The organism is Micromonospora sp. WMMD558, from assembly GCF_049315255.1.
Taxonomy (GTDB): domain Bacteria; phylum Actinomycetota; class Actinomycetes; order Mycobacteriales; family Micromonosporaceae; genus Micromonospora.
The window spans coordinates 2,823,303-2,880,298 of sequence record NZ_CP186061.1 but is presented as its reverse complement, the minus strand read 5'-3'; the positions used below and the strand labels follow the sequence as shown (position 1 = coordinate 2,880,298).

The 56,996-nt window shown below is 70.9% G+C and carries 49 protein-coding genes, 2 tRNA genes and 3 rRNA genes (2 of these 54 cut by a window edge); 18 read left to right on the top strand and 36 right to left on the bottom strand.

The annotated features are described in order from the left end of the window. The 3 genes in view from ACN26Y_RS14010 to ACN26Y_RS14000 are tightly spaced (at most 31 nt apart) and all read right to left on the bottom strand, a layout consistent with a single transcriptional unit that may run on beyond the window. On the bottom strand, positions 1-603 hold the 5' portion of the coding sequence (locus ACN26Y_RS14010) for a DUF3618 domain-containing protein (RefSeq protein ID WP_155330699.1). 48 nt of this gene lie to the left of the window's left edge; only the first 603 of its 651 coding nucleotides appear in the window; the start codon lies at positions 601-603; its stop codon lies beyond the left edge, outside the window. Next, positions 600-1,028 (bottom strand): phage holin family protein, encoded by a 429-nt coding sequence (locus ACN26Y_RS14005; RefSeq protein ID WP_155330698.1) that lies wholly within the window; start codon positions 1,026-1,028, stop codon positions 600-602. The genes ACN26Y_RS14010 and ACN26Y_RS14005 overlap by 4 nt, the downstream gene beginning before the upstream one ends. Before the next feature lie 31 nt (positions 1,029-1,059). Next, positions 1,060-1,815, bottom strand: coding sequence for a hypothetical protein (locus tag ACN26Y_RS14000; protein ID WP_155330697.1), 756 nt, complete (start codon positions 1,813-1,815; stop codon positions 1,060-1,062). A 250-nt stretch (positions 1,816-2,065) separates the two neighbouring features. Between ACN26Y_RS14000 and ACN26Y_RS13995 the strand changes: the two genes are divergently transcribed. Continuing rightward, entirely contained in the window at positions 2,066-2,536 is a 471-nt protein-coding gene (locus tag ACN26Y_RS13995) for a DUF4383 domain-containing protein (protein ID WP_155330696.1), read from the top strand. Between the two features lie 94 nt (positions 2,537-2,630). On the opposite strand, the gene ACN26Y_RS13990 is transcribed toward ACN26Y_RS13995, so the two are convergent. The 7 genes from ACN26Y_RS13990 to ACN26Y_RS13960 all read right to left on the bottom strand — a co-directional run bounded on the left by ACN26Y_RS13990 (position 2,631) and on the right by ACN26Y_RS13960 (position 11,581). After that, on the bottom strand, positions 2,631-3,059 hold the full coding sequence (locus ACN26Y_RS13990) for a GNAT family N-acetyltransferase (protein ID WP_155330695.1): 429 nt from the start codon (positions 3,057-3,059) through the stop codon (positions 2,631-2,633). 103 nt (positions 3,060-3,162) lie between these two features. Next, positions 3,163-4,611 (bottom strand): GTPase ObgE, encoded by a 1,449-nt coding sequence (gene obgE / locus ACN26Y_RS13985; RefSeq protein WP_155330694.1) that lies wholly within the window; start codon positions 4,609-4,611, stop codon positions 3,163-3,165. 90 nt (positions 4,612-4,701) lie between these two features. Next, positions 4,702-4,956 (bottom strand): 50S ribosomal protein L27, encoded by a 255-nt coding sequence (rpmA, locus tag ACN26Y_RS13980; RefSeq protein WP_088975624.1) that lies wholly within the window; start codon positions 4,954-4,956, stop codon positions 4,702-4,704. Between the two features lie 11 nt (positions 4,957-4,967). Next, positions 4,968-5,282 carry a 50S ribosomal protein L21 gene (rplU, locus tag ACN26Y_RS13975; protein ID WP_109898987.1) on the bottom strand — a complete coding sequence of 105 codons (315 nt, stop codon included), beginning with the start codon at positions 5,280-5,282 and terminating at the stop codon, positions 4,968-4,970. 240 nt (positions 5,283-5,522) lie between these two features. Further along, positions 5,523-8,633: an Rne/Rng family ribonuclease gene (locus ACN26Y_RS13970; RefSeq protein ID WP_422734795.1), complete on the bottom strand. Its 3,111-nt coding sequence runs from the start codon at positions 8,631-8,633 to the stop codon at positions 5,523-5,525. Positions 8,634-8,765: 132 nt separating this feature from the next. After that, positions 8,766-9,485 (bottom strand): TIGR03936 family radical SAM-associated protein, encoded by a 720-nt coding sequence (locus tag ACN26Y_RS13965; RefSeq protein ID WP_155334082.1) that lies wholly within the window; start codon positions 9,483-9,485, stop codon positions 8,766-8,768. Between the two features lie 107 nt (positions 9,486-9,592). Further along, positions 9,593-11,581 carry a TIGR03960 family B12-binding radical SAM protein gene (locus tag ACN26Y_RS13960; RefSeq protein WP_155330692.1) on the bottom strand — a complete coding sequence of 663 codons (1,989 nt, stop codon included), beginning with the start codon at positions 11,579-11,581 and terminating at the stop codon, positions 9,593-9,595. 435 nt (positions 11,582-12,016) lie between these two features. Between ACN26Y_RS13960 and ACN26Y_RS13955 the strand changes: the two genes are divergently transcribed. Both ACN26Y_RS13955 and ACN26Y_RS13950 read left to right on the top strand, forming a co-directional pair. Continuing rightward, complete coding sequence (locus ACN26Y_RS13955) at positions 12,017-13,432, top strand: RNA-guided endonuclease TnpB family protein (RefSeq protein ID WP_422734794.1); 1,416 nt, start codon at positions 12,017-12,019, stop codon at positions 13,430-13,432. Between the two features lie 439 nt (positions 13,433-13,871). Beyond that, positions 13,872-15,035: a hypothetical protein gene (locus ACN26Y_RS13950; RefSeq protein ID WP_230689058.1), complete on the top strand. Its 1,164-nt coding sequence runs from the start codon at positions 13,872-13,874 to the stop codon at positions 15,033-15,035. A gap of 60 nt (positions 15,036-15,095) precedes the next feature. On the opposite strand, the gene ACN26Y_RS13945 is transcribed toward ACN26Y_RS13950, so the two are convergent. Next, the gene (locus ACN26Y_RS13945; protein ID WP_155330690.1) at positions 15,096-15,794 is read right to left on the bottom strand and encodes a lysophospholipid acyltransferase family protein; all 699 of its coding nucleotides are present in this window, start codon (positions 15,792-15,794) and stop codon (positions 15,096-15,098) included. Positions 15,795-15,883: 89 nt separating this feature from the next. Then, a complete protein-coding gene (gene ileS / locus ACN26Y_RS13940; protein ID WP_155330689.1) occupies positions 15,884-19,030 on the bottom strand; it encodes an isoleucine--tRNA ligase in 3,147 nt (1,048 codons plus the stop codon). Positions 19,031-19,330: 300 nt separating this feature from the next. On the opposite strand from ileS, the gene ACN26Y_RS13935 reads away from it, so the two are divergent. The 6 genes from ACN26Y_RS13935 to ACN26Y_RS13910 all read left to right on the top strand — a co-directional run bounded on the left by ACN26Y_RS13935 (position 19,331) and on the right by ACN26Y_RS13910 (position 23,586). After that, positions 19,331-20,353 (top strand): helix-turn-helix domain-containing protein, encoded by a 1,023-nt coding sequence (locus tag ACN26Y_RS13935; RefSeq protein ID WP_155330688.1) that lies wholly within the window; start codon positions 19,331-19,333, stop codon positions 20,351-20,353. 112 nt (positions 20,354-20,465) lie between these two features. Next, the gene (locus ACN26Y_RS13930) at positions 20,466-21,473 is read left to right on the top strand and encodes an ABC transporter ATP-binding protein (RefSeq protein ID WP_155330687.1); all 1,008 of its coding nucleotides are present in this window, start codon (positions 20,466-20,468) and stop codon (positions 21,471-21,473) included. After that, positions 21,470-22,243: an ABC transporter permease gene (locus ACN26Y_RS13925; RefSeq protein ID WP_230688988.1), complete on the top strand. Its 774-nt coding sequence runs from the start codon at positions 21,470-21,472 to the stop codon at positions 22,241-22,243. The genes ACN26Y_RS13930 and ACN26Y_RS13925 overlap by 4 nt, the downstream gene beginning before the upstream one ends. 10 nt (positions 22,244-22,253) lie before the next feature. Next, complete coding sequence (locus ACN26Y_RS13920; protein WP_422734793.1) at positions 22,254-22,607, top strand: hypothetical protein; 354 nt, start codon at positions 22,254-22,256, stop codon at positions 22,605-22,607. Continuing rightward, positions 22,571-23,041, top strand: coding sequence for an ABC transporter permease (locus ACN26Y_RS13915; protein ID WP_422734932.1), 471 nt, complete (start codon positions 22,571-22,573; stop codon positions 23,039-23,041). The genes ACN26Y_RS13920 and ACN26Y_RS13915 overlap by 37 nt, the downstream gene beginning before the upstream one ends. Before the next feature lie 104 nt (positions 23,042-23,145). Further along, the gene (locus ACN26Y_RS13910; protein ID WP_155330685.1) at positions 23,146-23,586 is read left to right on the top strand and encodes a carboxymuconolactone decarboxylase family protein; all 441 of its coding nucleotides are present in this window, start codon (positions 23,146-23,148) and stop codon (positions 23,584-23,586) included. A gap of 150 nt (positions 23,587-23,736) precedes the next feature. Here ACN26Y_RS13910 and ndk read toward each other — a convergent pair whose 3' ends face one another. Then, entirely contained in the window at positions 23,737-24,162 is a 426-nt protein-coding gene (gene ndk / locus ACN26Y_RS13905) for a nucleoside-diphosphate kinase (protein WP_155330684.1), read from the bottom strand. Between the two features lie 142 nt (positions 24,163-24,304). On the opposite strand from ndk, the gene ACN26Y_RS13900 reads away from it, so the two are divergent. Beyond that, complete coding sequence (locus tag ACN26Y_RS13900; RefSeq protein WP_422734792.1) at positions 24,305-25,687, top strand: VOC family protein; 1,383 nt, start codon at positions 24,305-24,307, stop codon at positions 25,685-25,687. A gap of 138 nt (positions 25,688-25,825) precedes the next feature. On the opposite strand, the gene ACN26Y_RS13895 is transcribed toward ACN26Y_RS13900, so the two are convergent. From ACN26Y_RS13895 to ACN26Y_RS13885, 3 genes are read right to left on the bottom strand one after another with little or no spacing between them, the layout of a single operon-like run. Beyond that, positions 25,826-26,296, bottom strand: a complete 471-nt coding sequence (locus ACN26Y_RS13895; RefSeq protein WP_230688987.1) for a DUF4233 domain-containing protein — start codon at positions 26,294-26,296, stop codon at positions 25,826-25,828. Beyond that, positions 26,293-27,627, bottom strand: coding sequence for a bifunctional folylpolyglutamate synthase/dihydrofolate synthase (locus ACN26Y_RS13890; protein ID WP_422734791.1), 1,335 nt, complete (start codon positions 27,625-27,627; stop codon positions 26,293-26,295). Before ACN26Y_RS13890 ends, ACN26Y_RS13895 begins: the two co-directional genes overlap by 4 nt. After that, the gene (locus ACN26Y_RS13885; protein WP_155330681.1) at positions 27,624-30,242 is read right to left on the bottom strand and encodes a valine--tRNA ligase; all 2,619 of its coding nucleotides are present in this window, start codon (positions 30,240-30,242) and stop codon (positions 27,624-27,626) included. Before ACN26Y_RS13885 ends, ACN26Y_RS13890 begins: the two co-directional genes overlap by 4 nt. Positions 30,243-30,311: 69 nt before the next feature. On the opposite strand from ACN26Y_RS13885, the gene ACN26Y_RS13880 reads away from it, so the two are divergent. After that, on the top strand, positions 30,312-30,995 hold the full coding sequence (locus ACN26Y_RS13880; RefSeq protein WP_155330680.1) for a hypothetical protein: 684 nt from the start codon (positions 30,312-30,314) through the stop codon (positions 30,993-30,995). Between the two features lie 313 nt (positions 30,996-31,308). Here the strand turns inward: ACN26Y_RS13880 and rrf are convergent. The 3 genes from rrf to ACN26Y_RS13865 form a co-directional block, all read right to left on the bottom strand. Further along, a 5S ribosomal RNA gene (gene rrf, locus ACN26Y_RS13875) occupies positions 31,309-31,425 on the bottom strand. Positions 31,426-31,508: 83 nt separating this feature from the next. Next, positions 31,509-34,624 (bottom strand): 23S ribosomal RNA (locus tag ACN26Y_RS13870). A gap of 387 nt (positions 34,625-35,011) precedes the next feature. Next, a 16S ribosomal RNA gene (locus ACN26Y_RS13865) occupies positions 35,012-36,527 on the bottom strand. Together the 16S, 23S and 5S rRNA genes form the textbook arrangement of a ribosomal RNA operon. Before the next feature lie 704 nt (positions 36,528-37,231). On the opposite strand from ACN26Y_RS13865, the gene ACN26Y_RS13860 reads away from it, so the two are divergent. Then, positions 37,232-37,453 carry a hypothetical protein gene (locus tag ACN26Y_RS13860; RefSeq protein ID WP_155330679.1) on the top strand — a complete coding sequence of 74 codons (222 nt, stop codon included), beginning with the start codon at positions 37,232-37,234 and terminating at the stop codon, positions 37,451-37,453. On the opposite strand, the gene ACN26Y_RS13855 is transcribed toward ACN26Y_RS13860, so the two are convergent. From ACN26Y_RS13855 to ACN26Y_RS13830, 6 genes are all read right to left on the bottom strand, one after another. Further along, positions 37,450-38,247, bottom strand: coding sequence for a carbon-nitrogen hydrolase family protein (locus ACN26Y_RS13855; RefSeq protein WP_155330678.1), 798 nt, complete (start codon positions 38,245-38,247; stop codon positions 37,450-37,452). The genes ACN26Y_RS13860 and ACN26Y_RS13855 overlap by 4 nt on opposite strands. Positions 38,248-38,328: 81 nt before the next feature. Beyond that, complete coding sequence (gene clpX, locus ACN26Y_RS13850) at positions 38,329-39,618, bottom strand: ATP-dependent Clp protease ATP-binding subunit ClpX (RefSeq protein ID WP_155330677.1); 1,290 nt, start codon at positions 39,616-39,618, stop codon at positions 38,329-38,331. Between the two features lie 208 nt (positions 39,619-39,826). After that, entirely contained in the window at positions 39,827-40,489 is a 663-nt protein-coding gene (locus ACN26Y_RS13845) for an ATP-dependent Clp protease proteolytic subunit (protein ID WP_155330676.1), read from the bottom strand. A gap of 14 nt (positions 40,490-40,503) precedes the next feature. Next, complete coding sequence (locus ACN26Y_RS13840) at positions 40,504-41,145, bottom strand: ClpP family protease (protein ID WP_155330675.1); 642 nt, start codon at positions 41,143-41,145, stop codon at positions 40,504-40,506. Positions 41,146-41,318: 173 nt separating this feature from the next. After that, positions 41,319-42,665, bottom strand: a complete 1,347-nt coding sequence (tig, locus tag ACN26Y_RS13835) for a trigger factor (RefSeq protein ID WP_155330674.1) — start codon at positions 42,663-42,665, stop codon at positions 41,319-41,321. Between the two features lie 144 nt (positions 42,666-42,809). Next, positions 42,810-42,883, bottom strand: a tRNA-Pro gene (locus ACN26Y_RS13830). A 435-nt stretch (positions 42,884-43,318) separates the two neighbouring features. Between ACN26Y_RS13830 and ACN26Y_RS13825 the strand changes: the two genes are divergently transcribed. Beyond that, a tRNA-Gly gene (locus tag ACN26Y_RS13825) sits at positions 43,319-43,392 on the top strand. Between the two features lie 268 nt (positions 43,393-43,660). Then, complete coding sequence (locus tag ACN26Y_RS13820; protein WP_155330673.1) at positions 43,661-43,924, top strand: hypothetical protein; 264 nt, start codon at positions 43,661-43,663, stop codon at positions 43,922-43,924. Between the two features lie 279 nt (positions 43,925-44,203). Here ACN26Y_RS13820 and ACN26Y_RS13815 read toward each other — a convergent pair whose 3' ends face one another. Then, a complete protein-coding gene (locus ACN26Y_RS13815) occupies positions 44,204-44,602 on the bottom strand; it encodes a hypothetical protein (protein ID WP_155330671.1) in 399 nt (132 codons plus the stop codon). 270 nt (positions 44,603-44,872) lie between these two features. After that, a complete protein-coding gene (locus tag ACN26Y_RS13810) occupies positions 44,873-45,385 on the bottom strand; it encodes a GNAT family N-acetyltransferase (protein WP_155330670.1) in 513 nt (170 codons plus the stop codon). A 115-nt stretch (positions 45,386-45,500) separates the two neighbouring features. Here ACN26Y_RS13810 and ACN26Y_RS13805 point away from each other — a divergent pair, with 115 nt between their 5' ends. After that, a complete protein-coding gene (locus ACN26Y_RS13805; protein ID WP_196255849.1) occupies positions 45,501-45,974 on the top strand; it encodes an SRPBCC family protein in 474 nt (157 codons plus the stop codon). 53 nt (positions 45,975-46,027) lie between these two features. On the opposite strand, the gene ACN26Y_RS13800 is transcribed toward ACN26Y_RS13805, so the two are convergent. The 5 genes from ACN26Y_RS13800 to ACN26Y_RS13780 form a co-directional block, all read right to left on the bottom strand. Next, complete coding sequence (locus ACN26Y_RS13800; RefSeq protein ID WP_422734931.1) at positions 46,028-46,990, bottom strand: carbohydrate kinase family protein; 963 nt, start codon at positions 46,988-46,990, stop codon at positions 46,028-46,030. A gap of 62 nt (positions 46,991-47,052) precedes the next feature. Then, entirely contained in the window at positions 47,053-48,510 is a 1,458-nt protein-coding gene (gene ahcY / locus ACN26Y_RS13795; protein ID WP_422734790.1) for an adenosylhomocysteinase, read from the bottom strand. Positions 48,511-48,536: 26 nt separating this feature from the next. Continuing rightward, complete coding sequence (locus ACN26Y_RS13790; protein WP_155330667.1) at positions 48,537-48,818, bottom strand: DUF6059 family protein; 282 nt, start codon at positions 48,816-48,818, stop codon at positions 48,537-48,539. Next, the gene (gene metK, locus ACN26Y_RS13785; RefSeq protein WP_155330666.1) at positions 48,818-50,044 is read right to left on the bottom strand and encodes a methionine adenosyltransferase; all 1,227 of its coding nucleotides are present in this window, start codon (positions 50,042-50,044) and stop codon (positions 48,818-48,820) included. Before metK ends, ACN26Y_RS13790 begins: the two co-directional genes overlap by 1 nt. Before the next feature lie 319 nt (positions 50,045-50,363). Further along, positions 50,364-50,906, bottom strand: a complete 543-nt coding sequence (locus ACN26Y_RS13780) for a hypothetical protein (RefSeq protein WP_155330665.1) — start codon at positions 50,904-50,906, stop codon at positions 50,364-50,366. 111 nt (positions 50,907-51,017) lie between these two features. On the opposite strand from ACN26Y_RS13780, the gene ACN26Y_RS13775 reads away from it, so the two are divergent. After that, a complete protein-coding gene (locus ACN26Y_RS13775) occupies positions 51,018-52,250 on the top strand; it encodes a GNAT family N-acetyltransferase (RefSeq protein WP_155330664.1) in 1,233 nt (410 codons plus the stop codon). Between the two features lie 24 nt (positions 52,251-52,274). After that, positions 52,275-52,586 carry a hypothetical protein gene (locus tag ACN26Y_RS13770; RefSeq protein ID WP_155330663.1) on the top strand — a complete coding sequence of 104 codons (312 nt, stop codon included), beginning with the start codon at positions 52,275-52,277 and terminating at the stop codon, positions 52,584-52,586. 17 nt (positions 52,587-52,603) lie between these two features. Here the strand turns inward: ACN26Y_RS13770 and ACN26Y_RS13765 are convergent, their stop codons facing one another. From ACN26Y_RS13765 to ACN26Y_RS13750, 4 genes are all read right to left on the bottom strand, one after another. Next, positions 52,604-53,071 (bottom strand): ribose-5-phosphate isomerase, encoded by a 468-nt coding sequence (locus ACN26Y_RS13765; protein ID WP_155330662.1) that lies wholly within the window; start codon positions 53,069-53,071, stop codon positions 52,604-52,606. Between the two features lie 71 nt (positions 53,072-53,142). Continuing rightward, the gene (locus ACN26Y_RS13760; protein WP_155330661.1) at positions 53,143-54,342 is read right to left on the bottom strand and encodes a DUF1015 family protein; all 1,200 of its coding nucleotides are present in this window, start codon (positions 54,340-54,342) and stop codon (positions 53,143-53,145) included. 123 nt (positions 54,343-54,465) lie between these two features. Continuing rightward, complete coding sequence (locus ACN26Y_RS13755; RefSeq protein WP_155330660.1) at positions 54,466-54,765, bottom strand: hypothetical protein; 300 nt, start codon at positions 54,763-54,765, stop codon at positions 54,466-54,468. A 172-nt stretch (positions 54,766-54,937) separates the two neighbouring features. Next, positions 54,938-55,561, bottom strand: a complete 624-nt coding sequence (locus ACN26Y_RS13750; protein ID WP_155330659.1) for a disulfide bond formation protein DsbA — start codon at positions 55,559-55,561, stop codon at positions 54,938-54,940. 219 nt (positions 55,562-55,780) lie between these two features. On the opposite strand from ACN26Y_RS13750, the gene pepN reads away from it, so the two are divergent. Further along, positions 55,781-56,996, top strand: the beginning of a protein-coding gene (gene pepN / locus ACN26Y_RS13745; RefSeq protein WP_155330658.1) for an aminopeptidase N. It continues 1,331 nt past the right edge of the window; 1,216 of the gene's 2,547 nt are visible here — the first part of the coding sequence; its start codon is at positions 55,781-55,783; its stop codon lies off the right edge, out of view.

The following is a 56,996-nucleotide window of genomic DNA, read 5'->3' as shown; positions in this document are numbered from 1 at the left end:
CTGGGCCGCGGACCTGCTGTCGTCCCTGACAGTCTGCACGGCGTCCTGGGCGGTGGACTTCACCGACTCGGCGGCCTGCTGCGCCGGCTCGCGCAGTTCCTCCTTGACCTCCTGGGCGACCTCGGTCAGCTTCTCCTTGACCACCCCGGCGTGCTCACCGGCACGCTCCTTGACCTGCGTGGCCACCCGCTGCTCGCGCTGCGTGGCCGGGATCAGCGAGGAGGCGAGCCAACCGACGCCGAACGCGATCAGGCCGGCGGCGAGCGGGTTGCCCTCCGACTTCTGCCGGATCACCTGCGGCGCCCGGTGCGCGGCGTCGCTCACCGTCGAGGCGGCCGAGTGCGCCTTGTCGCCGACGGTGGAGGCCGCCGAGGATGCGTGGTCGCCGACGGCGTGGGCGCCGTGCTTCGTGTTGTGGCCGAGGTCCGACGCGGTTCCCATCACCTTGTCCCTCACATTCTGCAGCGCGCCGCGGACCCGCTGCTTACGGTCGTCGACGATGCGCGACGGGCTGACCTTGTACGCCAGCGCGTCCACATCGGAGCTCAGGTTGCTGCGGGTGGCTTCGATCTCCCGGCGGATCTGCTCCGGGTCCGTGCTCATCGGGTGACCTCCTGCGGGTGGGGCTTGAGCGCGTCGGGGATCCGCTGCACGCTCTCGTTGGTCTGCTTGAGGCCGCGGATACGCTCCGCGTTCTTCTTCGCCATGGAGTAGAGGACGGCGGCGATCGCGCCCCAGAGGACGGCGACGATCAGGGCCGCCCAGCCGGCGTCCATCACGTTGGACAGCCCGGCCCAGAGGGCGATCGACAGGAACAGGGCCACCATGTAGCCACCGAAGCCGGCGCCGCCGAAGAACCCGGCCGCCTTGCCCGCCTTCTTCCCCTCCTCGCGGATCTCGGCCTTGGCCAGTTCCACCTCCTGCCGCATCAGCGTCGACAGGTCGCTGGTGACCTGGCGCATCAGCTCACCGATGGAGCTGTTGCGGACCTCGTCCGCGTCGTGCGGGTGATATCCGGGCGTGGTCATGCCGCCGCCTCCCTTCGGATGACTCGGCCGGTCACGGACGGGTGGTCCCGCTCGTCGGCACACCGGGCAGCGGGTCGGTCGCGGCCGGCGGGGGCAGCGGCTGCCCGGTGCCACCGGCGGGGTCGGCGTAGCTGGTCGTGGTCTGCGGGTCCACGTACGCGCCCGGGGTGGGGTCCAGGTAGCCGCCGGGCGGGATCTGGTCCGGGACCGCCCGCGCGGTCGGGATGACGGCGGTGCGCTCCGGGTCGTAGTCGGGGCCGTGGGCGCCCTGACCGTCGGAGTCGCTCGCGGCCGAGATGTTGCGGGTCAGCCGGCCGGCGAGCACGCCGAGCACGGCGGCGCCGACCAGGAAGGTGCCCGGGTTGCGGCGGGCGTAGTCGCGCACCTCGGCGATGATGTCGCCGGGCTCGCGCTGCTCCAGCCAGCCGGCCACGCCGTGCACGCGGTCGGCGGCCTGGCGGGCGAGTTCGCTCACCGGGCCGGCCTGGCCGCCCTGCTCGGCCATCGTGCGCATCTCGTCGGCCAGCGAGCGGAGCCCGCCTGCGGCGCGGCGCTGCTGCTCACCGGTCTGGCTGGCGAGTTGGCTGCGCGCCTCGCCGTACAGGTTCCGGGCCTGCCGCCGGGCCTCGCCGGCGACCTCCCGGCCCTGTTCCCTGGCGGTCTCGGCGACCGCCCCACCGGCCTGCTTGGCCTCCGAGCCCACCTGGCGGGCCTGCTCGCGCACCCCGCCCCCGTTCGTGGACTCCGACCCGTACGTGGACGACGTAGGTGACAGATCGTAGGTCATGATGTCCCTTCCGCTCGGATGACCGGCGCGGTCGATTCTGGGGGGTACGGCGACGGTCGTACCGCCGCCGACGAATCCCTACCCTGCGTTTCCGCTTCCATGCCTGATCGGCGATTTCTCTGCGGAGCGACCCGGACGGACTTCAAAATGGAGGATCGTCGGGTCCGGACGCCGCCGTCACGGAGAGTGCGGGCGATCCGCGCCCCCGGCGCCACGGACAGCGGTCCGTGGATCCACGAAAGGTGCAGCGATGGCGCGGAACGCACGCGGCGGGTCGAGGACCCGGGTCCAGCTCGCGGCCCTCGCTGTGGCCGGGCTCTTCGTCCTGCTCGGGGTGCTCGGGTTCGTTCCCGGGGTCACCACCGACTACGACGGCATGCGGTTCGCCGGGCACCACTCGGAGGCGAAGTTGCTCGGTCTCTTCCAGGTGTCGGTCCTGCACAACATCCTGCACCTGGGGTTCGGCCTGGTCGGTCTGGTCCTGGCCCGGCGGATCGCCGGGGCGCGGCTCTTCCTGGCCGGCGGCGGCGCCCTCTACCTCGGCCTCTGGCTCTACGGCCTCGCTGTCAACCAGGAGAGCGCGGCGAACCTCATCCCGGTCAACGACGCCGCCAACTGGCTGCACCTCTTCCTCGGCTTCGGCATGCTCGCCCTCGGCCTCCTGCTCTCCAACCGGGTGGGCACCGGCGGCCGGCTCGACACGCCGTTCGACCGGCCCTGACGTCCCACGTCGGCCGGACCGGCGGCGGGCGTCCGGCACCGCCGGCATGACGGCCGCCGGTGGCCACGCCCCGGTCCCGGCCCGCCCGCCGGTGTCAGGCCGCGACCGGCAGCCGCTTCGCGAAGCAGACGGTGTACGGGTCCGGCTCGCCGTACCCGGGGATGCGCCGGTAGCCGCACGTCGCGTAGAAGCCGGCCAGGTGCCCGGCGGTCCGCAGCCGGACCAGCGCGCGACCGGACCGGAAGGCCATCTCCTCCAGCGCCGCCAGCAGTTGCCGGGCGATGCCCCTTCCCCGGTACGCCGGCCGGACGTACAGCCGGTGCAGCTCGCCGCTCCCGTCGTCGAGGGCCCGCAGCCCGCCGCACGCGACCGCCCGGCCACCGAGGACCGCCACCAGGAAACGGAGTTCCTCCGGCGGAGCGCCGGGCGGGCCGGCGAAGCCGCTGTCGCACAGTTCGCGGTGCTGGGCCGCCACCAGGGCGGCGAGTTCCGGATCGCTGGCGGTACGTGCCGTGATCAGCATCACCCGACGTTAAGCCGGGCGTCTGTCGCGCAGGTTGCGGGCAGTCGACCCGACCACGGAGCGCACCGAGCTATTCGGCGTCCTACTCCGGCTCGCCCGCCTCCTATTCGGCGTCCTGCTCCGGTTCGCCCGCCTCGACCTCGTCGGCCGGCCGCTGCCGCCGGGCCTTGCGGGCGGCCAGCCGCTCGGCGGCGCTGGGCCGGTGCGCCTTGTCCTCCAGCCGGATGTCGGCACCGCGGACGCCGGGGACGAAGTCGGCGCCGGCGTACAGGGTGGGCTGCCAGTCGAACTCGCGCTCCCCGATGCGCACCAGGTCGCCGGCCTGCGCCCCGGCCTTGCCGAGCTTCTCCTCGACGCCCAGGCGGGCCAGCCGGTCGGCCAGGTAGCCGATCGCCTCGTCGTTGTCGAAGTTCGTCTGCCGGACCCAACGCTCGGGTCGGACGCCCCGCACGACCCAGGCGCCGTCCGGGGCGGCCTCGATCGTGAAGCCCGCGTCGTCGACCGCCGTCGGCCGGATGACGATCCGGGTGGGCTCGGCCGGCGGCGCGGCGGCCCGCGCGACCTCGACCAGCTCCGCCATCGCGTACATGAGCTCCTTGAGCCCCTCGCGGGTCGCGGCGGAGACCTCGAACACCCGGAAGCCGCGTGCCTCCAGGTCGGGCCGGACGATCTCGGCCAGGTCCCGCCCGTCCGGCACGTCGACCTTGTTGAGCGCGACCAGGCGGGGCCGGTCGGCGAGTCCTCCGTACGCGGTCAGCTCCGCCTCGATCGTCTCGATGTCGGCGACCGGGTCGCGGTCCGTCTCCAGCGTCGCGGTGTCGACCACGTGAACCAGCACCGAGCAGCGCTCGATGTGCCGGAGGAACTCCAGGCCGAGCCCCTTGCCGGTGGCCGCGCCGGGGATCAGGCCGGGCACGTCCGCGACGGTGAAGGTGTGGTTGTCCACCCGGACCACGCCGAGGTTCGGCACGAGGGTGGTGAACGGGTAGTCGGCGATCTTCGGCTTGGCGGCCGAGATCACCGAGATCAGCGACGACTTGCCGGCGGACGGGTAGCCGACCAGGCCGACGTCGGCGACGCTCTTCAGCTCCAGCACCACGTCGATCACGTCGCCGGGCTCGCCCAGTTCGGCGAAGCCGGGCGCCTTGCGGCGGGCGTTGGCCAGCGCCGCGTTGCCCCGGCCGCCACGGCCGCCCCGGGCGACCTCGAAGGTGGTGCCGGCGCCGACCATGTCGGCCAGCACCGTGCCGTCGAGGGCCTGCACGACCGTGCCGTTCGGCACCTTCAGCACCAGGTCGGCGCCGTTCGCGCCGTCCCGGTTCGAGCCGGCGCCGCCCTTGCCATTGGCTGCCTTGACGTGCGGGCGGAAATGGAAGTCGAGCAGCGTGTGGACCTGCGGGTCGACCACCAGGGAGACGCTGCCGCCGTGCCCGCCGTTGCCGCCGTCGGGCCCGCCGAAGGGCTTGAACTTCTCCCGGTGGATCGAGGTGCAGCCGTGCCCGCCGTCGCCGGCCTGCAAATGCAGGACGACCCGGTCAACGAACGTCGTCACGCCACCAATCCTTCCAGCGAGGTACGCCCCCGCACGAGAAAAAGCGAAGCGGGCCGGGACCCGAGGTCCGCGGCCCGCAACGCCTTCGAACTACTGCTGCGGCACGATGCTGACGGTCTTGCGGCCGCGCTTGGTGCCGAACTGGACCGCGCCGGCGGCCAGCGCGAAGAGCGTGTCGTCTCCGCCGCGGCCGACCAGGTCACCCGGGTGGAACTTGGTGCCGCGCTGGCGGATGAGGATCTCACCCGCGCTCACGACCTGACCACCGAAGCGCTTCACGCCGAGCCGCTGGGCCGCGGAGTCACGGCCGTTACGCGAGCTGGACGCACCCTTTTTGTGAGCCATTGGAGGACGACCTACTTCCCGCTGGAGATGCCGGTCACCTTGACCTGGGTCAGCGGCTGGCGGTGACCCTGGCGCTTGTGGTAGCCGGTCTTGTTCTTGAACTTGTGGATCCGGATCTTCGGGCCCTTGGTGTGCGCGGCGATCTCGCCGGACACCTCGACCTTGGCAAGCTTCGCCGCGTCGGTCACCAGGTCGTCACCGTCGACGAGGAGCACCGCGGCGAGCTTCACCGCGTCGCCGGGGGCACCGACGAGCTTCTCGACCTCGATCACGTCGCCTTCGGCGACCTTGTACTGCTTGCCGCCGGTCTTGACGATCGCGTACATCGGAGGCGGACTCCCTGTCGTTGAGGCTGCTGGCGGTCGTTCCCACGGCGGCTCGCCGGGCAGCAGAGGCACGGCGGCGTGGGCACGCGGGAACTCGGCACACCAAAGTGCGCCGCAGGCAAGCGTACGCCATGGTCGGGCCGACTCCCAAACCGGGCCCGCCCGAAGAGCCCACCCTACCCGGCCGCACACGACGACAGGGCCCCCGCCGGAGCGGGAGCCCTGTCGTGAGCCGATCGGTCAGGGGCGGGTACGCCGGCGGGCGCCACCCCTCCGGGACCGTCGCCGGCCGGAGCCGCCCTCGGACTCCTCGCCGTCGCCCAGCGCGTCCGGGTCGTCGGGCGCCGCCAGCCGGGCCGAGTCGCCGGTCTGGCTGTCGGCGATGTCCGGCGCGGCCGGCGTCTCCGTCTCGTACCGGGACAGGTCGTAGCCCATCGTGTCGTAGTAGTCGGCGTCCGACCCGGTCGTCGTGGCGCCGGTGGCGTCGGTGGTGCCGATGATGTCGGCCGGGCTCTCGTCCTCGGTGACCTCGACCACCGTCCGCTCCGCCGGGACGCTCTTGCGGCCGCGGCGGCGGGACGAGGTGCCCGCCTCGGCGACGGGCGCGGCCGAGGCGACGGCCTTGACCTTCTCCCCCGCGCCGCCCGGGCGGGCCTTCTCCGGCACCGGCTCGGTGTGGATGATCAGGCCCCGGCCCTTGCAGCACTCGCAGGTCTCGCTGAACGCCTCCAGCAGGCCCGCGCCGATCCGCTTGCGGGTCATCTGCACCAGGCCGAGCGAGGTGATCTCGGTGACCTGGTGCTTGGTGCGGTCCCGCCCGAGGCACTCGGTCAGCCGGCGCAGCACCAGCTCCCGGTTCGACTCCAGCACCATGTCGATGAAGTCGATCACCACGATGCCGCCGATGTCGCGCAGCCGCAGCTGGCGGACGATCTCCTCGGCGGCCTCCAGGTTGTTCCGGGTGACCGTCTCCTCCAGGTTGCCGCCGGCACCGGTGTACTTGCCGGTGTTGACGTCCACCACGGTCATCGCCTCGGTCCGGTCGATGACCAGGTGGCCGCCGGAGGGGAGGAAGACCTTCCGGTCCAGGCCCTTGAGGATCTGCTCGTCGATCCGGTACTCGGCGAACACGTCGCTCGCGCCCAGGTGGCGGCGCAGGCGGGCGACCAGGTCCGGCGAGACGTGCGACAGGTACGACTCGACCATGCCGTACGCGCCTTCGCCCTCGATCACCAGCTCCCGGAAGTCCTCGTTGAAGAGGTCCCGGACGACGCGGATGACCAGGTCGGGCTCCTCGTAGAGCAGCACCGGGGCGCCGCCCTCGGCGGCCTTGGCCTGGATGTCCTCCCACTGCGCCTGGAGCCGCTTGACGTCGCGGGCCAGCTCGTCCTCGCTGGCGCCCTCGGCCGCGGTGCGGACGATCACGCCGGCACCGTCCGGGACCAGCTTCTTCAGCACGTCCCGCAGGCGCTTGCGCTCGTTGTCCGGCAGCTTGCGGCTGATCCCGGACGCGTTGCCGCCCGGGACGTAGACGAGGTGCCGGCCGGAGAGCGCCACGTGGCTGGTCAACCGGGCGCCCTTGTGCCCGATCGGGTCCTTGGTGACCTGCACCAGCACCGAGTCACCGGACCTGAGGGCCTGCTCGATCGACCGGGCCCGGCCCTCCAGGCCGGTGGTGTCCCAGTTGACCTCGCCCGCGTACAGCACGGCGTTGCGGCCCCGGCCGATGTCGACGAACGCCGCCTCCATGCTGGGCAGCACGTTCTGCACCTTGCCCAGGTACACGTTGCCGGCCATCGTGGCGGCCGAGTTGCGGGTCACGTAGTGCTCGACCAGCACGCCGTCCTCCAGGACGGCGATCTGCGTACGGTCGCCGCGCTGGCGGACGGCCATCACCCGGTCGACCGCCTCCCGCCGGGCCAGGAACTCGGCCTCGCTGAGGATCGGCGGGCGGGTACGCCGCTGCTCACGGCCGTCCCGGCGCCGCTGGCGCTTGGCCTCCAGGCGGGTGGAGCCGGAGACGCCCTGCACCTCGTCGACCGTACGGCGCGGCTCCCGGATCTTCACGACCGTCGGCACGCCGTCGTCCGTGGCCGCCTCGACGTCGCCCGCTCCCCGCCGCCGCCGGCGCCGGCGGCGGCGGGTCAGCCCGTCGCCGTCCTCGGCCTCGGGCTCCTCGTCCTCCTCGGCCTCGGGCTCCTCCGCCTCGGCCTGAGCGGCCTCCTCGGCCTCCTCGTCCTCGTCGGCACCGCCCTTGCCCCGGCCTCGGCCACGCCGGCCACGCCGGCGCCGCCGACGGCCGGCGGCCGTCTCGTCCTCGTCCTCGTCCTCGGCGACCTCGACGGCCTCCTCGGTCGGCTCCTCCTCGACCTCGACGACCTCGACGGCCTCGACCGGCTCGACCGGCTCGACCGGCTCGACGTCGCGGCGACCGCGCCGGCGGCGGCGCGGCGGCTCGGCCGCCTCCTCGGCGGCGGGCTCCTCGACGGTCCGCGCGGCGGGGATCTCCTCCGGCTGCGGGGCCATGAACAGCACCGTCGGCGCGGAGAGGGCCGCCCGCCGGCGCCGCGTCGGGCGCTCCGGCTCGGCCTCCTCGGCGGGAGCGGACACCCCGGAGGGCACCTCTGCGGCGCCGCCGGCAGCGGTCTGCGCCGCGCCGAACTCGGTGCCGGCCTCCGGCTCGACCTCGGTCCCGGTCGCGCCGGCCTCGGCCGCCACCGGCTCCGCCGGCGCGGCCTCGGTGCCGATCCCGGCGGCGTCGGCCGGGGTCTCCGCGGCCGGCTCGGCGGCCGCGGGGGCCGCCTTCTTGCGTCGGGTACGGGTCACCTTCACCGGCGGTACGACGTCCGCCCCGGCCTCCTCCGCCGCGGCCGCGGTGAGGGGCTCCTCGGCGGCCCTGGTCGTGGTGGCCTTGCGGCGGCGGCGCGTCGCCTTCGCGGGCGGCTCCCCGTCCCCGGACACGGGGGCGAGCACCTCCGCCTGGGGGGCCTCGCCGCTGCCCGGCACGGCGTCGCTGCTGGCCTCGACCGGGGCCTCGGTCTGCTCGGGCTGGGTCACCGGGGCGACCCGCCGCCGGCTGGCGCGCTTGCGGGGGGTCGACGGCGGGCCCAGTTCGGCGACGCCGCTGTCGGCGAGCTCGCCCGGGGCGGGGCCGGTCGACGCACCGGGGGCGTCGCCCGCCGGCTCGTCCGGGCTGGCCGCGGCGGGCTCGCCGGCGGTCGGGTTCCCGCTCTCCGCCGACGGGTCGGCGGGGTTCGTGGGGGCACCGCCCTGGGCGGTGTGGTGTGCGGCGGTCTCGCCAACCGGCTGGGAGCCGGTGCGTTCGCCGCCCTCGGGCTCGTTCTCGAGCATGGGCGTTCTCCAGTTCTGGCTGCCCCGGGCGCGGGTGAGCGCTGCCACGCAGGGTCGCCGCAAAAGGTGTTTCCGCCGTTCGCGCGAGCCGCGCGACCGCCGAAGTCTGCCTAGCCGGGCACCGACCGTCGGTCAGTGCCCGTCGATGGTTGCCCCGTCGCGGTCCGCTTCCAACGGATCCGCTATCGCACCCTGCGCGGTCAGCATGCCCTGTGCCAGCCGGGTCACCCTCGGTGAGACCGGCGGCTCCAGGTCGGCCACCACGCGGAGGCCGGAAAGGACGTCATCGGGCCGTACGGAGGGGGTGACCTGCCGCACGACCAGTTCGAGTATCGCACACGGTACCGCCGGGACCCCGGAAGGCGTCTCGGCCGGTGTGATCACATCGATGGAGTTGACCGCCGCCCGGGCGTCGAAGGTGCGCCGGCCCTGCTTGGTCATCCGCTCGACCAGCACCTCGTCGGCGGCGCTGAAGGCGGCCACCGCCTTCTGCAGCACGGCGGCGTCGACCTCGGGCAGCTCGATCCGCCAGTGCGACGCCTGGATCCGGTCGGCGAGGCTCCCGCCCGTCGCGACCACGGCGTCGAGCACGTCCAGCCCGGGCGAGAGAGCGGCGTCGAGCGCGCCGCGCAGCGCGGCCGGGTCGACCGCGTCGCGCAGCCCGATCTCCAGGTACTCCGCCTCGCTCGCCACGCCGGTGGGCGCCGCGCTGGCGTACGAGATCTTGGGGTGGGGTGTGAAGCCCTGGGAGTACGCCATCGGCACACCCGCCCGGCGCAGCGCCCGCTCGAACGCGCGCGCGAAGTCCCGGTGCGAGGTGAACCGCAGCGGCCCCCGCTTGGCGTACCGGATGCGGATGCGCTGGACGACCGGCGCCTGCCCGCCCTCCGGCTGTGGTTTCCTACTGATCGTCGTGCTCCTCGGATGTCCGGGCCGGCGGCGGTCGCCGGCCCCGGGGGCTACTGCGGGGTGCCGCTGGGGACCCGCAGGCCGTTGATCGGGGTCAGCGGGAGCAACTTCTTCCCGGTGGGACCGATCTGGATCTCCGTGTCCATCGACGGGCAGACGCCGCAGTCGAAGCACGGGGTCCACCGGCAGTCGTCCTGCTCGTACTCGCTGAGCGAGTCCTGCCAGTCCTGCCAGAGCCAGTCCTTGTCGAGGCCGGAGTCCAGGTGGTCCCAGGGCAGGACCTCCAGCTCCTCGCGCTCCCGGGTGGTGTACCAGTCGAGGTCGACGCCGAAGGCCGGCAGGGCCTCGGCGGCGGCGTCCACCCACCGCTGGTACGAGAAGTGCTCGCTCCAGCCGTCGAAGCGGCCGCCGTTCTCCCAGACCTTCCGGATCACCGCGCCGACCCGGCGGTCACCGCGGGACAGCAGGCCCTCGATCAGCGACGGCTCACCGTCGTGGTAGCGGAAGCCGATCGCCCGGCCCAGCGACCGGTCGGCGTTGATGGCCTGCTTGAGCAGCTTGAGCCGGCCGTCGATGACCTCCGGCCGCTCCATCGCCGCCCACTGGAACGGGGTGTGCGGCTTCGGCACGAACCCGCCGATCGACACCGTGCAGCGGATGTCCTTCGAGCCGGTCGCCGCCCGGCCGGCCCGGATGACCTCGTGCGCCATGTCGGCGATCTCGAGGACGTCCTCGTCGGTCTCGGTGGGCAGGCCGCACATGAAGTAGAGCTTCACCTGCCGCCAGCCGTTGGTGTAGGCGGTGACCACGGTGCGGATGAGGTCTTCCTTCGACACCATCTTGTTGATCACCTTGCGGATCCGCTCCGACCCGCCCTCGGGGGCGAAGGTCAGACCGGTCCGCCGGCCGTTGCGGGACAGTTCCTGCGCCAGCTCGATGTTGAACGCGTCCACCCGGGTCGACGGCAGGGAGAGGGACACGTTGGTGCCCTCGTACTGCTGGGCGAGGCCGGAGCACATGTCGCCGATCTCCGAGTGGTCGGCCGACGACAGTGACAGCAGGCCCACCTCGTGGAAGCCGGAGAACTCCAGCCCCTGCTGCACCATCTGCCCCACCGTGGTGATCGACCGCTCGCGCACCGGGCGGGTGATCATGCCCGCCTGGCAGAACCGGCACCCGCGGGTGCAGCCCCGGAAGATCTCCACCGCGTACCGCTCGTGGACCGTCTCGGCCAGCGGGACGAGGGGCTTCTTCGGGTACGGCCAGGCGTCCAGGTCCATCGTCGTGCGCTTGTGCACCCGGAACGGCACGTCCGGGCGGTTCGGCACGACCCGCTGGATCCGGCCGTCGGGCAGGTAATCCACGTCGTAGAAGCGCGGGACGTAGACGCTCTCGGTGCGGGCCAGCCGCAGCAGCAGCTCGTCGCGTCCGCCCGGGGAACCCTCGGCCTTCCACTCCCGGACGATCGTGGTGATCTCCAGGACCGCCTCCTCGCCGTCGCCGAGCACGGCGGCGTCGACGAAGTCGGCGATCGGCTCCGGGTTGAACGCGGCGTGCCCGCCGGCCACGATCACCGGGTCGGCGTCGGTGCGGTCGGCGGCGAGCAGCGGGATGCCGGCGAGGTCGATCGCGGTGAGCAGGTTGGTGTAGCCCAGCTCGGTGGAGAAGGAGACGCCGAACACGTCGAAGTCGCGGACCGGGCGGTGCGCGTCGACCGTGAACTGCGGCACGCCGTGGGCGCGCATCAGCTTCTCCAGGTCCGGCCAGACCGCGTACGTCCGCTCGGCCAGCACGTCGGGCAGCTCGTTGAGCACCTCGTAGAGGATCTGCACACCCTGGTTGGGCAGGCCGACCTCGTACGCGTCCGGGTACATCAACGCCCAGCGCACCGCCGCCGCGTCCCAGTCCTTGACCACCGCCCCCAGCTCGCCACCGACGTACTGGATGGGCTTGGTCACCTGGGGCAGCAGCGGCTCCAGGCGGGACCAGACCGACGGGTTGGCCGCGGCGGGGCGCGGCGTGGTGGACGGAACGCTCATGATGCCCAAGGGTAGCCGCCCACCGGCCGGCCGACCGCGCCGCGGGCGAGCATCCACCTGCCGCTGGCGAATGGAGCCACCGCTGCCAGACGGCCGGCCAGGACCGACGCCCTGCTCAGAGCGGTTCAGACGGACGGCCGGCCGGTCACGCCGTACCGGCGGCCGGCGGCCGGCTCCCGGTGATGGCACACCGGTACTAACCTCAATTCGGCAAGAGGAGGAATGACTAGAAGTGACGTCCCTCGACCGTCTGGCGCACACGGCTGCCTGCCGTGGCTGCCAGATTGTCGTGGGCAACTTCAAGTCACTGTCACCGCAGCAGGGGTTGGTGGAGGCTCTGCTGGCGATCGTTGCAGCCTTCTTGTGCCGATCGGACGGGCTGCGATGCTACGAGAGGGAACTCAAGGGTGCGGATCTGATCACGGGAGGCAACGGGTGAAGGTCACCCGCATCGCCTACTCGATTGGCCTGAATCCGGGCAAGTACATGGCGCTGGTGGAGCAGGCCCGCCGGCTGGGTCGGGTGCGCAGCGAGGTGTGGCAGCGTTACGGCTCGATCAGCGGGGTGGGGTCCGGGCTGAAGGACCGACAGGTTCGAGACCGGTGGCTGGCCGATGGCACGCACCAGCGGTTCGGTGTGCTGGCAAACGCCTGGAAGGAGACCGCCCGCGACGCGATGGCCGACATCGCGGCGCACCTGGCTTCGGCCAAGGTCGAGGTGCGGCGGGCGATCCTGCGGCGCACCGGCGCTCCGGCCGAGCGCAAGCGCATGCTCACCGCGCTTAAGACCCACCGGTGGGCGGACGATCCGTTCCTGGCCCGGCAGATGCGCAAGCACTGGCGGCGAGGCAAGAACCGCACCCACGATCAGATCGTCGTGCGCGCCGACCAGCACCACACCCTTACTGACGGGCACGGCCGGCTGTGGCTGGCGGTACCCGGTCTCGAACGCCGCAAGATGGTCAGGATCCCGCTGTCCACGACGGTCGCTCCAACCGGCACGCTGCGGCTGATCCTGCGCGGCGGCCGGGTCGAGGTGCACTACCAGATCGACGTATCTCAGATGCGATCGTCGCAGCGACCGCGCGGCAGCCGGACCATCGGCGTCGACAAGGGCTACACCGAAGTCCTGACCGACTCCGACGGCGAGCACCACGGCACCCGCCTAGGCGAGCTGCTGGCTACGGAGTCGGACCGGTTGAAGCAGCGCAACCGGCGCCGGGCGAAGCTGCGCTCGATCGCCAACACCGCCGCCCGCCGCGGCGACCACCGCAAAGCGAACCGGATCAAGGTCAACAATCTGGGGTACGTGAAGCGGGACCGGCAGGCCGCCCGTCATCGGGCGCAGGTCCGCACGGAGATCTTTATCGCCGTGCACCGGGTCGTTGACAAGGCCGCCACGGTGGTCGCCGAAGACCTCACCAAAAGCTTCGCCGGACGCACAAAGCTCGATAGGAACGTCAACCGTCGCCTCGCCGCGTGGACCAAAGGGGTCACCGCTGAGGCGCTAACCAACGTGTCGGAACGCAGAGGTTCTGCGCTCGTCCACGTCAACGCCGCCTACCCCTCACAAGCCTGTCACCGCTGCGGCAGCCTCGGCCGACGTAGCGGTGACCGGCTTCACTGCACCTCCTGCAGGGTGGTGTGGCAGGCCGACGTGAACGCCGCGATCAACATCCTGCAGCGAGCAGGCGACCCCGACATCGCCCTGCACACTTCGCATCACGCCGTGAAGCAGATCTTGCAGGACAGGGCCGATCGCCACCGGACCAGACTGCCGGTCCAGGACTCCAGCCCGGCCACCGCCGAGCGGAGCGCGAATCATCCGAACCGCTCACCAATGAGCAACTAGTAGGAAGCAGATTGCCGCGATGCCGCAGCCGGAGCCGCAGCCGGGAACAGACCGGCCGGTCGACGGGACGACCCCGCACCGGGACCGGGAACCGGCGGTCACCGACGAGCCGACCCCCGTCACGCCGTCCGCGCCGCCCGAGGCGACCGGATCCCGGGCGGAGCCGTCCGGCCCGGCCAGCCCGCCCGCGCCGGCCCAGGGCACGCCCCCGACGGCCGACGCACCGGCCGCGGACGACCAGCCCACCACGCCCGCGCCGGCCTCCGTCGGGGGCGTCCCGCCCGCCACCGCTGCGGCGGGCGGCGGTCAGCCCTCCGGGCCGCGGGGCACCCGCCAGTTCCCGGCCGGTGAGCCGCCGCCCGATGCCGCGTCCGCCGGCCCGGCCGGCACCCGCAAGCTGCCGGCCGAGGAGGCCCACGGCCCGGCCGGCACCCGCAAGCTGCCGGCCGAGGAGGCCCACGGCCCGTCGGGCACCCGCAAGCTGCCGGCCGAGGAGGCTCCCGAGCCGCCCGCGCCCCGGTGGAGCGGGTCGGCGGCGGTGCCACCCCCGTCGCCGCGCAAGCGTGCCTGGGGCGAGTCGGCCGAGCCGACCCCGGTGCCGCCGCGCCCGGTCGAGGCCCCCGAGGACCGGGCCCCGGTCGACCCCTGGGCGGGCGCGGACACCGGCGGCTGGGACCTGCCGTCGGGCGAGATGCCGGAGCTTCCGCCGCTGCCGCCCACAACCCCCTACCCCTCCCCGGCGCCGACGCGCCCGTACTCCGGGCCACCGGCCCCCGCGTCACCGGCGCCCGGGCACCCCCTGTCGCCGCCGGCCGCCTACCCGGCGTCGCCGGCCCCGGCCGCGTACCCCGCGTCGCCGGCCCCGGTCCCCTACCCCGCGTCGCCGGCCCCGGCCGCGTACCCGCCGGCCGCGTACCCGGTCCCGGTCCCGCCGCCGCCCGCACCGCCGCTGCCGGCGCGGTCGAAGCGCCGGCGGCGGAACGCTCCCCCGCCGGTCCCGCCGCCGCCCGGCTGGCAGGCCCCCAGGGGGTACGTCCCGGTGCCGGTCCGCAAGCGCCGGAAGTGGCCCTGGGTGCTGCTGTTCACCCTCGCCTGCTGCTGCGGCTGCCCGGCCTACTGGGCGATGCCGATGATGAACCAGGTCCCGGCCAGCGCCGCGTTGCCGGCCGAGGTCGCGGACCTGCGGCTGCGGCAGGACGACCGCAGCACGGCGGCCGCGACGAAACTGGAGGCGGAGGTCCGCAGCGCGCACTGGCTGGCCAGCGACACGTTCGCCGGCGTCTACGCCACCGGGAGCGGCAAACGGGTGACCGTCTTCGGCGGCACCGGCTTCTGGTTCAGCCCGGAGTCGGAGGCGGACGCCGAGATCGCCCGCCTCACCGAGCAGTACTCGCTCGGCGAGCCGCGGATCATCGACACCGGCATCCGGGGTCGGCACGAACGCTGCGCGGTCGGCCGCGCCGACGGCACGGACGTGGTGGTGTGCACCTCGGTCGACCACGGCAGCATCGCGACCGCGGTGTTCACCCGCCTCTCGGTCGACGACAGCGCCGCTCTCCTCGCCACCCTGCGGGAGCAGATCGTCACCCAGCAACAGAGCTGAGCGCTTCTTCGGTACGCGTTGTCGCCGGGGTGACCGGGCACGTGACGGGGGCGGCCCCGGTCAGACCGCGCCGGGCTCGCCGGCGATGGGCGGGTGCGCGCGCGGCGGGGCGTAGCGGGGGACGTACTCCTGGCCGGTCAGCTTCTGGATCTCGCTCATCACCTCGTCGGTCATCGCCCGCAGCGAGGTCCGGTCGTCCGAGCGACCGGTGAAGTCCAGCGGCTTGCCGAACTTGACGGTGATCTTGCCGGTGAACGGCCGCGGCACCCGGGCGCCGATCGGCTGGACCTTCTCGGTGCCGATCATGCCGACCGGGATGATCGGCACCCCGGCGGACACCGCCAGCCGGACCGCGCCGGTGCGCCCCCGGTAGAGCCGCCCGTCCGGGGACCGGGTGCCCTCCGGGTAGACGACGACCAGCTCACCGGCTCTGAGCGCGGGGATGGCCGCGTCGAACGCGGACAGGGCCGCCCGCCCGCCGGCCCGCTCGACCGGGATCGCGCCCAGGCCGGTGAGCACGAACTTCGAGAACCGGCCCTTCACACCCGTGCCCTTGAAGTACTCCGACTTCGCCCAGAACGCGAGGTGCCGGGGGACGACGGCGCCGAGGAACAGCTCGTCGGCGACCGAGAGATGGTTGCCGGCGAAGATCGCGCCACCGGTCTCCGGCACGTGCTCCAACCCCTCCACGGTCGGCCGGAAGGCCAGCCGCAGCGCGGGCGCCACGGTGAGCTTGCCGATGGTGTAGAGCAGCGGCACTGGTCCTCCGGCAGGTCGGGGGGTGCGGTAGGGGCGCTGTCACGGTAGCGGACGCGCCCCCACCGCGACGACACAGGTGGCGGGGCCTCTCATACCCGGCGGACGGTCACCGTCACCTGCTCGCCGTCGCCGACCTCGCCGGTGAAGCCGTCGATGCCCTCGGCGAAGTCGACCGACTCGGCCAGCACCTCCCGCCGCACGAAGTCGAGGTACGCGGACACCGCCGCCCGCACCTCCTCGGAGGCGGCGAGCGCGACCACGATGCGGTCCGACACGTCGAGGTCGGCGTCGCGGCGGGCCTGCTGCACCACCCGGACCACGTCCCGGGCCAGGCCCTCGGCGGCGAGCTCGGGCGTGACCTCCGTGTCCAGCACGACCACCCCCTCGCCGCCGGGCAGCGGGGCGGAGTGCTCGGCGTCGGCGGCGACGAGGCGCAGCTCGTACTCGCCCTCGGCGAGGGTCACCCCGGCGGCGACCGGAGCACCGTCGACCAGGTCCCACTCCCCGGCCTTGACCGCCTTGATCACCTGCTGGACCGCCTTGCCGACCCGCGGGCCCAGCGCCCGGGGCACCACGGTCAGCACCTGCTGGCAGTAGGCCTGCACCTCGCCGGTGAACACGACCTCCTTGACGTTGACCTCGTCGGCCACCAGGTCCGCGAAGGGGCGCAGCTGGTCGGCGGCCGGCGAGGCCACGGTCAGCGTCGACAGCGGCAGCCGCACCCGCAGGCCCTTGGCCTTGCGCAGCGACAGCGCCGCCGAGGCGACCGCCCGCACGTTGTCCATCGCGGACACCAGCTCGTGGTCGGCGGGGAACCCGTCCGCCGACGGCCAGTCGGTCAGGTGCACCGAGCGCTCGCCGGTCAGGCCACGCCAGATCTCCTCGGCGGTCAGCGGTGCCAGCGGAGCGACCACCCGGCAGAGCGTCTCCAGGACCGTCCACAGGGTGTCGAACGCGTCGGCGTCGCCGGACCAGAACCGGTCCCGGGAGCGGCGCACGTACCAGTTGGTCAGCGCGTCCAGGTAGGACCGGACGGTGGCGCAGGCGCCGGAGATGTCGTACGCCTCCATCTGCGCCTGCACCGTCGACACCAGCTCGTTGGTCTTCGCCAGCACGTACCGGTCGAGCACATGCGTCGAGTCCGTCCGGCGGCGAGCGGTGTGGCCGTCCGCGTTGGCGTAGAGCGAGAAGAAGTACCAGACGTTCCAGAGCGGCAGCAGCACCTGACGCACGGCGTCCCGGATGAGCGTCTCGGTCACCGCCATGTCGCCGCCGCGCAGCACCGGCGAGGACATCAGCATCCAGCGCATCGCGTCCGACCCGTACGAGTCGAACACGTGGTAGACGTCCGGGTAGTTGCGCAGGCTCTTGGACATCTTGCGCCCGTCCGAGCCGAGCAGGATGCCGTGGCTCAGGCAGTTGCGGAACGCCGGCCGGTCGAACAGGGCGGTGGCCAGCACGTGCATGGTGTAGAACCAGCCCCGGGTCTGCCCGATGTACTCGACGATGAAGTCGCCCGGGTAGTGGTGTTCGAACCACTCGGCGTTCTCGAACGGGTAGTGCACCTGGGCGAACGGCATCGAGCCGGACTCGAACCAGCAGTCCAGCACCTCCGGCACCCGGCGCATCGTCGACTTTCCCGTCGGGTCGTCCGGGTTGGGGCGGACCAGCTCGTCCACCGCCGGCCGGTGCAGGTCGGTCAGGCGTACGCCGAAGTCCCGCTCTATCTCGGCGAGCGAGCCGTACACGTCGACGCGGGGGTAGGTGGGGTCGTCGGACTTCCACACCGGGATCGGCGAACCCCAGAACCGGTTCCGGCTGATCGACCAGTCGCGGGCGTTGGCCAGCCACTTGCCGAACGAGCCGTCCTTGATGTGGCCGGGCGTCCAGTTGATCTGCTGGTTCAGCTCGACCATCCGGTCCTTGAACGTGGTCACCGCCACGAACCAGGACGACACCGCCTTGTAGACCAGCGGGGTGTCGCAGCGCCAGCAGTGCGGGTACGCGTGGGTGTAGGTGTCCTGCTTGAGCACCACCCCCCGCTCCTTCAGCTCCCGGATCACCGGCTTGTTGACGTCGAAGACCTGCTCGCCCTGGTACGGCGGGACCAGCGCGGTGAACCGGGTGTGGTCGTCCACGGTGACGATGGTGGGGATGCCGGCGGCGTTGCAGACGTTCTGGTCGTCCTCGCCGAACGCCGGGGCCAGGTGCACGATCCCGGTCCCGTCCTCGGTGGTGACGAACTCCGCGCCGAGCACCTGGTAGGCGTTCTCCCCCGCCTGCTCGACGAGGAAGTCGAACAGCGGCGTGTACCGGCGGCCGACCAGGTCCCGGCCGTACACCGTGCCGACCTGCTCGTACCCCTCCAGCTCCTTCGCGTACGCGCCGAGCCGGGCCGCGCCGACGACGTACCGCTCGCCGTCCCGCTGCAGCACCGCGTACTCGATGTCCGGGCCGACGGCGAGCGCCAGGTTGGACGGCAGGGTCCACGGCGTGGTGGTCCAGACGCCGAGCTTCACCGGCCCGCGCACCGGCTCCGGCGCGCTCTCGTCCGGGGTCAGCGCGAACCACACCGACAGCGTCGGGTCGTGCCGGTCCCGGTAGACGTCGTCCATCCGGGTCTCGGTGTTCGACAGCGGCGTCTCGCAGCGCCAGCAGTACGCGAGCACCCGGAAGCCCTCGTACACCAGACCCTTGTCGTGCAGGGTCTTGAAGGCCCACATGACGCTCTCCATGTAGTCCAGGTCGAGCGTCTTGTAGTCGTTGGCGAAGTCGACCCAGCGGGCCTGGCGCGTGACGTACCGCTCCCAGTCCTGGGTGAACTCGAGCACCGACGTGCGGCAGGCCTCGTTGAACCGGGCCACGCCCAGGTCGAGGATCTCCGCCTTGGAGGTGATGCCGAGCTGCTTCTCGGCGACCACCTCGGCCGGCAGGCCGTGGCAGTCCCAGCCGAAGCGCCGCTCCACCCGCCGGCCGCGCATCGTCTGGTAGCGCGGGACCACGTCCTTGACGTAGCCGGTGAAGAGGTGGCCGTAGTGCGGCAGGCCGTTCGCGAACGGCGGGCCGTCGTAGAAGACGTACTCGTTCTCGCCGTTCCGGCCGGCCTCGCGCGCCTCGACGGAGGCCTCGAAGGTCTTGTCGGCCGTCCAGTGCTCCAGGACCCGGCGCTCGACGGCGGGCAGGTCCGGGCTCGCGGGGACGCCGGCCGCGGTCGGGTCGTGCAACGGATAGGCCATCGGGGGTCGCTCTCCTCAGCAGCTCACTCGACGTGTGGTCTGCGAGGACGAGCCTGTTTCCGGTACGCCGTCCGGCGTGTCCGGGCATGACCCGCGGTACCACCCCGCTTGGCGGCCAGGATCGACCGCCCGCTCGTTGGCCGGCTGTGACGGGCCGGACCCGTCCGGTTCTACTCGGGCGCGGACGCCCTTTCTTCCGGAGGCTCACCGGTGATGGCCGGGTCATCGCCTTTCGGCCGTCAAGCCTACCCGACCGTCGACGGAGATCTCCTCCGAGTAACGGCCCGCTAGGCTCGGCCAGTGATCCGGATCGAGCTCGACGAGCCCACCCTCGCCCGCACCCGGATCGCCACCAGTCCGCTCTGGGAGGTGCTGACGAGCCTCTACCTGCTGCACCGGAATCCGGGCGAACCGCCGTGGCCGTACACCGGTTGGGCCCGGCACGCCCGGCGGGTGCTCGCCGAGGTCCCGGCCGCCGCGCCGGCCCGGCTGCTGGTCACCCCGGGCGGCATGGCACCGGACTTTCTGACCCCGATCCCGCCGTCGCCGGCGCCGACCCTGGCCGAGGAACTGGCCGTCCTCCGCGCCACGCCGCGCGAGCTGATCGCCGAGCAGATTCGCCTGCACCACGGCGACGACGAGACGCCGGGTTGGCTCCGCCCGTTCGTGACCGACCGGCAGGCCGCCCTGGACCGGCTGGCCGACGGTATCCAGGCGTACTGGGACGCGGCGATCGCGCCGTGGTGGCCGGCGATGCGGGCGGCCCTGGACGAGGAGGTGCTGAACCGGGCGCGGGCCCTCGCCGCGGACGGCCCGGACGCGCTCCTGGCCGACCTGCACGAGCGGGTGCGCTGGGAACGGCCGGTGCTCACCCTGGTCAAGCCCCTCGAGCACAGCTTCCGGGCGACGAACCAGCGGCTGCTGCTGATCCCGCTCGTCTTCTCCCGGGGCGCGCTATCCTGCTCCACCGACCACCCGGAGATCGTCGCCGTCTCCTACCAGGCGCGCGGGGCGGCCCTGCTCGCCGAGGGCGGTCCCGCCCCGGCGGTGGCCGGCGTCGCCGACACCGACCGGCTGGCCGTGCTGGTCGGCCGGGGCCGGGCCGCCGTGCTGCGGGCGCTGACCCGGCCGGCCACCACCGCCGGGCTCGCCGCCACCCTCGGGCTCGCCCCGAGCACCGTCTCCGAGCACCTCGCCGCGCTGCTCGCCGCCGGCGTGGTGCACCGCCGCCGGGTGGGCCGGCGCGTCCTGTACGGCCTGGAACCGGCCGGGCGGGCGCTCGTCACGCTGATCGGCGCCGACCCGGCGACCGCCTCCGCGTGACGATTCGGCGAACGCCGAATTCGTTTCCCCGCCACGCCCGCCGTCCCTAGATTCACCGCCATGAGCGAGCGGAGCGAGGTGCCGGCGTGAGCGGGCGGAACGGGGGGCCGGGGTGAGCGGGTACGCGATCGAGGCGGCCGGGCTGCGGCGCACCTACCGCAGCCGTACCGGATGGCTACGACCCCAGCGCCGGGAGGTGGAGGCGGTCCGCGGCGTCGACCTGACGGTCGGCAACGGGGAGCTGTTCGGCCTGCTCGGCCCGAACGGCGCCGGGAAGACGACGACCATCAAGCTGCTGAACACGCTGCTCATCCCGACCGCCGGCACCGCCCGGATCTGCGGCTACGACGTGGTCCGGCAGACCCGGGAGGTACGCCGGCGGATCGGGTACGTCTTCGGTGGCGACCGCGGCCTGTACGACCGGCTCTCCGCGCGGGACAACCTGCGCTACTTCGCGGAGCTGTACGGCGTGCCGGGCCGGGAGCAGAAGCGGCGCATCGCCGAACTGCTGGACCTGGTCCGGCTGACCGGCCGGGAGAACGAGCGGGTCGAGGGCTACTCCCGGGGCATGCGGCAGCGGCTGCACATCGCCCGGGGGTTGCTGCACCGCCCGCGGGTGCTCTTCCTCGACGAGCCCTCGATCGGCGTGGACCCGGTGGCCGCCCGGGAGCTGCGGCAGACCGTCGCCGACCTGGCCGCCACCGGCACCACGGTCCTGCTGACCACGCACTACATGGCCGAGGCGGACGAGCTGTGCGGCCGGATCGCGGTGATCGCCGGCGGCCGTATCCAGGCGCTCGGCACCCCGGCGGAGCTGCGGCACCACGCCGACGGCCGGCAGGTGCTGGAGGTCGAGGCGTACGGGGTGACCGACGACCGGCTGGCCACGATCCACGCCCTGCCCGGGGTACGGGAGGCGAGCCTGGAGGTGGTCGGGGCCGCCCAGGTGCTCGCCGTGCAGTCCGACGCGGGGGTGGACGTGCAGGCCGACGTGCTACGGGCGCTGTCCGGCGTCCGGCTGGGCCGGGTCACCGCGCGGCAGCCGACGCTGGAGGACGCGTACGTCTCGATCGTCAACCGGGCGGACGGGCACCGCGCGGCCGAGGCGGTGCCGGCGTGAGGACCCTGCGGATGATCGCGGTCGGCGCGCTGCTGCACGCCAAGCAGCTCAGCCGGTCGCCGTTCGAGGTCGCCACCGCGCTGATCGTCCCGGTCGTCCAGGCGACCCTGGCGGTCTACCTGTTCCGGGCCGGCGGCGAGCCGGGCCGGCTGCTGGAGGCGGCCGTCGGCGCGGGTCTGATGGGCGTCTGGTCGTCGGTGCTGTTCGGCTCCGGCGGCGCGATCCAGAACCAGCGCTGGCAGGGCACCCTGGAAATGATCATGTTGGCGCCGCGGCCGCCCGCGCTGGTCATCCTGCCGATCACCCTGGCCACGGCGCTCACCGGCACGTACGCGATGGTCGCCACCCTGCTGTGGGGGCGGCTGCTCTACGGCATCCCGTTGGATTTCGCCGACCCGGTCGCGTTCGCCGTCGCGGTGCCCGGCTGCATCGTCGGGCTGGGCATGTTCGGCCTGCTGCTCGCGTCGACGTTCGTGCTGCTGCGCAACGCCAACGCACTGACCAACACGCTGGAGTACCCGATCTGGCTGGTCTCCGGGATGCTCGTGCCGATCACGGTGCTGCCCGGGTGGACCGGCCCGGTCGCCGCGGTGCTGCCCACCACGTGGGGCGCCCGGGCGGTCCGCGAGGCCGCCACCGGCAGCGGTCCGGTCTGGCCGTCGCTCGGCGTCTGCCTGGCGATCAGCCTCGGTTGCCTGGCGGTCGGCGCGCTGATGATGACGTACGTCGAGCGGCGGGCACGGGCCGCCGCCACGCTGGCGCTCGCCTGAGGAGGGGACGATGACCGACCTGTTCCGCCTGGTGGGCACCGGTGGCGTGATCGCCTACCGGGCGCTGTTCAACTGGACCACCCCGCCGATGTTCGTCGGCACCCTGCTCGTCGGGCCGCTGTTCCAGCTGCTCTTCTTCGCGTACCTGGGCCGGCAGCTCGGGGTCGCCGACGACCGCTTCTACATCGTCGGGAACGCGGTGCTCGCCGCCTCGCTGGCGGGTGTGTTCGGCGGCACGATGGCGGTGTCGAACGAGCGGCGCTTCGGCACCCTGGGGCACGTGCTGCTGTCGCCGCGAGCCGCACCGCCGTCTTCCTCGGCCGGGTCCTGCCGTACGCCGGAAACGGCCTGCTCATCGCGGTGACCACGCTGACCGCGGCGGCGCTCCTGCTCGGCCTTCGGATACCCGCGTCGGCGCTGCCGGCCCTGCTGCTCACCCTCGCCGTGGCGGCCCTGTCCTGCGGCTTCTTCGGGCTGACCCTGGGCGCGGTGGGCCTGCGGTTCCGTGACGTGTGGCTGGTCTCCAACGTGTCGGTGGCCCTGCTGCTCCTGCTCACCGGCGTGAACGTGCCGGCCGCCGACCTGCCGGTCGGCATGCGGGTGGCCGGCCAGCTCCTCCCGATCACCCACGCGGCCGAGGCGGCCCGCCGCCTGTCCGCCGGCGACGGCCTGTCCGCCGCGGCGGGCCCGCTCGCGGCCGAGGCAGCGGTGGGCCTCGGGTACGCGCTCCTGGCCGCCGCCCTCCTCAAACTCTTCGAAGCCGAATCCCGCCGCCACGCCTCCCTGGACACCCTGTAACCCCCACCCGCGGTGGGCGGTGGGCGGGGTCACAGCGCCGAGCCGTCACGCCGGCGACCGCCGTCCCGTCGAGCGGGTGAAACGCACCGAGCAGGGAGGTTGTCATGCAGCGGATGAACACGGCCGAGGTGGCGCCGGAGGCGTACCAGGCGGTGCTGGGGCTGGAGAAGTACGTCCGGGCGAACGTCGAGCACACCGTGCTGGAGCTGGTGAAGCTGCGGGCGTCGATGCTGAACGGCTGCGCGTTCTGCGTCGACATGCACAGCCGGGACGCCCTCTCGTCGGGCGAGTCGAGCCGGCGGCTGTTCGCCGTCGCCACCTGGCGCGAGGCGCCGTTCTTCGACGAGCGGGAGCGCACCGCGCTGGCGCTCACCGACGCCGTCACGAAGCTCGGCGAGCACGGGGTCCCCGACGACGTGTGGGACGCGGCGGCCAAGGTGTGGTCCGAGAAGGAGCTCGCGGACCTGGTGATGGCGATCGCGACGATCAACGTGTGGAACCGGATCGCGGTCACCACCCGGGCGCAGCCGCCCGCGGAGGTCTGAGCGGCGGACCCGACGGCGGCCGGTGCGGGGTGCGCACCGGCCGCCGTCGTCCGTGCGGTCAGGGAGTGGGCGGGTACCCCGTCCGCCAGCTCGGGACGGAGCGATCAGGCCGGCTCGGAAAAGCCGACCAGGCCGGCCCGGGACGGGCGATCAGCCCAGCTCGGGGAACCAGAGCGCGATCTCGCGCTTCGCGCTGTCCACGGAGTCGGACGCGTGCACCAGGTTCTCCCGGTTGGACAGCGACAGGTCACCCCGGATGGTGCCGGCGGCGGCCTTGCGGCCGTCGGTGCTGCCGAGCATCCCGCGGACGACCTCGATGACCTGGTCGCCGGAGAGCACCAGCGCGACCAGCGGACCGCCGGTCATGAACGCCTTCAGCGGCGGGTAGAACGGCTTGTCGACGTGCTCGGCGTAGTGCTGGTCGGCGAAGTCGCCGTCCATCGTCCGGGTCTCCATCGCGTCGATCCGCAGCCCCTTGCGCTCGAACCGGGAGATGATCTCACCGACCAGCCCGCGGCGGACCGCGTCGGGCTTGATCAGTACGAGCGTGCGTTCGTCCGGGCTGCTGCTGGACACGCTGGGTTCCTCCTGTGCGCGGAAGACGGTCGGGCTGGGTACGGTCAGCGTAGCGACCCGGTCCCGGCGCCGGGACGGCGGCCGGTCTTTCCCCCGGTGGCCGGTCCGGCCTAGCCTGGCCCTGACCCCCGGGAGGTCCACAGTGGCGAATGGCGGGAACCGGCCCATCGCGCCGGTCCGCAAGCTGGTCGGCGCGGTGCTGGGCACGGTGGCCACCTTCGTGGTCCTGTTCGGCCTGGGCATGACCAGTTGGGCGATCGTGGCGCTCGGTGTCGCGCTGCTGGTGCTGGCGATCGCGCTGGCCACGGTCCGTGCCGGGGGGCGCACCTGGGTCATCGGCGAGGGGCATGTGCACAGCGTCTCCGAGCCGCCCACCCAGTACGCCTTCGGCCGGTGCGAGCTGCAACTCGTCATCGACGCGCCGGGCCTGCCGCCGAGATCCAAGAAGATCATCGACCCGCGGGTGCCGGTCGCGAAGTGGCCCGCGCCGGGCCAGACCCTCCCGATCCGCGTCGCCCTCGACGACCAGCGGCACGTCCGGGTCCTCTGGGACGAGGTGCCGACGCACGCCGAGACGGCCGCCGTCATCGCCGACCTGCCCCCCGAGTACGCGGACACCGAGCCGGTGGAGGAGGTGCTGATCCGTCAGGAGGCGCCGCCGTGGGCCGACCGGACGCCGGAGGACGACTTCCGCGACCCGTACGGCGACCCGTACGCGAGCCCCCCGGTTGACCCCGTCGCGCCACCCGCCGAGCGGGAGACCGTGGTCGTGCACCAGGTCCCGGGCGGACCGAAGGTGGTGGAGGGGACGCTCGTCGAGCCGCCCTCCAGCGACCTGCCCCGGCGGGCGGCCACCCCGACCCCCCGTCCCCCCGCCGACGAGGCGTTCGACCCGCCCGGCGGGACGCGGTTCGACCCGCCGGCCGACCGGTACGAACCGGTGGGCGACGTGCCCCGCACCGGCGAGCCGTACTCGCCGCCGGCCGACGCGCCGGAGCCACCTCCCGCCCGCGGTTTCCGGGTGCCCTCCCCGGCAGACCCGCTGGACCCGCTGGACCTGCCGCTGGACGACCCGCCCGCACCGCGCGCCGACGAGGCGGTGCCGCCGGACGGCCTCGACGAGGCGATCTTCGGCGAGGCGGCCGGCGACCCGCCGATCGCCGGGGTGGGGCTCACGCTGCTGGTCACCGACCTGTCGCGGTCCCTCGCCTTCTACCGGGACCTCGGCTTCACCGAGGTCGACCGGGGTTCGGGCAACGCGGTGCTCGCCTCCGGGTCGACCCGGCTGGTGCTGCGTGAGGTCACCGAGGCCGCTCCGGTCAGCCGCCGGCTGGTGCACGTCAACCTCGAGGTGGACGACATCGAGGCGGCGTACGCGCGGCTGCGCGAGTCGGGGGTCCGCTTCACGTACGCGCCCCGGGTGGTCAACCGGGGCACGAAGCTGGAGGTCTGGGCGGCCGCCTTCCGCGACCCGGACGGCCACGGCATCGCCCTGACCCAGTGGCGGGAACGCGCCGACGCCTGACCGCCGGACGGGCTGCGCCGAACGCCCCACCGGGCCGGGGTGCCGACCCGACGCCGGGCCGCCCACCCGCAGCCGCCGCACGGCCGCGCTCATCCGCCGCCCGGCCGCCGTCGCCAGGGACGGGGCCGGCCGCGCCCGTCAGCTCAGGATCACCCGCCGCACGTGCAGGGCGTACGCCCAGACCAACGCGAAGATGATCCCCAGGACCAGCAGCGACCAGTGCAGCAGCCCGGCGAGCAGGAGCAGCCCCTGCAGCACGGTGCCCGCGTGCCACGCCCACGGGCGGCGCATCAGGCCGGCCAGCAGCAGCGCCGCCACCGCCAGGGCCAGCACGGCGGCGACCGCGGCACCGCTCAGCCCGCCGCCGACCACCCGGATCGGCTGGATGGCGAGCACCAGCACCAGGGCCTCCAGGATCAACGTCCCGGCGCCCAGCCCACGGACCGCCCGCTCCGGGTTGCGCAGACCGGACCGCCGCGGCACCCGACCCGACTGCTCGGCGGACCCACGTGCCGGCGGCCCACCCGACTGCTCGGCGGACCCATCGGACTGTGCCGGCGGCCCGCCCGGCTGCTCGGCGGGCCCGCCCGGCTGCTGCGGCGCGGTCATCGCTTCAGCAGCCGGCGGGCGTCGGCCACGGTCACCACCGACCCGGTGATCAGCACACCGACGCCGGCCAGCTCGCCCGGCACGTCCTCCTCGGCCAGCGCCACCGCCGCCTCGATCGCGTCCGGCATCTCCTCGGCCACCTCGACCCGGTCCGGGCCGAACACCTCGGCGGCCAGCGCCGCCAACTCCCCCGCCGGCATCGCGCGGGGCGAGCTGTTGCGCGTCACCACCACCTGGTCGACGACCGGTTCCAGCAGCTCCAGCAGGCTGGCCGCGTCCTTGTCGCCGAGGACGCCGAGCACCGCCACCAGCTTGCTGAACGCGAACTCCTCCTGGAGGGCCGTGACCGTGGCGGCCATGCCCTGCGGGTTGTGCGCGCCGTCGAGCAGGACGGTCGGCGCGGTGCGGACCCGCTCCAGCCGACCCGGCGAGCTGGCCGTGGCGAAGCCCTCCCGTACCGTCTCGACGTCGAGCTGGCGGCGGGCCCCGGCGCCGAGGAACGCCTCGACCGCCGCGAGCGCCACCGCCGCGTTCTGTGCCTGGTGGGCACCGTGCAGGGGGACGAACACCTCCTCGTACACGCCGCCCAGCCCCTGCAGGGTGAGTACCTGCCCGCCGACGGCGACCGCCCGGCGCAGCACCCCGAACTCCGAGCCCTCCCGCGCGATGGTCGCGCCGACCTCGGCGCAGCGTTCGAGGATCGGCCGGGCCGCCGCCTCCTCCTGCGCGGCGGAGATGACCGTCGCGCCCTTGTGGATGATGCCGGCCTTGTGCAGCGCGATGTCCTCGACCGTGTCGCCGAGCCACTCGGTGTGGTCCAACCCGATCGGCGTCAGCACCGCCACACCGGCGTGGATCACGTTCGTCGAGTCCTCGGCGCCGCCGAGCCCCACCTCGACCACCGCGACGTCGACCGGGGCGTCGGCGAAGGTGGCGAACGCCAGCGCCGTGGTCATGTCGAAGTAGGTCAGGGGCTCCGTCGACCGCTCGTCCACGAGCTGCGCCAGCGGCGCCACCTCCCGGTACGTGGCGGTGAACCGCTCCTCGCTGACGGGCTCGCCGTCCAGGCTGATCCGCTCCCGGACGGTCTCCAGGTGCGGGCTGGTGTAGCGGCCGGTGTGCAGCCCGAAGGCCCGCAGCATAGAGTCGATCATGCGGGCCGTGGACGTCTTGCCGTTGGTGCCCGTCAGGTGGATCGACGGGTACGCGCGCTGCGGGCTGCCGAGCAGGTCCAGCAGGGACCCGATCCGGTCCAGCTCGAACACCATGCGGGTGAACCCGCGGCCGGCGAGTTCGGCCTCGACGGCGGCGAAGTCGTTGCGGTCGGTCACGAGGGCAGCGCCTCCAGAGCGGCGTCGATGCGGGCCAGGTCGGCCTCGGCGGTCGCCAGCCGGTCCCGGATCTTCTGGACCACCGGCTCCGGGGCCTTACCCACGAACGCCGGGTTGCCCAGCTTCGCCCGGGCCTGCGCGGCCTCCTTCTCGGCCGCGGTGCGGTCCTTGGTGAGCCGGGCCCGTTCGGCGGCCACGTCGATCGAGCCGCGCGTGTCCAGCGCGACGCTCACCTCACCGGGCATGGTGAGGGTGGCGCTCGCCTGGAAGCCGTCGCCGGCGTCGTCGAGGCGGACCAGCGACCGGATCAGCGGCTCGTGCCCGGCGATGCCGGCGTCGGCCAGCCCGTCGAGCCGGGCGACGACCCGCTGCGTCGGCCGCAGCCCCTGGTCGGAGCGGAACCGGCGGATCTCGGTGACCACCCGCTGGAGGGTGGCGATCTCCGCCTCGGCGGCGTCGTCGACCAGCGCCCGGTCGGCCACCGGCCAGGACGCGGTCATCACCGTCTCGCCGCCGGTCAGCGCCGTCCACAGCTCCTCGGTGACGAACGGGATCACCGGGTGCAGCAGCCGCAGCAGCTCGTCGAGCACGTGCCCGAGGACGCGCCGGGTGGCGTCGGCGGCGGGACCGCCGGCGGCCAGCACCGGCTTGCTCAGCTCGACGTACCAGTCGCAGACGTCGTCCCAGGCGAAGTGGTAGAGCAGGTCGCAGACCTTCGCGAACTCGTACGCCTCGAACTGCCCGTCCACCTCGGCGGTGACGTGCGCGAGGCGGGACAGGACCCACCGGTCGACGGTCGACAGCTCGGTCGCGGCCGGCAGCGGGCCCTCGGTGTGCGCGCCGTTCAGCAGCGCGAACCGGGTCGCGTTCCACAGCTTGTTGCAGAAGTTCCGGGAGCCCTGGCACCACTCCTCGCTGACCGGCACGTCACCACCGGGGTTCGCGCCCCGGGCGAGGGTGAAGCGGGTGGCGTCGGCGCCGAAGCGGTCGATCCAGTCCAGCGGGTCCACGACGTTGCCGAACGACTTCGACATCTTCTTGCCGTGCTCGTCGCGGACCATGCCGTGCAGCGCGACGACGTCGAAGGGCTGCCGGCCGTCCATCGCGTACAGGCCGAACATCATCATCCGGGCGACCCAGAAGAAGAGGATGTCGTACCCGGTGACGAGGACGCTGGTCGGGTAGAACTTCGCCAGCTCAGGGGTCTGCTCCGGCCAGCCGAGGGTGGAGAACGGCCACAGGCCGCTGGAGAACCAGGTGTCCAGGACGTCCTCGTCCTGGCGCCAGCCCTCGCCGGTCGGCGGCGCCTCGTCCGGCCCGACGCACACGATCTCGCCGTCCGGCCCGTACCAGACCGGGATGCGGTGACCCCACCAGAGTTGGCGGGAGATGCACCAGTCGTGCATGTTGTCGACCCAGGCGAAGTACCGCTTGGCCAGCTCGGCCGGCTCGATCTTCACCCGGCCGTCGCGGACCGCGTCGCCGGCCGCCTTCGCCAGCGGTGAGGTGTTGACGAACCACTGCAACGACAGCCGGGGCTCCACCGTCGTACGGCAGCGCGAGCAGTGACCGACCGCGTGCACGTACGGCCGCTTCTCCGCCACGATCCGGCTCTGCTCGCGCAGCGCGGCCACGATCGCCGGCCGGGCCTCGAACCGGTCCAGGCCCTGGAACGGGCCGTGGGCGGTGATGACTCCCCGCTCGTCCATGACCGTGAGCGAGGGCAGGTTGTGCCGCTGGCCGATCTCGAAGTCGTTGGGGTCGTGCGCCGGCGTCACCTTGACCATGCCGGTGCCGAACGACGGGTCGACGTGCTCGTCGCCGACGATCGGGATCCGGCGCCCGGTCAGCGGCAGCTCGACCTCGGTGCCGATGAGGTGCTTGTACCGGTCGTCGTCCGGGTGCACCGCCACCGCGGTGTCGCCGAGCATCGTCTCCGCCCGGGTGGTCGCCACCACGACCTCGTCGCTGTACCGGATCGAGACCAGCTCACCATCGTCGTCGGTGTGCTCCACCTCGATGTCCGACAGGGCGGTCAGGCAGCGCGGGCACCAGTTGATGATCCGCTCGGCGCGGTAGATCAGGCCGTCGTCGTACAGCTTCTTGAACATGGTCTGGACGGCGCGCGACAGGCCCTCGTCCATGGTGAAGCGCTCGCGGTCCCAGTCGACGGAGTCGCCCAGCCGGCGCATCTGGCCGAGGATCGCGCCGCCGGACTCGGCCTTCCACTGCCACACCCGCTCGACGAACGCCTCCCGGCCCAGGTCGTGCCGGGACAGTCCCTGCGCGGCGAGCTGCCGCTCCACCACGTTCTGGGTGGCGATGCCGGCGTGGTCCATGCCGGGCAGCCACAGCGCCTCGTAGCCCTGCATGCGCTTCCGCCGGACCAGCGCGTCCTGCACGGTGTGGTCCAGGGCGTGCCCCATGTGCAGGGAGCCGGTGACGTTCGGCGGCGGGATGACGATCGTGAACGGCGGCCTGTCGCTGTCCGCCGACGCGCGGAAGTGGCCGGCGGCTACCCAGTGCTCGTACCGTCGCTGCTCTACCTCGCCGGGCTGGTACTGGCCGGCAAGGGTGGGGGCGTCGGGGCGTCGGGCATCCAGTCTCTCGGTCACCCTGAAAGTCTACGGAGAGCTTCGACGGACCCGACGTGCGCCACCGGTGCTTCGCGTACGGTGTCGGCTATGTCCGACGCACATCTCACCGAGCGGCCGGTCGACGACGCGCCCGAGCCTGTCGAACTGACCGACGAGCCGATCCGCCTCGGCGCCGGGGCCCCGGAGGGGACCTCCGAGCGGCGGCCGGGCCGGTCGCGGCGGCGACGGGTGGCGTGGGTCCTCGCGGCGGCCGTCGGGCTCGCCGGCGTCGGAGCCTTCGGCACCGCCGGCTGGCGGATCGCCCAGCAGAAGGACGCCGACATCGCCAGCCCCGACCGGGTGGCCGGGCTGACCCGCGACGACAGTGAGCGGGCCCGCAGCACCGCGGACTACCTGCGCAGCGGTTTCGCCGCCGACGTCGAGCTGGACCGCAGCTTCGGCACCGTCTACCGGGACCCGGCGAACGAGCGCCGCTCGGTCCTCATCTTCGGCGGGACCACCCTGCTGTGGCAGCCCGAGCGCGACCTGGACAGCCTCTTCGACCTGATGACCGACGAGACCGGCCGGGTCACCGGCCTGCGCGAGGTCCCTGCGGGCCGGCTGGGTGGCGTCCTCAAGTGCGGGACGACCAGCGGGGAGGGCGGCGACTTCGCGGTGTGCGGTTGGGCCGACCACGGCAGCGTCGTGATGGCGATGTTCCCCGACCGGTCGGTCGGGGAGGCGGGCAACCTGCTGCGCAGCATGCGCGAGGAGATGCAGACCCGGGACTGACCGCGGGCACCGTCGCGGGCGGGCACCGCGCGGCCGCGCCGGCTCCGCGCCGGTGCGGCCTTCCCCAGGAGTACGCACACCGCGTCCCGCCGTGCGCCACGCGGCCCGCCACCCGCCGTCCCCATCGGCGGCGCCGTGATCATGCCGCCGGGAGCAACTTCGGGGAAGATGTCGCCTCACTGCAGGGTGAGGCGACGTCTTCCCCGAAGTTGCGGCCGCGCGCGGCGGTGGCATGGCGGGGAGTTCGGGGTGGGTTTCCGGGGCGGAAACGCGTTCAGGGCCACCCAGTTGGGTGGCCCTGAACGGGAAAGATGTCCGGCGGTGTCCTACTCTCCCACACCCTCCCGAGTGCAGTACCATCGGCGCTGGAGGGCTTAGCTTCCGGGTTCGGAATGTTACCGGGCGTTTCCCCTCCGCCATGACCGCCGTAACTCTATCGACATGTCAAACAACACCCACACGGGTTTGTTGTTCGTTTGTCGGGAGTTGCACAGTGGACGCGTAGCAGCTTTGTTGGTCAAGTCCTCGGCCTATTAGTACCGGTCAACTGAACCCGTTACCGGGCTTACATTTCCGGCCTATCAACCCAGTCGTCTAGCTGGGGGCCTTACCCACCCCGAAAGGTGGTGGGATACCTCATCTTGAAGCGAGCTTCCCGCTTAGATGCTTTCAGCGGTTATCCCTTCCGAACGTAGCTAACCAGCCGTGCCCCTGGCGGGACAACTGGCACACCAGAGGTTCGTCCGTCCCGGTCCTCTCGTACTAGGGACAGCCCTTCTCAAGTATCCTACGCGCACGGCGGATAGGGACCGAACTGTCTCACGACGTTCTAAACCCAGCTCGCGTACCGCTTTAATGGGCGAACAGCCCAACCCTTGGGACCTGCTACAGCCCCAGGATGCGACGAGCCGACATCGAGGTGCCAAACCATCCCGTCGATATGGACTCTTGGGGAAGATCAGCCTGTTATCCCCGGGGTACCTTTTATCCGTTGAGCGACACCGCTTCCACATGCCAGTGCCGGATCACTAGTCCCGACTTTCGTCCCTGCTCGACCTGTCAGTCTCACAGTCAAGCTCCCTTGTGCACTTGCACTCAACACCTGATTGCCAACCAGGCTGAGGGAACCTTTGGGCGCCTCCGTTACCCTTTAGGAGGCAACCGCCCCAGTTAAACTACCCACCAGACACTGTCCCTGAACCGGATAACGGTCCGAAGTTAGATACCCAAACCAACCAGAGTGGTATTTCAAGATTGCCTCCACCCGCACTGGCGTGCGAGCTTCACCGGCTCCCACCTATCCTACACAAGCTAATTCAGATACCAATGTCAAGCTATAGTAAAGGTCCCGGGGTCTTTCCGTCCTGCCGCGCGTAACGAGCATCTTTACTCGTAGTGCAATTTCGCCGGGCCTGTGGTTGAGACAGTGGGGAAGTCGTTACGCCATTCGTGCAGGTCGGAACTTACCCGACAAGGAATTTCGCTACCTTAGGATGGTTATAGTTACCACCGCCGTTTACTGGCGCTTAAGTTCTCCGCTTCGCCCCCGAAAGAGCTAACAGGTCCCCTTAACGTTCCAGCACCGGGCAGGCGTCAGTCCATATACATCGAATTACTTCTTCGCATGGACCTGTGTTTTTAGTAAACAGTCGCTTCCCCCTGCTCTCTGCGGCCATACAACGCTCCACCCGCGCGGGGCTTCACGTCTCCGGCCCCCCTTCTCCCTAAGTTACGGGGGCAATTTGCCGAGTTCCTTAACCACAGTTCGCCCGATCGCCTCGGTATTCTCTACCTGACCACCTGTGTCGGTTTGGGGTACGGGCCGCTCGGAACTCGCTAGAGGCTTTTCTCGGCAGCATAGGATCACTGACTTCACCTGAATCGGCTCGGCATCACGTCTCAGCCTATGTGTGCTGCGGATTTGCCTACAGCACGGCCTACACGCTTACCCCGGCACAACCACCGGCCGGGCTCAGCTACCTTCCTGCGTCACCCCATCGCTTGACTACTACCCGCCAGGTTCCCACGCTCCCCGTGTTTGGTCCGAAGACCGCCCACAGATCGGGTGGTTAGCACAACGAGGTTCGTCAGGGTCGCTCCTTCGCGGGTACGGGAATATCAACCCGTTGTCCATCGACTACGCCTCTCGGCCTCGCCTTAGGTCCCGACTCACCCAGGGCGGATTAGCCTGGCCCTGGAACCCTTGGTCATCCGGCGGAAGGGTTTCTCACCCTTCTTTCGCTACTCATGCCTGCATTCTCACTCGTGCCGCGTCCACAACTGGGTCACCCCGCTGCTTCACCCCCGGCACGACGCTCCCCTACCCACCCACACACCTGCACCAACACCCCGAAGAGCGCCGGCGAAGTACTTGTGTGAGTGCCACAGCTTCGGCGGTGTGCTTGAGCCCCGCTACATTGTCGGCGCGGAACCACTTGACCAGTGAGCTATTACGCACTCTTTAAAGGGTGGCTGCTTCTAAGCCAACCTCCTGGTTGTCTATGCGACCCCACATCCTTTTCCACTTAGCACACGCTTAGGGGCCTTAGCTGGTGATCTGGGCTGTTTCCCTCTCGACTACGAAGCTTATCCCCCGCAGTCTCACTGCCGCGCTCTCACTTACCGGCATTCGGAGTTTGGCTGATTTCGGTAAGCTTGTGGGCCCCCTAGACCATCCAGTGCTCTACCTCCGGCAAGAAACACGCGACGCTGCACCTAAATGCATTTCGGGGAGAACCAGCTATCACGGAGTTTGATTGGCCTTTCACCCCTAACCACAGGTCATCCCCCAACTTTTCAACGTTGGTGGGTTCGGCCCTCCACGCGGTCTTACCCGCGCTTCAGCCTGCCCATGGCTAGATCACTCCGCTTCGGGTCTAGGACACGCGACTGAATCGCCCTATTCAGACTCGCTTTCGCTACGGCTCCCCCACACGGGTTAACCTCGCCACATGCCACTAACTCGCAGGCTCATTCTTCAAAAGGCACGCCGTCACCCCGCAAGGCTCCGACGGATTGTAGGCGAACGGTTTCAGGTACTATTTCACTCCCCTCCCGGGGTACTTTTCACCATTCCCTCACGGTACTCGTCCGCTATCGGTCACCAGGAAGTATTTAGGCTTACCAGGTGGTCCTGGCAGATTCACGGCAGATTTCAGGAGTCCGCCGCTACTCGGGAACACCCACAGAAGACCAGCTGCTTTCACCTACCGGACTATCACCGTCTACGGTCGGCCTTTCCAGACCATTCGACTAACAACTGGCTTTGTAACTCCTCACACGAGTGTCAGCTCGTGTAGCAGGGTCCCACAACCCCGACCACGCAACCCCTGACAGGTATCACACGCAGCCGGTTTAGCCTCAATCCGCTTTCGCTCGCCACTACTCACGGAATCACTGTTGTTTTCTCTTCCTACGGGTACTGAGATGTTTCACTTCCCCGCGTTCCCTCCACACACCCTATGAGTTCAGGTGCGGGTGACACCACATGACTGATGCCGGGTTCCCCCATTCGGACACCCTGGGATCACAGCTCGGTTGACAGCTCCCCCAGGCCTATCGCGGCCTCCCACGTCCTTCATCGGCTCCTGGTGCCAAGGCATCCACCGTTCGCCCTTGACAACTTGACCACAAAGATGCTCGCGTCCACTGTGCAATTCTCAACAAACGACCAACCCACAACCCGAAACACCCCACACCAGCAACCCCACCCCCACGGGGGCAGCATCCGGTATGCGAGGCCAGGCCGTGCCTGGCAACCAACCCTGGAACTCAACTCCAGGTCATGGTTTCCGAAAGGACAACCACCGGTTGTTCCTTCAGGACCCAACAGGGTGCCCATCATCCTCCCCCAGCCGCACCAGGACCCCGTTCCACACCACCGAAGTGGCCGTACTAGGAAGAACCCGGCCGTTGCCAGGGAAAAACTCGCCAGTGTCTCCGCCAATCGAGCACCCCGACCCGACATCCGCGGGCCGCGGGCTCCATACCACCCTTCGGTGGATGGTGCTCCTTAGAAAGGAGGTGATCCAGCCGCACCTTCCGGTACGGCTACCTTGTTACGACTTCGTCCCAATCGCCAGCCCCACCTTCGACGGCTCCCTCCCTGACGGGTTGGGCCACCGGCTTCGGGTGTTGCCGACTTTCGTGACGTGACGGGCGGTGTGTACAAGGCCCGGGAACGTATTCACCGCAGCGTTGCTGATCTGCGATTACTAGCGACTCCGACTTCACGGGGTCGAGTTGCAGACCCCGATCCGAACTGAGACCGGCTTTTTGGGATTCGCTCCACCTCACGGTATCGCAGCCCATTGTACCGGCCATTGTAGCATGCGTGAAGCCCTGGACATAAGGGGCATGATGACTTGACGTCATCCCCACCTTCCTCCGAGTTGACCCCGGCAGTCTTCGATGAGTCCCCGCCATAACGCGCTGGCAACATCGAACGAGGGTTGCGCTCGTTGCGGGACTTAACCCAACATCTCACGACACGAGCTGACGACAGCCATGCACCACCTGTGACCGCCCCCGAAGGACCCGACATCTCTGCCGGTTTTGCGGCCATGTCAAACCCAGGTAAGGTTCTTCGCGTTGCATCGAATTAATCCGCATGCTCCGCCGCTTGTGCGGGCCCCCGTCAATTCCTTTGAGTTTTAGCCTTGCGGCCGTACTCCCCAGGCGGGGCGCTTAATGCGTTAGCTGCGGCACAGGGAACCGGAGAGGCCCCCCACACCTAGCGCCCAACGTTTACAGCGTGGACTACCAGGGTATCTAATCCTGTTCGCTCCCCACGCTTTCGCTCCTCAGCGTCAGTATCGGCCCAGAGACCCGCCTTCGCCACCGGTGTTCCTCCTGATATCTGCGCATTTCACCGCTACACCAGGAATTCCAGTCTCCCCTACCGAACTCTAGCCTGCCCGTATCGACTGCAGGCCCGCAGTTGAGCCGCGGGTTTTCACAGTCGACGCGACAAGCCGCCTACGAGCTCTTTACGCCCAATAAATCCGGACAACGCTCGCGCCCTACGTCTTACCGCGGCTGCTGGCACGTAGTTGGCCGGCGCTTCTTCTGCAGGTACCGTCACTTCCGCTTCGTCCCTGCTGAAAGAGGTTTACAACCCGAAGGCCGTCATCCCTCACGCGGCGTCGCTGCATCAGGCTTCCGCCCATTGTGCAATATTCCCCACTGCTGCCTCCCGTAGGAGTCTGGGCCGTGTCTCAGTCCCAGTGTGGCCGGTCGCCCTCTCAGGCCGGCTACCCGTCGTCGCCTTGGTAGGCCATCACCCCACCAACAAGCTGATAGGCCGCGAGCCCATCCCAGGCCGAAAAACTTTCCACCCCCCACCATGCGGCAGGAAGTCCTATCCGGTATTAGCCCCGGTTTCCCGGGGTTATCCCAAAGCCTAGGGCAGGTTGCTCACGTGTTACTCACCCGTTCGCCGCTCGAGTACCCCGAAGGGCCTTTCCGCTCGACTTGCATGTGTTAAGCACGCCGCCAGCGTTCGTCCTGAGCCAGGATCAAACTCTCCAACAAAAACCTGTTGAAAAACTGTCCCAGCAACAAAAAGTGTTGCCAAAGGAATCCCAACCAGCCGAAACCACAGCCTCGACCAGTCCGGGGTATAAAACAATTTGGCACTGGCTTATCAAGCACCCTGTTGAGTTCTCAAAGAACAACCACACACCATCCGAGCTCCCACATTGTGGGACCCCGTCCGGGGCAACCTCTCAAACCTACCCGCCCGGCCCTTCGTCGTCAACCTGGTCACCCAGATGATCGACTCAGTGGGTCGGGATCCACGATGACGCACGCCGTGCCCGGCGGTCGTTACTGTCGTGGGAAGCGGCAGACCGGCCGACAATCGCTTGGCGATCATCTGCCCGGCTCCCTGCCGGCTTCAGAACTCTACCCGGTCGGCTTCGCGATCGCAACTCCAACTTCCGGAGTTCCTCGCACCGCCCGGCTCTCAGTCTCGCTCGGCGTCTCCGCCACGAGCCTGGCGCCCGTTCTCGGCCGGTTTGCCCGGCCTCCCGCGTGCAGAGAGAAAGTTACGCGGACGGGCCGCCGAAGGCAAATCAAGATCCGTCGCTGCCTGGTCTGCCACGCGGTCGCCGTTCGACTCCAGCCCTGACGGCTGACGGCCCGTCCCGATTCCCCGGTGACTGATGCCGCTCCGCCCAGCGATCCCGCCGTCACGGCACGACGCAGAACCGGAACGACATGCGACAGTGGGTGACATGGCTGACCTGACCGCGACGGCGGTGCTCGCCGAGGACGCGCTACTCGGACTGCTGCTGCCGTTCTGGCAGGTGGTCATCGGCGCGTTCGTGCTCGTCGTGCTGGTGGTGTCGGTCGGCAGGCTCGCCCGGCGCGGGCCGTCCCGCATGACCACCGCGCTTCTCGTCACCGCGGCCGCCATCGCCGGGCTCGCCACGGTCGGGGTGCTGCTCCAGGGCTAGAGCCGGCGGTTGGCGAGGCTGGGCAGTTCGGCGCGGACGGTGCGCAGCCGGTCCAGGTCGAGGTCCGCGATCGCGACCCCCTGGCCGTCGGGGACCTGGGTGAGGACGAGACCCCACGGGTCCACCACCATGCTGCGCCCGAAGCAGGTCCGGGCCGGCTCGTGATCCCCCGTCTGGCCGGCGGCCGCCACGAAGCACTGGTTCTCGATGGCCCGCGCCCGCAGCAGCACCTCCCAGTGGTCCCGCCCGGTGTGCAGCATGAACGCCGCGGGCACGACGAGCAGGTGGGCGCCCCCGTCCGTGACGAGCCGCCGGTAGAGCTCGGGGAAGCGCAGGTCGTAGCAGATCGACAGGCCGACCCGTAGCCCCTCGACGTCGACGACCACCGGCTGCACCCCGGGAGCGACCGTGGCCGATTCGAGGTACGAGACCCGGCCGGGGATCTCCACGTCGTACAGGTGGATCTTGCGGTAGGTGGCGGCGAGCGCGCCGGACCGGTCGAACACCAGCGACGTGTTGTAGGTGCGCTGCGGGTCCGGGCCCCGCTCGTGGACCGAGCCGGCGATCACCCACATGCCGAGCCGTCGGGCGACGGCGGCGAAGAACTGCCCCACCTCACCGTCGACCGGCTCCGGGTCAGGAAGACCGGCGGCCGGCCCAAGGTAGTCGACGTACTCGGGCAGGACCGCGAGATCGGCGCCGCCGGCGGCGGCGCGCTCCAGCAGGGACTCCGCGGCTGCCAGGTTCGCCTTGCGGTCGTCCCGGGCGTTCAGCTGGCAGACGGCGACGCGCATGGCATCAGCGTACGGGCGGGGAAGCTCCGGCGACAGGACCGGCGCCGCGGTGAGGCTTCACGGCGGCGCCCGTCGAGCCGGTCAGGCGGACTTCTCCTCGCGGTCCCGGCGGGCCCGCCGGCCGGTGAACTCGCGCGGGACGATCGTGGGGTTCACGTTCTCCAGGACGACCTCGCGGGTGATCAGCACGCGGGCGGCGTCCGGGTTGCTCGGAACCTCGTACATCACGGAGAGCAGGACCTCTTCCATGATCGCGCGGAGGCCGCGGGCGCCGGTGCCACGGAGCATCGCTTGGTCGGCGATCGCCTCCAGCGCCGGCGGCTCGAACTCCAGCTCGACGCCGTCCAGCTCGAAGAGGCGCTGGTACTGCCGGACGAGGGCGTTCCGGGGCTCGGTGAGGATCCGGACCAGGGCGGTGCGGTCGAGGCTGCGCACACTGGTGATCACCGGGAGACGGCCGATGAACTCCGGGATCAGGCCGAACTTCAGCATGTCCTCCGGCATCACCTGGCTGAAGATGTCGTCCGTCGAGCGCTCGGAGACGGACCGGAGCCGGGCCCCGAAGCCGGTGCCGCCGTGGCCGGTGCGCGCCTCGATGATCTGGTCGAGGCCGGCGAAGGCACCACCGCAGATGAACAGCACGTTGGTGGTGTCGATCTGGATGAACTCCTGGTGCGGGTGCTTCCGGCCGCCCTGGGGCGGCACGTTCGCGACCGTGCCCTCCAGCATCTTCAGCAGCGCCTGCTGGACACCCTCGCCGGAGACGTCCCGCGTGATCGACGGATTCTCCGACTTCCGCGCGATCTTGTCGACCTCGTCGATGTAGATGATTCCGGTCTCGGCGCGCTTGATGTCGTAGTCGGCGGCCTGGATCAGCTTGAGGAGGATGTTCTCCACGTCCTCGCCGACGTAGCCGGCCTCGGTCAGGGCGGTGGCGTCCGCGATGGCGAACGGGACGTTCAGCATCCGGGCCAGGGTCTGGGCGAGGTGTGTCTTGCCGCACCCCGTCGGGCCGAGGAGCAGGATGTTGGACTTGGCCACCTCGACGCTGTCGGTGCCGGGCGCGCCGGTGGCGTCGGCCTGGATCCGCTTGTAGTGGTTGTAGACCGCTACGGCGAGCGCCTTCTTGGCCTGGTCCTGCCCGACGACGTAGTTGTCGAGGAACTGGCAGATCTCCATCGGCTTGGGAAGCTCTTCCCACTTCACCTCGCCGGACTCGGCCAGCTCCTCCTCGATGATCTCGTTGCAGAGATCGATGCACTCGTCGCAGATGTAGACCCCGGGGCCCGCGATGAGCTTCTTGACCTGCTTCTGCGACTTGCCGCAGAAGGAGCACTTCAGTAGGTCGCCGCCGTCACCGATCCGTGCCACCTACGTTCTCCCTGCACTCATCGGCCGGGGACCCGGCCATGACCTGCGGACGCTGCGCGCCGCCCGTCTTCGTTGCCGCGCCGGCGAGGGGCCGGCGAGGCGGTACAGACCCGACGTTACCCGCTGGCGCGAATTTCTCCGACCCCCAAAACGGGTGTGTCAGAGGTCGGTCGGGAGCGGACCCCCGACCGACCTCCAACCGTGCTGCTCAGCTGGCGGCGTTGGCGGCCAGCAGACCCTTCTTGCGGCTGGTGAGGATCGTGTCCACCAGCCCGTACTCCTTGGACTCCTCGGCCGTCATGATCTTGTCACGGTCGATGTCCTTGCGGACCTTCTCAACCGGCTGGTTGCAGTGCCGCGAAAGCATCTCCTCCAGCTGGGTCCGCATCCGCAGGATCTCCCGGGCCTGGATCTCGATGTCCGAGCCCTGCCCGTAGCCGCCCTCGGTGGCCGGCTGGTGGATGATGATCCGTGAGTTCGGAAGGGCCATCCGCTTGCCCGGCGTGCCGGCGGCGAGCAGCACCGCCGCCGCGCTGGCCGCCTGGCCCAGGCAGACCGTCTGGATGTCCGGACGGACGTACTGCATGGTGTCGTAGATCGCCGTCATGGCCGTGAACGAGCCACCGGGCGAGTTGATGTACATGATGATGTCGCGGTCCGGATCCGTGCCCTCCAGCGTCAGCAGCTGGGCCATCACGTCGTTGGCCGACGCGTCGTCCACCTGGACACCGAGGAAGATGATCCGGTCCTCGAAGAGCTTGTTGTACGGGTTGGACTCCTTGACCCCGTACGACGTGCGCTCGACGAACGACGGCAGGACGTAGCGGTTGTGCACGGCCGCGAACCGCGGCGGCAGGCTCAGGTCGGTCATCGTCAGCTCCTCGCTCAGCTCAGGGTCCCGGCGCCTTCCGGAACCTGTGCGGCTCCGGTGATCACCTTGTCGATGAAGCCGTAGTCCACGGCCTCCTGGGCGGTGAACCAACGGTCCCGGTCCGAGTCGGCCTCGATCTGAGCGGCGTTCTGGCCGGTGTGGAAGGCGACCCGCTCCTGGAACATCCGCTTCGTGTAGAGCATCTGCTCCGCCTGGATGGCGATGTCCGCCGCGGTGCCTCCCATGCCGCCGGACGGCTGGTGCATCATGATCCGCGCGTGCGGCAGGGCGTACCGCTTGCCCTTGGTGCCCGCGCAGAGCAGCAGCTGGCCCATCGAGGCCGCCATGCCCATCGCCACGGTCGACACGTCGTTGTCGATGAACTGCATCGTGTCGTAGATCGCCATGCCCGAGTAGACCGAGCCACCGGGCGAGTTGATCCACAGGTTGATGTCGCGGTCCGGGTCCTCCGCGGCGAGCAGCAGAAGCTGCGCGCAGATGCGGTTGGCGACCTGGTCGGTCACCTCGCTGCCCAGGAAGACGATCCGCTCCTTGAGCAACCGGTTGTAGACCGAGTCGTCGAGGTTGCCAATGTTGTCGCCACCGCGGGCTTCGATCGCCCGGAGCGGCGTCGCTGGGATGTGCATGTCGGTCATGGCAGCCCTTCGCTCTCCGTACCGTCCTACCCGACACTAACCGCTCAGCCTGACGCCAGAGCGCCGGTCCGGGCACTGTTCGCTCTCAGCGCAGCCCCGTCGGGGCGTACCCCGGAAACGGGTTTCGGCCGCCGCCCAACCGCGAGGGATGGACGGCGGCCGCACCGCGACGATCAGTGCTCGTGGTCGTGCTCGGCCTCGCTGGCGGCGCGCAGCGCGTCCAGGCTCACCTCGTTGCCGGTGGTGTCCTTGATCGTGATCCGCTCCATGATCGAAGCAAGCGCCTTGCCGCGGCGGACGTCGCCGTAGACGGCGCCCGCGGCGCCCGAGCGGACGAGCTGGTCGTAGTACTGCTGCGGGGGCATCCCGGCCCGCTGCGCGCGGTGGACGATCTCGTGCCCGAACTCGTCGTCGGAGACCTGGGTGTCCTCCGCGTCGGCGATCGTGTCCAGCAGGAGCTGGATCTTGACCCCCTGCGTGGCGGCCTCGGTCAGCTCCTCGTCGATCTGCTCCTCGGTCTTCTCCTCGGCCGCGAGGTACTCCTCCAGCGAGGCGCCGATGCGCTCCAGCTGGTCGACCATCGCCGCCTTGCGGCTCTCGACCTCCTCGCGGACGACGCCCTCCGGCGCCGGCACCTCGGCAGCCTCGACCAGCTGCTCGAGGGCCTTGTCCCGCGCGGCGTAGATCTGCTCGACCCGCTTGCCCCGGGTCACCCGCTCACGCAGGTCGTTGCGGAGCTCCTCGATCGTGTCGAACTCGCTCGCCATCTGGGCGAAGTCGTCGTCCAGCTCCGGGAGCTCCTTCTCCTTGACCGTGCGGACGGTCACCGCCACCTCGGCGTCCCGGCCGGCGTAGTCGCCGCCGACGAGCTGCGTGGTGAAGGTGGTGCTGTCACCGGCGGCGAGGCCGACGAGCGCCTCGTCCAGGCCCGGCAGGAGCTGCTTGCTGCCGACCTCGTGCGAGATGTTGCTCGCCGAGCCGCCCGGCACATCCTCGCCGTCGACCGTCGCGTTCAGGTCGATCTGCACGTAGTCGCCCTCGGCGGCGGCCCGCTCGACGGTCTTGAGGGTGGCGAACCGCTCGCGCAGGCTGCTCACCTGGGCGTCGATCTCGCTGTCGTCGATCTGCAGCTCGTCGACGGTCACCTCGATGGTGGCCAGGTCGGGCAGGGTGATCTCGGGGCGGACGTCGACCTCGGCGGTGAAGTTCAGCGAGTCACCGTCGGCGAACTCGGTGATCTCGACCTCGGGGCGGCCCAGCGTCTTCAGGTCGTGCTCGCGGACCGCGGCGAGGATGTTCTGCGGGATGGCCTCCTGCACCGCCTCGTTGAGGACGGTGCCCCGGCCGACCCGCTGGTCGATCACGGCGGTCGGAACCTTGCCCCGGCGGAAGCCGGGAACCTGGACCTGCTGGCCGATCTCCCGGTACGCCTTCTTGAGGCTCGGCTCGAGCTCGACGAACGGCACCTCGATGGCGAGCCGCACGCGCGTCGGGCTCAGAGTCTCGACGGTGCTCTTCACAGGCGTACTCCTTGACGGATCTCGGTTGGTCTGGGCGCTCTCTACAGCCCATCGAGTGTAGGCGAGCCGGCGCGGCCGGCCGGCAGCGCCCGGGAACCGCGCGGAGAACGGCGGCGCCCGGGACGACCCGGTCGCGGACGACAGTCGGGGTGGCGGGATTTGAACCCACGGCCCCTCGCTCCCAAAGCGAGTGCGCTACCAAGCTGCGCCACACCCCGTGGCGGGAAGCAGTCTATGCCGTCCGCGCCCGCCCGGGGTCTCCCGGGGCGTCCGCTGCCGCGTGTCCACGTTTCGAAGGCGCCGCAGAAGCCTTCGCCGTCGGGCGCGAAGGACCGTGACCGCCGGGCGCGCCGGCCGGAGCGCGGAAGGGCCGCACCGCGTGGGACGGAGGCCACACCACAGCGGCCTGCGTCGCCGGGCGCCGGGCGGCAGGCGGCAGGCGACAGGCGACAGGCGGCAGGCGGCAGGCGGCAGGCGACAGGCGACAGGCGACAGGCGACAACATCAGGGAAAGTGCTGTCTCGACCGCCCCTTGAGGCCCCTCTTTCCCTGATGTTGTGCGGATCTTGTGGCGGTGACGCGCCGGGCGCGGCTGCGCGGGCACCGGCCGCATTGGGTACGCTGTCGGCGCGTCCCCCTGTCGAGGGGCGCATGCGGGCGTAGCTCAATGGCAGAGCTTCAGTCTTCCAAACTGACGGTGCGGGTTCGATTCCCGTCGCCCGCTCCACCGCCTTCCGGCACAGGTCAGAGGCTGCATCCCCGATCCTGGGCCGGTCGGCCACTCCCCCGCTTCGATCTTGGCCATCCGTGGGCCACGAGGGCCTGTCCGGCCGATCATGTCGAGCCGAGGCGAGGTCCAGGCGATCCGGCAAAGGCGGAGATTCCTCCGGATACCGGTGTTGTATTCGGACGAATCTCCAGTACTTCCGGCGGCCTTCTCAGTCGACCGGCGGGGCCGGCAGCCGACAGCCGGGCTCCGGAGTCTCCCGCTGGTCATGCTCAAACTCGTACGCGCATTCACCGCACATGCCGTCGACGTCATTGCCGAAGCCGTGCTCCATCCATGGGTGGCCGCACGCCGGACAATCTCCCAGCGCACGGAGTTTCCGAGCCGTCTCGGCCCGTTGTCGCCAACGCTGCAACAGGTTCGCCACGCCTCGATGATGCCGCACAACCGCTTGCCGCCGCTGCGCCCCAACTGTGTCGCAGATCAGTTGACGGACGAGCATCGCGCATCAGTCGACGGCGGACAGCGGTGACCGCGAACAACCGTCGAATTGGCCTCTTGCAAGGATCAAGGCGGCCCGGCCCCGGCCTGCTGGCGACCTCCGGCCGGCATCGGCCGGGCCGGCCGGCCACGCTTAGGGACGACCAGGATCCGAAGACCTCGGGGCTCCGCCCCGAACCCCGACCCTCCTAATAGAGATGCCGCCGCGGCTCACATCGCCGGCACCACAAGGGCTAGCAGCCCCCCCCCCCGGACGGTCTACGACTGCCCGACGAGGAGATCCGCCTTCAACCACCCGGCCACGACCCACCTACTGTGCTGCCCCGGGTAGGTACCACAACCCGGCCTGTTGACGGTCTTGCAGCCAGCGGACCCGAGATGCCTCATCGGGTTGAGGTGGCCAATCGCGATAGGGCAGGAAGGCTACCCGCCAAGCGATCACTACGAAGATGTAGAAGCCGAACCCGCCGGTTAACCACCACAGTGCGTCGCGGCGACGGTAGGAGGCATGAGGCGCAAGCCAGGCCGTGGCCGCCATCGGAACGGCGATCCAGCCGAGATCCGCGAGCGGGCCGGCGCCCATCACACCCTCGATCAGCTCACGGATGATGATGGATGGCACCACCACCCCGACCACCAGCAGCGCGGCGATGAACGTGCGGGGCGCTCGTCTGAGTGGTGGGCGCGAGCTGAGCGGATCAACGGGCATGGCCCGCAGGATACGAGCCAGCAGCTATCGCCAACGCAGAGCGGCCGTGACCTGTACAGTCCGAGGCTGAGCCAGGCCATCCACGGGCCAGTACTCGGGAGACGCAGCGGCCACGAGCGGGCACAGGGGCACAAGGCTCTACCGCCGGCCGCAGCCGTTTCGGGCATCACGACCGGTTGAGCACGCTCTTCCAAACTGACGGTGCGGGTTCGATTCCCGTCGCCCGCTCCAACCACGAAGGCCGAGGTCGCAGCATCCCTCGCACCTCGGTCACCGGAGCGTGATCCGGTAACGCCGCGCCGGCCCGAGTTCGCTTTCCTGCACGCTCTCGAGGACGCCGCCGTGGCGTTCGATCGTCCTGGCCGACGCGACGTTGTCGGCCGCGCAGACCACCAGCAACCGGTCCGGGCCCAGTGCCCGCGCCTCGCCGAGCATCTCGCCCAGTGCCCAGGTGGCGAGTCCGCGCCGGCGCGCAGACGGCCGGATGCCGTAGCCGATGTGACCGATCCGCCGCACGAGGTCGTCGGGCCCGTGCCGCAGCGCGATACCGCCCAGCACCCGGTCGCCGTCGACGATCCACCGGTACGTGCAGTGCCCGCGTCCGGCGTCCGGCGGTGTCACGTCCGCCAGCCGGGCCACCCAGGCCGCGAACCCGGCCGGTGTGTCCACCTCGTCGGACGGCAGCAGCCCGAACCCGTCCTCGTGGACGCCGGGACCCCACTCGTCGCGGGCCTGAAGCCAGGCGGCGTGCAGGCGGACGGTCGGCGGGATCAGTTCGGGCATCCGGCGACGATAGCCGCGCACGCCAGGCATGCCGTGGGGGCCGGTGAGGCGGATCCGGCGCCGCGTCGAGTCGCACGGTTTTGAGCGCTCGCTCAAAACCGCGTACGCTGCCCGCATGATGGTGCGTACGTGTTGGACCGTGCCGCATCCGCCCGAGGTCCTGTGGCCGGCGCTCTGTGACTCGCGCATGGAGTTGCGCCCCCGGTGCCCGGTGTTCTGCCTCGGCGTGCCCCGGCCCACCGCGTGCCGGCTACCGGACGGGCCCGGCGCGGTGGGCGCGCGCCGGCAGTGCGCCTCCGAGCAGGGTGTGGTGCGGCAGCGGATCACGCGGTGGGAGCCGCCGGCGCGGTTGGCGTTCCGGATGGAGTCGACCGATATCGGCTTCCACCGGTTCGTCGACGAACTGGGCGACGAGTTCGAGCTGACAGCGGCGGGCAGCGGTACCCGGGTCACCCGCATGACGACGGTGACGGTGCGCGGACGGCGGTACGCCGCGCTGTATCCGGCGCTGTGGCTGGGGTTGAAGGCGGTGCACCGTTTCGTGTTCCGCAACTGGCAGCGGAGGGCGGCGGCGCCACCGGCGGGGTGACCACTGCCGGTGGCGCGCCCGAGCCGGAGCAACGGCTCGGACGCGGGCCCGGCTCAGCCGGCTCGGGCCGCCAGGGCGGGCGGGGCCGTCCAGGCGGCGGCGACCTCGTCGGCGCAGCGGTCGCCGTACGCCCGGGCCAGCCGGTCGCCGAGGCGGTCGTGGTCGAGGTGGTACTCCTGCGGGCCGACCGCCTCCACCGCGAAGGCGGCGACGGCGTTGCCGACCTGGCCGGCGCGTTCCAGCCCGAGCCCCCAGGAGAGCGCGGCGAAGAAGCCGGACCGGAAGGCGTCGCCGCCGCCGGTGGGGTCGGCCACCGAGGTGACCGGGACGGCCGGCACCTCGACGGTGGGAGTGTCGCGGCCGGTGATGCGTACCCCCTTGGCGCCGAGCGTGGTGACCTGCACCCGGACGCGGTGCCGGACCTCGGCGGCGGTCAGGCCCGTCTTGACTTCGAGCAGGTCCTTCTCGTACTCGTTGGTGAGCAGGAACTCGGCACCGTCGACGAACTGGCGGACCTGTTCGCCGGAGAGCAGTGCGAGTTGCTGGGAGGGGTCGGCCGCGAACGGCAGGCCCAGTTCCCGGCACCGGGCGGCGTGCCGGAGCATCGCGGCCGGATCGTCGGCGGCGACCAGGACGAGGTCGAGCCCATTGCGCCGGGCCGCCGCGGCGGCGATCTCGACCCGGTCGCCCTCGGCCATGGCGCCCGGGTAGAACGAGGCGATCTGGCACTCGTCCGCGTCGGTGGTGCAGACGAACCGGGCGGTGTGCGCGTCGGCGCTGATGTGGACGGAGTCGCAGTCGACCCCGTGCCGTTCCAGCCAGGAGCGGTAGTCGTCGAAGTCGGCGCCGGCCGCGCCGAGCAGCACCGGCCGCAGGCCGAGCCGGCCGAGGCCGTACGCGATGTTGGCCGCCACCCCGCCGCGGCGGACGACCAGGTCGTCGACGAGGAAGGACAGCGAGACCCGGTGCAACTGCTCGGCGAGCAACTGCTCGGCGAAGCGCCCCGGAAACCGCATGAGGTGGTCGGTGGCGATGGACCCGGTGACCGCGATCGCGCCCACGGCGGGACTCCTCCCGGTCAGTAGCGGTAGTGGTCGGGTTTGAACGGGCCCTCGGGGGAGATTCCGAGGTAGGCGGCCTGTTCCTTGGTCAGGGTGGACAGTTTCGCGCCGAGGGCGGCCAAATGCAGCCGGGCGACCTTCTCGTCGAGGTGCTTGGGCAGCACGTACACCCCGACCGGGTACTGGTCGGTCTTCGCGTACAACTCGATCTGCGCGATCGTCTGGTTGGCGAAACTGTTCGACATCACGAAGCTGGGATGCCCGGTGGCGTTACCCAGGTTCAACAAGCGACCCTCGGACAACACGATGACCGCGTGCCCGTCATCGAACCGCCACAGGTCGACCTGCGGCTTGATGTTCTCCCGGGACACATCCGGCCGCTTCGCCAACCCGGCCATGTCGATCTCGTTGTCGAAGTGCCCGATGTTCCCCACGATCGCCTGGTGCTTCATCCGCGCCATGTGCTCATTCGTGATCACATCGAAACAACCCGTCGCGGTGATGAAGATGTCCGCGACCTCGACCACGTCATCCAACGTGGCCACCTGATAGCCGTCCATCGCCGCCTGCAACGCGCAGATCGGGTCCACCTCGGTCACCACCACCCGGGCACCCTGCCCCCGCAGCGACTCCGCACACCCCTTACCCACATCCCCGTAACCCAGGACCACCGCCATCTTCCCACCGATCAGCACATCGGTGGCCCGATTGATCCCGTCGATCAGCGAATGCCGACACCCGTACTTGTTGTCGAACTTGCTCTTCGTCACCGAATCGTTGACGTTGATCGCCGGGAACAACAACATGCCCGCCCGGTGCATCTCATACAACCGGTGCACCCCCGTGGTGGTCTCCTCCGTCACACCCCTGATCCCCGCCGCGATCCGCGTCCACCGCTGACCATCCTCGGCCAACGAACGGTGCAGCAGACCCAGGATGACCGCGTACTCCTCACTGTCGGCCGACTCCACCGGCGGCACCACACCCGCCCTCTCAAACTCCACACCCTTGTGCACCAACAACGTGGCGTCCCCACCGTCATCGAGGATCATGTTCGGACCCCCACCATCCGGCCACGCCAACACCTGCTCCGTGCACCACCAGTACTCCTGAAGGCTCTCGCCCTTCCACGCATACACCGGCACACCCGCCGGGCTGTCCGGCGTACCGTCCGGACCGACCACGACCGCCGCCGCCGCATGGTCCTGGGTGGAGAAGATGTTGCACGACGCCCACCGCACCTGCGCACCCAACGCCACCAACGTCTCAATCAACACGGCGGTCTGAATCGTCATATGCAAAGAACCCGTGATCCGCGCACCCGCCAACGGCTGCGCCTCGGCGAACTCACCACGGATCGCCATCAAACCCGGCATCTCATGCTCCGCGAGCCGGATCTCCTTACGCCCAAACTCAGCAAGCGACAGATCCGCCACCTTGAAATCGCCGGCCGTACGAACCAGGGCTTCCGGCATGGTCACGCTCCTCAGTCGTGGTTGGGTCAGGGCAGTTGGGACCAGAGCCGCCGCTCCTCGTCGGTGAGCGGCTGGTGTGGAACGAGACGTTCCGGATGGCCGGGCGGCGGGTGCCCCGCCGCGCTCGTATCCGAGGGCACGCCGGCCGCGGACGGCGCCCGGTCCGGGCGGTCGTCGGCCGGTGGCGGCGGGGCGTGCCGTCGCCGGTGCTGCCGGATGATCTCCCGGGGATCGATCCCGGCGACCGACGCCCCGAACAGGCTCAGTCCGAGCCCGAGCTCGGACACGACGCGCCGGAACCAGCCCATCAGCTTGCCGCGCTCTTCAGGTCGGCGGCGCGGTCGGTGCTCTCCCACGTGAAGTCGGGCAACTCCCGACCGAAGTGCCCGTACGCGGCGGTCTGCGCGTAGATCGGCCGCATCAGGTCCAGATCCCGGATGATCGCCGCCGGCCGCAGATCGAACACCTCCGTGACCGCCTTCTCGATCCGCTCCACCGGCACCGTCTCCGTGCCGAACGTCTCGATGAACAAACTCACCGGATGCGCCTTACCGATCGCATACGCCACCTGCGCCTCACACCGCTCCGCCAGACCCGCGGCGACCACGTTCTTCGCCACCCACCGCATCGCATACGCCGCCGACCGGTCCACCTTCGACGGATCCTTACCCGAGAACGCCCCACCACCGTGCCGCGCGTACCCGCCGTACGTATCCACGATGATCTTCCGACCGGTCAGCCCGGCATCACCCATCGGACCACCGATCTCGAACCGGCCCGTCGGATTCACCAACAACCGGTACCCCTCGGTATCCAACCCCAGCGACTCCACCTCCGGCGTGATCACATGATCCCGAACATCCGGGGTGAGCAGCGACTCCAACGAGATGTCCGCCGCATGCTGGCTGGACACCACAACAGTGTTCAACCGCACCGGACGCAGACCCTCGTACTCGATCGTCACCTGCGTCTTACCATCCGGCCGCAGATACGGCACCGTGCCGTCCTTACGCACCTGCGCCAACCGCCGCGACAACCGATGCGCCAACGCGATCGGCAACGGCATCAACTCCGGCGTCTCCGAACACGCGAAGCCGAACATCATCCCCTGGTCACCGGCACCCTGCGCGTCCAACGCACTCTCCGACGCACCCGTACGCAACTCGAACGCGTTGTCCACACCCTGCGCGATGTCCGCCGACTGCGCCCCGATCGACACACTCACCCCACACGAGGCACCGTCGAAACCCTTCTTCGACGAGTCATAGCCGATATCCAGGATCGTGCGACGCACGATCGTCGGGATGTCGGCATACGCCTTCGTGGTCACCTCACCCGCGATGTGCACCTGACCAGTCGTGATCAACGTCTCCACCGCGACCCGACTCCGCGGATCCTCCGCCAACAACGCATCGAGGATCCCGTCACTGATCTGGTCGGCGATCTTGTCGGGATGGCCTTCCGTGACCGACTCGGACGTGAACAGCCGGCGCCCCGGGCGGTCGGCCGGCTCTCCGGCGACCGGCCCGGTCATGGGTGCGTACGTCAAGGGGACTCCTCGGGGTGCGCGCTTCCGTCCTACGGCGGTCGATTCTCGCGAGCCCCGGTCAACGCTGGCTCAACGCGGCGGCAGAGGCCGTCCGACGCGCCCGCTCTGCAGGTACGACGGAATGGTCGACCCGGACGGCGGCGACCCGCGCCGGCCGGCGGGGATGATCCGCGTCACGCCGGGTATGCGCCGGCCGGCCTGGTGGGAGGACGACGGGGTCGCGGCATCCCGCGACGGCCGCGCGGGCGGGTCGGCGAATTCGCCGACCCGCCCGCGCGGCCCCAACCCGGGGCAGTTCCCGAACCTAGTTGTTGGTGATCCAGTTCCAGGCCGAGACGACCCACTCCGTCTGCTGGAGCCACGCGATGCCGAGGCCGGTCAGGAAGACCGCCGTCACCAGGTGAGCGCCGCGCGCGCTGTGCCGTACCCGGCCCAGGCGCTGCTCCAGCACCACCCGACCGACCAACCGGGCAAGCGCGAACAGGCCGGCCGCGACGAGCAGGCTCAGCACGAAGATCAGCAACGGGGCGACGAGGTCGCCGCCGCCGGAGATCGCCCAGATCCCCCAGCAGACGAACGCGAAGAGGACGCCGGCGGCGCTCCATTCCGCGCCGCGGCGCAGCTGGGCCATGTGCCAGCTCATCGGGCGGCGCGGTGCCGCCGCGCCCGGCCAGCCGGTGCCGGTCGGCTCCTCGACCACCGGGAACGGCTCGGTGCGGGGCGTACCGGACCGTCCGACCGGGGCCACCCCCCGCCGGAAGGCGTCCCGCTGCTGCGGCACGCCGCCCCCCGGCTGCGGCGGCACCTCGACGGTGCGTTCGGCCCACGGCTGTGTCTGGTCGGCCATGTCGTCCCCTCCCCTGGACCGACGGGAACCAGCGGACCCCGTCTGACTATCGAGGGTAGCCAGCGCTCAAATCGGTCGTCGGACGCGGACCGGTCGGCTAGACAGAGCACCATGACGAATCCCCCACTGCGCTTCACGACCGCCCGGGAAGAGGAGTTCGACGAGCTGGGCGAACTTCTCGGCGCACTCTTCCACGGCGGCTTCGACTCCGAGTCGTGGGCGGTCGAGAAGACCCTCCTGGAGCCGGAGCGCACCCTGCTCGTCCGGGACGGCCCCGATCTCGTGGCGAGCGCCACCGCGTTCACCCGCGTGCTGACGGTGCCGGGGGCCCGCGTGCCCGCCGCGCACGTGAGCATGGTGGGGGTCGCGCCCACACACCGCCGCCGGGGGCTGCTCACCGAGATGATGCGACGGCAGCTGCGCGAGGTCCGGGACGCCGGACGGGAGCCGGTCGCGGTCCTCTGGGCCAGCGAGGGCCGGATCTACCCGCGCTTCGGCTACGGCCTGGCCACGCAGCGCCTCGTCGCGGAGGCCGACACCACGGAGCTGCGCCTGCCCGACCCGACGCCCGCCGAGGGCCGGCTCCGCCTGACCCGCGCGGTCGACTGCCGGGCCACGCTGACCCGGGTGTACGACGAGGTACGCCCCGACCGGCCCGGCTGGTCCAGTCGTGGCGAGGTGTGGTGGGACTACGTGCTGGCCGACCCGCCCGCCCAGCGCGGCGGCGCCACCGAGCGCCGGGCCGTCCTCCACGAGGGCCCGGACGGGGTGGACGGGTACGGGCTCTTCCGCACGAAGGGCGAGTGGGCCGCCACCGGGCCGAACGCGCTCACCACCGTCGACGAGGTGGTGACCGGCAGTCCGGCCGCGTACGTCGCGATGTGGCGGCTGCTGCTCTCCCTCGACCTGACGCGGCGGCTCACGTACCGCGCGGCCGCGGTGGACGAGCCGCTGCTGCGCCTGGTCGACGAACCGCGCCGGCTCGGCGCGACGCTGGTCGACGGGCTCTGGCTGCGGGTGGTCGACCTGCCGGCCGCACTCGCCGGCCGCCGGTACGCGACCCCGGTCGACGTGGTGCTGGAGGTCACCGACGACCTGCTGCCGGAAAACGCCGGGCGGTGGCGGCTCACCGGCGGGCCCGACGGAGCGACCTGCGTCCCCGCCGACCAACCGGCCGAGCTGGCCTGCGACGTCCGCTGCCTGGGCGAGCTCTACCTGGGCGGGGCGACGGTGGGCGCGCTCGCCACGGCCGGCCGCGTCCGCGAGCTGCGGCCCGGTGCGCTGGCGACGGCCGGGCCGGCCTTCGGCTGGCACCGCGCCCCCGCCAGCAGGGAGGTGTTCTAGGGCCCTGCGCGGTACGGTCGGCTGATGGGTGACGTGGAGCGACGGCGACGCCGGCACCGGCACCACGCCGAGGGTGGCGCCGAGGGGCCGAGCGCGGCGACGTCAGGGGTGCACGACGGCGACGGGCCGCCGCGAACCCGTCGCGGCGGCCCGGAGGAGGGGGAACGCGGGCTGCGTGGGCTGGTCGGCTCGGGGTCGTCGCAGGTGGGTGTGACCGCGGCGATGCGCGCGCGGGACGCCGCCCGGCCGACCGAGCAGGACCTGGCCGAGGCCGAGACCCGGGTGGTCCTGGTCCGCCGGAACTGGACGCCTCGGGAGGACCTACCCCGCCGCTGACCCCCGCCGGCGGCGGATCAGGGCAGGGGCGGCAGCGTCCGGGTGTTCTCGTACTCGGCGACCTGGCCGATGCGGCGGGAGTGGCGTTCGTTGCCGGAGAACGAGGTGGTCAGGAACGCCTCCACGATGGCGGTCGCCTCGTCGAGGGTGTGCTGCCGGGCGCCCACCGCGACGACGTTGGCGTCGTTGTGCTCGCGGGCGAGCTGGGCGGTGTCGATGTTCCAGGCCAGCGCCGCCCGCACCCCGGCGATCTTGTTGGCAGCGATCTGCTCGCCGTTGCCCGAGCCGCCGATGACGACACCGAGGCTTCCCGCGTCGGCGACCACCCGGTCACCGGTGTGCAGGCAGAACGCCGGGTAGTCGTCGTCCGGGTCGAAGGCGTGCGGGCCGACGTCGACCACGTCGTACCCCTGCTTGGCCAGGTGGTTGGCCAGGTGCACCTTCAGCTCGAAGCCGGCGTGGTCGGATCCCAGGTAGACGCGCATAACGCGCAGTCTGACAGGCCCGCCTCCGTGCCGGCGCGCGGGCGGCGGCACGGAGGCGGATTCGTCACAGCTCAGCGCTCCAACTCGGCGACGACCAGGCCGCCGCGTGCCTTCGGGGTGAACCAGGTGCTCTTGCGCGGCATCTTCTCCCGGGCGAGGTTCACCGCGACGAAGTCGTCGACGGTCACCGGCGCGATGAGGACGGCCAGCTCCGCCCGGCCGGCGTCGACCTCCCCGGTCAGCCAGCTCGCCGGGTAGTCGCCGCCGACGTAGGTGACCCGCTTGTCCCCCGGGTCCAGCCCCAGCGCGTCCCGCAGCAGCAGGCGCTCGACCAGCGCGTGGTCCAGGTTCTCCAGGCGGCCCGCGCCGACGTGGGGCAGGCGTACCGCGTACCCCGAGTCGGGGAGCCGGAGGTGGACGGTGCCGCCGGCCGCCGGGACCTCGACCGGGCCGGTGATCGGCGTGACCTCGGCGCCGGCGGCGCGCAACCGGTCGAGCAGCTCGTCCGGGCTGGTCGTCAGCTCGCTGACCAGCCGGTTGTACGGCTGGATGGCGACCGAGGCCGGCGTGGTGACCACGGCCAGGAAGCGCGGCAGCCCGCCGGTCTGGGCGGCGAGGCTGCGGTGGTTGCCGTCGGCGACGACCAGCTCGCCGCCGCCGGCCAGGGCGGTCAGCTCGTCCTGCCGCGGGCCCGGGCCGACCAGCCAGATGGCGTGCGTGCGCCCGGCCTGGTCGACGTCGGTCGCGGCGGGCGCCCCGGCCGCGTCGGTCGCCGCCGCGAGCGCGGCGTGCAGCTCGTCGCCCCGCCCGGTCTGGAGCAGGAGTACGGGCGAGAGCAGGTGCCCCAGCGCGTCGGCCAGGGCCACCCGCTCGCGCACCTTGGCGATGAAGACGTCCTCGTTGCGGATCACCAGGCCGGGCTCGTCGGCCCGGGTCGAGATCTGCTCGGTGTCGACCATGGCGAACAGCCCGTACGCGGGCTCCTCGCCCGGCGCGCTGATCCGGTAGAGGACCACCACCTGCTCGGCGGGCGTGTAGCTGCCGTCCGCCTTGGCCTCGGCGAGCCGGGCCACCGCGTCGGGCAGCGCGTCCAGGAACGGCTTCCCCAGGCTCTCCGGCGCCCGGTGCGGCATCTCGATGCCGAGGGCACTGTGCGGGTTCGCCTCGATGATCGCGGTGATCTCCGCGTCGTCGGCGAACTCGTCGTAGTTCTGCGCGCCGGTGCCGCCGGTGGTGATCCAGGCCCGGGCGATCGGATGGACGACCGTCATGTGCGCTGACGCTACCGGTGCGGACCGTCGCCGTGTCCCGGACCCACTCCCCGCCCACCAGATGAAAGGAAGGGACCCCTCCTAACGCCTCCGGTATAGGAGGGGTCCCCTGTTAACACGTCCTCAGCCGTCGAGTGCCTGACGGTGCCGACCGACCGGCACCACCGGCGTGACCGGCCGGCGGGGAGCCACGGCGTGGCGCGCGCGATCCGGCGGCTTGGCGCCGGGCGGGGTCAGCCGGGACGTGACCGGTACGCGGGCCACGCCGACGACGATCGGCGGAGCGAGCAGGTCCACCATGTGCGTGGGGAGGTCGGGACGGACCGCCGGCCAGCGGGAGTCGTCGACCGACCAGTACGCGGAATCGTCGTTCGCCTCCTCCCGGGTCGACGGTTCGTCACCGGACGCACGGTGCTTGGCCATGAGGAATGCCTCCACGAGCTGCGGGGTGCGGCCCCTGCGGGTCGATGCGGCGGACATGGAGGCCAACGAATCCGCCCGAGGGCGGGTGACGGGGAGGTAGCCGGGGCGGCGCAGTGTTAACAAGGGCCCCCTGCACCGCGGAAGGCGTTAACAGGGGGCCCTTCCTTGCGACTCAGTCGAAGATGGGGCCGAGTTCGCGGGAGCGCTTCAGCTCGTAGAAGCCGGGCGTGCCGGCGACCAGGAGCACGCCGTCCCACAGCCGGCCGGCGGCCTCGCCCTTCGGGGCCGGGGTGATGACCGGGCCGAAGAACGCGACCGGCGAACCGTCCGGACCCGGGGCGTGGATGACCGGCGTGCCGACGTCGGTGCCGACCGGCCGCATGCCGGCCTCGTGGCTGGCGCGCAGCGCCTCGTCGTACCCGGCGCCGTCGGCGGCCCCGGCCAGCGCCGGGTCCAGACCGGCGTCGGACAGCGCGGCGGCGAACAGCTCCGGGGAGAGCTTCTCCTGCCCGAGGTGGATCCGCGTGCCGAGCGCGGTGTACAGGTCACGGAGCGACCCGGTGCCGTACCGCTGCTCGGCGGCGATGCAGACCCGCACCGGCCCCCAGCCGGTACGCATCAGTTCCTGGTACTCCTCGGGCAGGTCCCGGCCCTCGTTGAGCACCGACAGGCTCATCACGTGGAAGCGGATGTCCACTTCCCGCACCTGCTCGACCTCCAGCAGCCAGCGGGACGTGATCCACGCCCACGGGCAGATCGGATCGAACCACATGTCGACGGTGACACGCTCGCTCACGGTGGGGTCCCTTCACGACGGGTGACGCCGGTCCTCGACGTCTGCACCGATCTTCACCCCGGCGTCCGACGCCCGACACCGGAATGAGAGCGTGAGCTGGCCCACCGTGGGGCCGGCACGCGTGCAAGACTCGATCGGCGCGGCCGTCACGAACGGTCGCCGGACGGCGCCGCGGTCGGCGTACGGCGAGACGAGAGATGGAGACGAACAGTGCCGGGAGTGCGCAACCTGACGCAGGTGGAGGCCACCGAGCGGGGCCGCCTGCTCGACGTGACCGGGTACGACATCAGTCTGGACCTGTCGAGCGCCGTGCAGGCCGAGGGCCGCACCTTCCGGTCGACGACCGAGGTCCGGTTCCGGTGCACCGAACCCGGTGCCAGCACGTTCATCGAGGTGGCCGCCGACTCGGTGCGGTCCGCGACGCTGAACGGCACCGCGCTGGACCTGAGCGGCTGGTCGGCGGAGAAGGGCCTGACCCTGCCCGGGCTGGCCGAGGAGAACAGGCTCGTCGTCGACGCGGACTTCGCGTACTCGAACAGCGGGCAGGGGCTGCACCGCACGGTGGACCCGGTCGACGGTGAGACCTACCTGTACAGCCAGTTCGAGACGGCCGACGCCCAGCGGGTGTTCGCCGCCTTCGACCAGCCCGACCTGAAGAGCGTCTACACCTGGCACGCCACGGTGCCGGCGCACTGGAAGGTCGTCTCCAACATGCCGGTCGACCGCGAGGAGGCGGCGGGCGAGGGCCTGAAGGCGGTCCACTTCGTCGAGTCGGCGCGGATGAGCACCTACATCACCGCGCTGTGCGCCGGCCCGTACCACGAGGTGCGGGACAGTCACGACGGCATCGACCTCGGCGTCTTCTGCCGGGCCTCGATGGCGCCGCATCTGGACTCCGAGGACCTGTTCCTCATCACGAAGCAGGGCTTCGACTTCTTCCACGAGAAGTTCGAGGTGCGCTACCCGCTGCCGAAGTACGACCAGCTCTGGGTGCCGGACTTCAACGCCGGCGCGATGGAGAACTTCGGCTGCGTCACGCACGCCGAGTCGCACTACATCTTCCGCTCGCAGGTCACCGACTTCGAGTACGAGCAGCGCGCCAACACGATCCTGCACGAGATGGCGCACATGTGGTTCGGTGACCTGGTCACCATGCGCTGGTGGAACGACCTGTGGCTCAACGAGTCGTTCGCGGAGTGGGCCAGCCACTGGTGCAACACCAACGCCACCCGGTTCACCGACGCGTGGACGACCTTCCTCTCCATCCGGAAGAACTGGGGTTACCGGCAGGACCAGCTCTCCTCCACCCACCCCGTCTACACGGAGATGCCGGACCTGGAGGCGGTCGAGGTCAACTTCGACGGCATCACGTACGCCAAGGGCGCCAGCGTGCTCAAGCAACTCGTCGCGTACGTCGGTGAGGAGCCGTTCCTGG

Coding starts and splice junctions, on each gene's coding strand:
- ACN26Y_RS14005 (WP_155330698.1), bottom strand. CDS start 1,028: ATGACCACGCCCGGATATCACCCGCACGACGCGGACGAGGTCCGCAAC.
- ACN26Y_RS14000 (WP_155330697.1), bottom strand. CDS start 1,815: ATGACCTACGATCTGTCACCTACGTCGTCCACGTACGGGTCGGAGTCC.
- ACN26Y_RS13995 (WP_155330696.1), top strand. CDS start 2,066: ATGGCGCGGAACGCACGCGGCGGGTCGAGGACCCGGGTCCAGCTCGCG.
- ACN26Y_RS13990 (WP_155330695.1), bottom strand. CDS start 3,059: ATGCTGATCACGGCACGTACCGCCAGCGATCCGGAACTCGCCGCCCTG.
- rpmA (WP_088975624.1), bottom strand. CDS start 4,956: ATGGCTCACAAAAAGGGTGCGTCCAGCTCGCGTAACGGCCGTGACTCC.
- rplU (WP_109898987.1), bottom strand. CDS start 5,282: ATGTACGCGATCGTCAAGACCGGCGGCAAGCAGTACAAGGTCGCCGAA.
- ACN26Y_RS13970 (WP_422734795.1), bottom strand. CDS start 8,633: ATGCTCGAGAACGAGCCCGAGGGCGGCGAACGCACCGGCTCCCAGCCG.
- ACN26Y_RS13960 (WP_155330692.1), bottom strand. CDS start 11,581: ATGAGCGTTCCGTCCACCACGCCGCGCCCCGCCGCGGCCAACCCGTCG.
- ileS (WP_155330689.1), bottom strand. CDS start 19,030: ATGGCCTATCCGTTGCACGACCCGACCGCGGCCGGCGTCCCCGCGAGC.
- ACN26Y_RS13920 (WP_422734793.1), top strand. CDS start 22,254: ATGACCGACCTGTTCCGCCTGGTGGGCACCGGTGGCGTGATCGCCTAC.
- ACN26Y_RS13910 (WP_155330685.1), top strand. CDS start 23,146: ATGCAGCGGATGAACACGGCCGAGGTGGCGCCGGAGGCGTACCAGGCG.
- ACN26Y_RS13895 (WP_230688987.1), bottom strand. CDS start 26,296: ATGACCGCGCCGCAGCAGCCGGGCGGGCCCGCCGAGCAGCCGGGCGGG.
- ACN26Y_RS13880 (WP_155330680.1), top strand. CDS start 30,312: ATGTCCGACGCACATCTCACCGAGCGGCCGGTCGACGACGCGCCCGAG.
- ACN26Y_RS13860 (WP_155330679.1), top strand. CDS start 37,232: ATGGCTGACCTGACCGCGACGGCGGTGCTCGCCGAGGACGCGCTACTC.
- ACN26Y_RS13855 (WP_155330678.1), bottom strand. CDS start 38,247: ATGCGCGTCGCCGTCTGCCAGCTGAACGCCCGGGACGACCGCAAGGCG.
- ACN26Y_RS13845 (WP_155330676.1), bottom strand. CDS start 40,489: ATGACCGACCTGAGCCTGCCGCCGCGGTTCGCGGCCGTGCACAACCGC.
- ACN26Y_RS13840 (WP_155330675.1), bottom strand. CDS start 41,145: ATGACCGACATGCACATCCCAGCGACGCCGCTCCGGGCGATCGAAGCC.
- ACN26Y_RS13820 (WP_155330673.1), top strand. CDS start 43,661: ATGCTCAAACTCGTACGCGCATTCACCGCACATGCCGTCGACGTCATT.
- ACN26Y_RS13815 (WP_155330671.1), bottom strand. CDS start 44,602: ATGCCCGTTGATCCGCTCAGCTCGCGCCCACCACTCAGACGAGCGCCC.
- ACN26Y_RS13810 (WP_155330670.1), bottom strand. CDS start 45,385: ATGCCCGAACTGATCCCGCCGACCGTCCGCCTGCACGCCGCCTGGCTT.
- ACN26Y_RS13805 (WP_196255849.1), top strand. CDS start 45,501: ATGATGGTGCGTACGTGTTGGACCGTGCCGCATCCGCCCGAGGTCCTG.
- ACN26Y_RS13800 (WP_422734931.1), bottom strand. CDS start 46,990: ATGCGGTTTCCGGGGCGCTTCGCCGAGCAGTTGCTCGCCGAGCAGTTG.
- ahcY (WP_422734790.1), bottom strand. CDS start 48,510: ATGCCGGAAGCCCTGGTTCGTACGGCCGGCGATTTCAAGGTGGCGGAT.
- ACN26Y_RS13790 (WP_155330667.1), bottom strand. CDS start 48,818: ATGGGCTGGTTCCGGCGCGTCGTGTCCGAGCTCGGGCTCGGACTGAGC.
- metK (WP_155330666.1), bottom strand. CDS start 50,044: ATGACCGGGCCGGTCGCCGGAGAGCCGGCCGACCGCCCGGGGCGCCGG.
- ACN26Y_RS13780 (WP_155330665.1), bottom strand. CDS start 50,906: ATGGCCGACCAGACACAGCCGTGGGCCGAACGCACCGTCGAGGTGCCG.
- ACN26Y_RS13775 (WP_155330664.1), top strand. CDS start 51,018: ATGACGAATCCCCCACTGCGCTTCACGACCGCCCGGGAAGAGGAGTTC.
- ACN26Y_RS13770 (WP_155330663.1), top strand. CDS start 52,275: ATGGGTGACGTGGAGCGACGGCGACGCCGGCACCGGCACCACGCCGAG.
- ACN26Y_RS13765 (WP_155330662.1), bottom strand. CDS start 53,071: ATGCGCGTCTACCTGGGATCCGACCACGCCGGCTTCGAGCTGAAGGTG.
- ACN26Y_RS13760 (WP_155330661.1), bottom strand. CDS start 54,342: ATGACGGTCGTCCATCCGATCGCCCGGGCCTGGATCACCACCGGCGGC.
- ACN26Y_RS13755 (WP_155330660.1), bottom strand. CDS start 54,765: ATGGCCAAGCACCGTGCGTCCGGTGACGAACCGTCGACCCGGGAGGAG.